Origin of the sequence: Candidatus Microbacterium phytovorans (genome assembly GCA_029202445.1) — a bacterium.
GTDB lineage: Bacteria > Actinomycetota > Actinomycetes > Actinomycetales > Microbacteriaceae > Microbacterium > Microbacterium phytovorans.
Genome location: CP119321.1, coordinates 286,909 through 343,608, shown reverse-complemented (window position 1 = coordinate 343,608; position 56,700 = coordinate 286,909). Strand labels below are relative to the sequence as shown.

Annotated in this window: 57 protein-coding genes, 1 tRNA gene and 1 riboswitch (2 of these 59 cut by a window edge); of the genes, 22 read left to right on the top strand and 36 right to left on the bottom strand. The window is 68.0% G+C overall.

Features of this window, described 5'->3' with window-relative positions:
- A protein-coding gene (locus P0Y48_01600) for a DUF4282 domain-containing protein (protein WEK13933.1) crosses the window boundary here: on the top strand, positions 1–132 show its final stretch. 324 nt of this gene lie to the left of the window's left edge; only the last 132 of its 456 coding nucleotides appear in the window; its start codon lies beyond the left edge, outside the window; the stop codon is at positions 130–132.
- Between the two features lie 6 nt (positions 133–138).
- Here P0Y48_01600 and yaaA read toward each other — a convergent pair whose 3' ends face one another.
- The 13 genes from yaaA to prmC all read right to left on the bottom strand — a co-directional run bounded on the left by yaaA (position 139) and on the right by prmC (position 11,236).
- Positions 139–888, bottom strand: a complete 750-nt coding sequence (gene yaaA, locus P0Y48_01595) for a peroxide stress protein YaaA (GenBank protein ID WEK13932.1) — start codon at positions 886–888, stop codon at positions 139–141.
- A 62-nt stretch (positions 889–950) separates the two neighbouring features.
- The gene (locus P0Y48_01590) at positions 951–1,211 is read right to left on the bottom strand and encodes a F0F1 ATP synthase subunit epsilon (GenBank protein WEK13931.1); all 261 of its coding nucleotides are present in this window, start codon (positions 1,209–1,211) and stop codon (positions 951–953) included.
- Between the two features lies 1 nt (position 1,212).
- A complete protein-coding gene (gene atpD, locus P0Y48_01585; protein ID WEK13930.1) occupies positions 1,213–2,661 on the bottom strand; it encodes a F0F1 ATP synthase subunit beta in 1,449 nt (482 codons plus the stop codon).
- A gap of 24 nt (positions 2,662–2,685) precedes the next feature.
- The gene (locus tag P0Y48_01580) at positions 2,686–3,591 is read right to left on the bottom strand and encodes a F0F1 ATP synthase subunit gamma (protein WEK13929.1); all 906 of its coding nucleotides are present in this window, start codon (positions 3,589–3,591) and stop codon (positions 2,686–2,688) included.
- A gap of 33 nt (positions 3,592–3,624) precedes the next feature.
- The gene (gene atpA, locus P0Y48_01575; GenBank protein ID WEK13928.1) at positions 3,625–5,265 is read right to left on the bottom strand and encodes a F0F1 ATP synthase subunit alpha; all 1,641 of its coding nucleotides are present in this window, start codon (positions 5,263–5,265) and stop codon (positions 3,625–3,627) included.
- Between the two features lie 71 nt (positions 5,266–5,336).
- Positions 5,337–6,125: a F0F1 ATP synthase subunit delta gene (locus P0Y48_01570; GenBank protein ID WEK13927.1), complete on the bottom strand. Its 789-nt coding sequence runs from the start codon at positions 6,123–6,125 to the stop codon at positions 5,337–5,339.
- Positions 6,125–6,682: a F0F1 ATP synthase subunit B gene (locus P0Y48_01565; protein ID WEK13926.1), complete on the bottom strand. Its 558-nt coding sequence runs from the start codon at positions 6,680–6,682 to the stop codon at positions 6,125–6,127. The genes P0Y48_01570 and P0Y48_01565 overlap by 1 nt, the downstream gene beginning before the upstream one ends.
- 31 nt (positions 6,683–6,713) lie before the next feature.
- Positions 6,714–6,950 carry an ATP synthase F0 subunit C gene (gene atpE, locus P0Y48_01560; GenBank protein ID WEK13925.1) on the bottom strand — a complete coding sequence of 79 codons (237 nt, stop codon included), beginning with the start codon at positions 6,948–6,950 and terminating at the stop codon, positions 6,714–6,716.
- Positions 6,951–6,995: 45 nt separating this feature from the next.
- On the bottom strand, positions 6,996–7,808 hold the full coding sequence (gene atpB / locus P0Y48_01555; GenBank protein ID WEK14980.1) for a F0F1 ATP synthase subunit A: 813 nt from the start codon (positions 7,806–7,808) through the stop codon (positions 6,996–6,998).
- A gap of 108 nt (positions 7,809–7,916) precedes the next feature.
- Positions 7,917–8,432 (bottom strand): hypothetical protein, encoded by a 516-nt coding sequence (locus tag P0Y48_01550; GenBank protein WEK13924.1) that lies wholly within the window; start codon positions 8,430–8,432, stop codon positions 7,917–7,919.
- On the bottom strand, positions 8,429–9,607 hold the full coding sequence (locus P0Y48_01545) for an MraY family glycosyltransferase (GenBank protein WEK13923.1): 1,179 nt from the start codon (positions 9,605–9,607) through the stop codon (positions 8,429–8,431). Before P0Y48_01545 ends, P0Y48_01550 begins: the two co-directional genes overlap by 4 nt.
- On the bottom strand, positions 9,604–10,302 hold the full coding sequence (locus tag P0Y48_01540) for an L-threonylcarbamoyladenylate synthase (protein WEK13922.1): 699 nt from the start codon (positions 10,300–10,302) through the stop codon (positions 9,604–9,606). Before P0Y48_01540 ends, P0Y48_01545 begins: the two co-directional genes overlap by 4 nt.
- Before the next feature lie 52 nt (positions 10,303–10,354).
- A complete protein-coding gene (gene prmC, locus P0Y48_01535; protein ID WEK13921.1) occupies positions 10,355–11,236 on the bottom strand; it encodes a peptide chain release factor N(5)-glutamine methyltransferase in 882 nt (293 codons plus the stop codon).
- A 133-nt stretch (positions 11,237–11,369) separates the two neighbouring features.
- On the opposite strand from prmC, the gene cysK (P0Y48_01530) reads away from it, so the two are divergent.
- The 3 genes from cysK (P0Y48_01530) to cysE are packed head-to-tail and all read left to right on the top strand — an operon-like array spanning position 11,370 to position 13,860.
- Positions 11,370–12,308 carry a cysteine synthase A gene (cysK, locus tag P0Y48_01530; protein WEK13920.1) on the top strand — a complete coding sequence of 313 codons (939 nt, stop codon included), beginning with the start codon at positions 11,370–11,372 and terminating at the stop codon, positions 12,306–12,308.
- Positions 12,309–12,316: 8 nt separating this feature from the next.
- Entirely contained in the window at positions 12,317–13,261 is a 945-nt protein-coding gene (gene cysK, locus P0Y48_01525; protein WEK13919.1) for a cysteine synthase A, read from the top strand.
- Positions 13,258–13,860 carry a serine O-acetyltransferase gene (gene cysE / locus P0Y48_01520; GenBank protein WEK13918.1) on the top strand — a complete coding sequence of 201 codons (603 nt, stop codon included), beginning with the start codon at positions 13,258–13,260 and terminating at the stop codon, positions 13,858–13,860. Before cysK (P0Y48_01525) ends, cysE begins: the two co-directional genes overlap by 4 nt.
- A gap of 9 nt (positions 13,861–13,869) precedes the next feature.
- Here cysE and P0Y48_01515 read toward each other — a convergent pair whose 3' ends face one another.
- The 10 genes from P0Y48_01515 to P0Y48_01470 form a co-directional block, all read right to left on the bottom strand.
- Positions 13,870–14,271, bottom strand: coding sequence for a hypothetical protein (locus tag P0Y48_01515; protein ID WEK13917.1), 402 nt, complete (start codon positions 14,269–14,271; stop codon positions 13,870–13,872).
- 53 nt (positions 14,272–14,324) lie between these two features.
- Positions 14,325–15,398 (bottom strand): peptide chain release factor 1, encoded by a 1,074-nt coding sequence (prfA, locus tag P0Y48_01510; GenBank protein WEK13916.1) that lies wholly within the window; start codon positions 15,396–15,398, stop codon positions 14,325–14,327.
- An 18-nt stretch (positions 15,399–15,416) separates the two neighbouring features.
- On the bottom strand, positions 15,417–17,456 hold the full coding sequence (gene rho, locus P0Y48_01505; protein WEK13915.1) for a transcription termination factor Rho: 2,040 nt from the start codon (positions 17,454–17,456) through the stop codon (positions 15,417–15,419).
- 160 nt (positions 17,457–17,616) lie between these two features.
- A complete protein-coding gene (gene thrB, locus P0Y48_01500; protein WEK13914.1) occupies positions 17,617–18,573 on the bottom strand; it encodes a homoserine kinase in 957 nt (318 codons plus the stop codon).
- The gene (gene thrC / locus P0Y48_01495; GenBank protein WEK13913.1) at positions 18,570–19,649 is read right to left on the bottom strand and encodes a threonine synthase; all 1,080 of its coding nucleotides are present in this window, start codon (positions 19,647–19,649) and stop codon (positions 18,570–18,572) included. Before thrC ends, thrB begins: the two co-directional genes overlap by 4 nt.
- Position 19,650: 1 nt before the next feature.
- Positions 19,651–20,994, bottom strand: coding sequence for a homoserine dehydrogenase (locus P0Y48_01490; GenBank protein ID WEK13912.1), 1,344 nt, complete (start codon positions 20,992–20,994; stop codon positions 19,651–19,653).
- Positions 20,987–22,417: a diaminopimelate decarboxylase gene (gene lysA / locus P0Y48_01485; GenBank protein WEK14979.1), complete on the bottom strand. Its 1,431-nt coding sequence runs from the start codon at positions 22,415–22,417 to the stop codon at positions 20,987–20,989. Before lysA ends, P0Y48_01490 begins: the two co-directional genes overlap by 8 nt.
- A 129-nt stretch (positions 22,418–22,546) precedes the next feature.
- Positions 22,547–23,380: a DUF2993 domain-containing protein gene (locus P0Y48_01480; GenBank protein ID WEK13911.1), complete on the bottom strand. Its 834-nt coding sequence runs from the start codon at positions 23,378–23,380 to the stop codon at positions 22,547–22,549.
- 11 nt (positions 23,381–23,391) lie between these two features.
- Positions 23,392–25,056: an arginine--tRNA ligase gene (argS, locus tag P0Y48_01475; protein WEK13910.1), complete on the bottom strand. Its 1,665-nt coding sequence runs from the start codon at positions 25,054–25,056 to the stop codon at positions 23,392–23,394.
- A gap of 221 nt (positions 25,057–25,277) precedes the next feature.
- Positions 25,278–26,123 carry a transglutaminase family protein gene (locus tag P0Y48_01470; GenBank protein ID WEK13909.1) on the bottom strand — a complete coding sequence of 282 codons (846 nt, stop codon included), beginning with the start codon at positions 26,121–26,123 and terminating at the stop codon, positions 25,278–25,280.
- Positions 26,124–26,225: 102 nt separating this feature from the next.
- On the opposite strand from P0Y48_01470, the gene P0Y48_01465 reads away from it, so the two are divergent.
- The 3 genes from P0Y48_01465 (at position 26,226) to P0Y48_01455 (ending at position 28,686) form a co-directional block, all read left to right on the top strand.
- A complete protein-coding gene (locus P0Y48_01465) occupies positions 26,226–26,996 on the top strand; it encodes an SGNH/GDSL hydrolase family protein (GenBank protein WEK13908.1) in 771 nt (256 codons plus the stop codon).
- A 16-nt stretch (positions 26,997–27,012) separates the two neighbouring features.
- Positions 27,013–27,085: transfer RNA gene (locus P0Y48_01460), tRNA-Arg, on the top strand.
- A gap of 509 nt (positions 27,086–27,594) precedes the next feature.
- Positions 27,595–28,686 carry a hypothetical protein gene (locus tag P0Y48_01455; GenBank protein WEK13907.1) on the top strand — a complete coding sequence of 364 codons (1,092 nt, stop codon included), beginning with the start codon at positions 27,595–27,597 and terminating at the stop codon, positions 28,684–28,686.
- Between the two features lie 3 nt (positions 28,687–28,689).
- Here the strand turns inward: P0Y48_01455 and P0Y48_01450 are convergent, their stop codons facing one another.
- The 5 genes from P0Y48_01450 to P0Y48_01430 form a co-directional block, all read right to left on the bottom strand.
- A complete protein-coding gene (locus tag P0Y48_01450; protein ID WEK13906.1) occupies positions 28,690–29,088 on the bottom strand; it encodes a (deoxy)nucleoside triphosphate pyrophosphohydrolase in 399 nt (132 codons plus the stop codon).
- Positions 29,089–29,161: 73 nt separating this feature from the next.
- Positions 29,162–30,838 carry a DUF262 domain-containing protein gene (locus P0Y48_01445; protein WEK13905.1) on the bottom strand — a complete coding sequence of 559 codons (1,677 nt, stop codon included), beginning with the start codon at positions 30,836–30,838 and terminating at the stop codon, positions 29,162–29,164.
- Between the two features lie 181 nt (positions 30,839–31,019).
- The gene (locus P0Y48_01440) at positions 31,020–33,557 is read right to left on the bottom strand and encodes a restriction endonuclease (GenBank protein ID WEK13904.1); all 2,538 of its coding nucleotides are present in this window, start codon (positions 33,555–33,557) and stop codon (positions 31,020–31,022) included.
- Positions 33,550–35,157 carry an Eco57I restriction-modification methylase domain-containing protein gene (locus tag P0Y48_01435; protein ID WEK13903.1) on the bottom strand — a complete coding sequence of 536 codons (1,608 nt, stop codon included), beginning with the start codon at positions 35,155–35,157 and terminating at the stop codon, positions 33,550–33,552. The genes P0Y48_01440 and P0Y48_01435 overlap by 8 nt, the downstream gene beginning before the upstream one ends.
- Positions 35,154–35,789: an N-6 DNA methylase gene (locus tag P0Y48_01430; GenBank protein WEK13902.1), complete on the bottom strand. Its 636-nt coding sequence runs from the start codon at positions 35,787–35,789 to the stop codon at positions 35,154–35,156. The genes P0Y48_01435 and P0Y48_01430 overlap by 4 nt, the downstream gene beginning before the upstream one ends.
- A gap of 361 nt (positions 35,790–36,150) precedes the next feature.
- On the opposite strand from P0Y48_01430, the gene P0Y48_01425 reads away from it, so the two are divergent.
- From P0Y48_01425 to P0Y48_01410, 4 genes are all read left to right on the top strand, one after another.
- The gene (locus P0Y48_01425) at positions 36,151–36,819 is read left to right on the top strand and encodes a relaxase domain-containing protein (protein WEK13901.1); all 669 of its coding nucleotides are present in this window, start codon (positions 36,151–36,153) and stop codon (positions 36,817–36,819) included.
- Between the two features lie 221 nt (positions 36,820–37,040).
- Positions 37,041–37,193, top strand: coding sequence for a hypothetical protein (locus tag P0Y48_01420; GenBank protein WEK13900.1), 153 nt, complete (start codon positions 37,041–37,043; stop codon positions 37,191–37,193).
- 169 nt (positions 37,194–37,362) lie between these two features.
- Positions 37,363–37,881, top strand: coding sequence for a hypothetical protein (locus P0Y48_01415; GenBank protein ID WEK13899.1), 519 nt, complete (start codon positions 37,363–37,365; stop codon positions 37,879–37,881).
- Positions 37,882–38,554: 673 nt separating this feature from the next.
- The gene (locus P0Y48_01410) at positions 38,555–39,307 is read left to right on the top strand and encodes a hypothetical protein (GenBank protein WEK13898.1); all 753 of its coding nucleotides are present in this window, start codon (positions 38,555–38,557) and stop codon (positions 39,305–39,307) included.
- Here P0Y48_01410 and P0Y48_01405 read toward each other — a convergent pair whose 3' ends face one another.
- A complete protein-coding gene (locus P0Y48_01405; protein WEK13897.1) occupies positions 39,308–39,505 on the bottom strand; it encodes a hypothetical protein in 198 nt (65 codons plus the stop codon).
- A gap of 58 nt (positions 39,506–39,563) precedes the next feature.
- Here P0Y48_01405 and P0Y48_01400 point away from each other — a divergent pair, with 58 nt between their 5' ends.
- From P0Y48_01400 to P0Y48_01385, 4 genes are all read left to right on the top strand, one after another.
- Positions 39,564–40,073 (top strand): hypothetical protein, encoded by a 510-nt coding sequence (locus P0Y48_01400; protein WEK13896.1) that lies wholly within the window; start codon positions 39,564–39,566, stop codon positions 40,071–40,073.
- Between the two features lie 71 nt (positions 40,074–40,144).
- Entirely contained in the window at positions 40,145–40,600 is a 456-nt protein-coding gene (locus tag P0Y48_01395) for a hypothetical protein (protein WEK13895.1), read from the top strand.
- Positions 40,601–40,901: 301 nt separating this feature from the next.
- Complete coding sequence (locus P0Y48_01390; protein ID WEK13894.1) at positions 40,902–41,408, top strand: hypothetical protein; 507 nt, start codon at positions 40,902–40,904, stop codon at positions 41,406–41,408.
- A gap of 7 nt (positions 41,409–41,415) precedes the next feature.
- Positions 41,416–42,003 carry a hypothetical protein gene (locus P0Y48_01385; GenBank protein WEK13893.1) on the top strand — a complete coding sequence of 196 codons (588 nt, stop codon included), beginning with the start codon at positions 41,416–41,418 and terminating at the stop codon, positions 42,001–42,003.
- A gap of 345 nt (positions 42,004–42,348) precedes the next feature.
- Here P0Y48_01385 and P0Y48_01380 read toward each other — a convergent pair whose 3' ends face one another.
- Both P0Y48_01380 and P0Y48_01375 read right to left on the bottom strand, forming a co-directional pair.
- Positions 42,349–42,765, bottom strand: coding sequence for a hypothetical protein (locus P0Y48_01380; GenBank protein WEK13892.1), 417 nt, complete (start codon positions 42,763–42,765; stop codon positions 42,349–42,351).
- Positions 42,765–43,238 carry a DUF4065 domain-containing protein gene (locus P0Y48_01375; protein WEK13891.1) on the bottom strand — a complete coding sequence of 158 codons (474 nt, stop codon included), beginning with the start codon at positions 43,236–43,238 and terminating at the stop codon, positions 42,765–42,767. Before P0Y48_01375 ends, P0Y48_01380 begins: the two co-directional genes overlap by 1 nt.
- A 347-nt stretch (positions 43,239–43,585) precedes the next feature.
- Between P0Y48_01375 and P0Y48_01370 the strand changes: the two genes are divergently transcribed.
- Complete coding sequence (locus tag P0Y48_01370; GenBank protein ID WEK13890.1) at positions 43,586–47,602, top strand: right-handed parallel beta-helix repeat-containing protein; 4,017 nt, start codon at positions 43,586–43,588, stop codon at positions 47,600–47,602.
- Positions 47,603–47,635: 33 nt separating this feature from the next.
- Here the strand turns inward: P0Y48_01370 and P0Y48_01365 are convergent, their stop codons facing one another.
- Positions 47,636–47,887, bottom strand: a complete 252-nt coding sequence (locus P0Y48_01365) for a hypothetical protein (protein ID WEK13889.1) — start codon at positions 47,885–47,887, stop codon at positions 47,636–47,638.
- Positions 47,888–48,189: 302 nt separating this feature from the next.
- Here P0Y48_01365 and P0Y48_01360 point away from each other — a divergent pair, with 302 nt between their 5' ends.
- The 5 genes from P0Y48_01360 (at position 48,190) to P0Y48_01340 (ending at position 52,183) form a co-directional block, all read left to right on the top strand.
- Positions 48,190–48,720 carry a MarR family winged helix-turn-helix transcriptional regulator gene (locus tag P0Y48_01360; protein ID WEK13888.1) on the top strand — a complete coding sequence of 177 codons (531 nt, stop codon included), beginning with the start codon at positions 48,190–48,192 and terminating at the stop codon, positions 48,718–48,720.
- A gap of 105 nt (positions 48,721–48,825) precedes the next feature.
- On the top strand, positions 48,826–50,184 hold the full coding sequence (locus tag P0Y48_01355; GenBank protein WEK13887.1) for an APC family permease: 1,359 nt from the start codon (positions 48,826–48,828) through the stop codon (positions 50,182–50,184).
- 59 nt (positions 50,185–50,243) lie between these two features.
- Positions 50,244–50,723: a hypothetical protein gene (locus tag P0Y48_01350; GenBank protein ID WEK13886.1), complete on the top strand. Its 480-nt coding sequence runs from the start codon at positions 50,244–50,246 to the stop codon at positions 50,721–50,723.
- A complete protein-coding gene (locus P0Y48_01345) occupies positions 50,720–51,298 on the top strand; it encodes a DnaJ domain-containing protein (GenBank protein ID WEK13885.1) in 579 nt (192 codons plus the stop codon). The genes P0Y48_01350 and P0Y48_01345 overlap by 4 nt, the downstream gene beginning before the upstream one ends.
- Before the next feature lie 678 nt (positions 51,299–51,976).
- Entirely contained in the window at positions 51,977–52,183 is a 207-nt protein-coding gene (locus tag P0Y48_01340) for a hypothetical protein (GenBank protein ID WEK13884.1), read from the top strand.
- Positions 52,184–52,505: 322 nt separating this feature from the next.
- Here the strand turns inward: P0Y48_01340 and P0Y48_01335 are convergent, their stop codons facing one another.
- From P0Y48_01335 to P0Y48_01320, 4 genes are all read right to left on the bottom strand, one after another.
- Entirely contained in the window at positions 52,506–52,826 is a 321-nt protein-coding gene (locus tag P0Y48_01335; GenBank protein WEK13883.1) for a multidrug efflux SMR transporter, read from the bottom strand.
- A 9-nt stretch (positions 52,827–52,835) separates the two neighbouring features.
- Positions 52,836–52,900, bottom strand: a riboswitch (guanidine-III (ykkC-III) riboswitch).
- A gap of 56 nt (positions 52,901–52,956) precedes the next feature.
- Positions 52,957–53,808, bottom strand: coding sequence for a CPBP family intramembrane metalloprotease (locus P0Y48_01330; GenBank protein ID WEK14978.1), 852 nt, complete (start codon positions 53,806–53,808; stop codon positions 52,957–52,959).
- A gap of 10 nt (positions 53,809–53,818) precedes the next feature.
- Positions 53,819–54,484: a tRNA (guanosine(46)-N7)-methyltransferase TrmB gene (trmB, locus tag P0Y48_01325; protein ID WEK14977.1), complete on the bottom strand. Its 666-nt coding sequence runs from the start codon at positions 54,482–54,484 to the stop codon at positions 53,819–53,821.
- 151 nt (positions 54,485–54,635) lie between these two features.
- The gene (locus P0Y48_01320) at positions 54,636–55,475 is read right to left on the bottom strand and encodes a DUF3097 family protein (GenBank protein ID WEK13882.1); all 840 of its coding nucleotides are present in this window, start codon (positions 55,473–55,475) and stop codon (positions 54,636–54,638) included.
- Positions 55,476–55,710: 235 nt separating this feature from the next.
- On the opposite strand from P0Y48_01320, the gene P0Y48_01315 reads away from it, so the two are divergent.
- A protein-coding gene (locus P0Y48_01315) for a TPM domain-containing protein (GenBank protein ID WEK13881.1) crosses the window boundary here: on the top strand, positions 55,711–56,700 show its 5' portion. It continues 1,002 nt past the right edge of the window; the window shows 990 of its 1,992 coding nt (coding positions 1–990); it begins with the start codon at positions 55,711–55,713; its stop codon lies off the right edge, out of view.

Genomic DNA, 56,700 nt, shown 5'->3' with positions numbered 1-56,700 from the left:
ACCGTGATCGTCGTGCCGATCCTCGCGTTCATCGCTGTCGTCGTGCTGAGGTTCGTGATCGAGTCCGTCGTCGCGCTCATCGCGATCGCGGAGAACACCGAACGCACGGCGCAGAACACGCACGAAGGCTGAGACAGCTCAGACCATCAGCTCGATCTCGCCGGGCTTCCCGTCTCGCAGTTCCCACCCGTGCGACGACGCCCAGGACGCGAAGCCGCCGAGAGACCGCACTCGAGGACGGCTGAGCGCCAGCGCACGCACCAGCTCCCCCTTGGCGTGCTTGTTGAAGTGGTTGAGTGCCCGCACCACCCCGTCGGCGCCCGCGGTCACGACGCGCACGTACGCGTGCGGGATGTCGGCGGGCACGGGCCCGAGCGCCGCGTACGCCTCCGAACGCAGGTCGAGCACGAACGACGGCGCCAGCTCGCCGAGGGCGGCGGTCACGGCATCCGCCCAGTGACGGCGCAACGGAGGGATGCCGGGAAGCGACGCGCCGGCGGCGAGGCGATAGGCGGGGAGACCGTCCAGGGCGGCGACGGGGCCCACCGGCGCAGAGTGGATGAGCACGTGGCCGTGCAGCCAGCGTCGCGCCGGAGCGGGCAACGTCGCCGCGTCGAGCGCGTCGAACAGGACGCCCGTGTAGCGGTCCACGGCGGGCATCGTCGGGCTCTCGCGCAACGTCGCATTGGCGATGAGGTCACCGCGCTGACGCTCACTCAGCTTGAGGACCCGCATCGCCTCGTCCTCATCGGCGCTCAGGCCGACGAGCGCGGTGATCGCCGCGTCCCGCGCCTCACGCAACGACGGCAACGCGAGGGAATCCACATCGAGCGGCGCTCCGGTGCCTCCCGGACGCTTGGTCTCGGAGGGCGGCAGCAGGATCAGCATGAGGATCGGACTCCGGGAACGGCAACGCCGCCCGGCGGAACCGGGCGGCGTTGCGACGTGTGTCAGGACTGCAGGCTGGCGTGGCCGGCGACGATCCGCAATTCGTCGGCCTCCATCGAGAGGAAACCGTCCTGCGCGCTGGCGATGACCTTCGTGCCGTCGACCTGCGTGATGCGGACCTGGCCCTCGGCGAGGATGGCGAGAACAGGCTCGTGACCGGACATGAAGCCGATCTCGCCCTCGACGGTCTTCGCGACGACGAGGGATGCCTCACCGTGCCAGACCTCCTCCTCGGCGGAGACGAGGGTCACCGTCAGTGCCATGTCAGCTGTTCTCCTTCTGGATCTTCGCCCACTTCTCCTCGACGTCGGAGATGCCGCCGACGTTGAAGAATGCCTGCTCGGCGACGTGGTCGAAGTCACCCTTGACGATCGCGTCGAACGACTCGACGGTCTCCTTGATCGGGACCGTGGAGCCCTCGACGCCGGTGAACTTCTTCGCCATGTAGGTGTTCTGCGAAAGGAACTGCTGGATGCGGCGCGCGCGGGCGACGACGACCTTGTCCTCTTCCGAGAGCTCGTCGACACCGAGGATCGCGATGATCTCCTGGAGTTCCTTGTTCTTCTGGAGGATCTGCTTGACCGCGGTCGCGACCCGGTAGTGGTCGGCGCCGATGTACCGCGGGTCGAGGATGCGGCTCGTCGAGGCGAGCGGGTCGACGGCCGGGTACAGACCCTTGGAGGCGATCTCACGGGAGAGCTCGGTCGTGGCGTCCAGGTGGGCGAACGTGGTCGCCGGAGCCGGGTCGGTGTAGTCGTCGGCGGGCACGTAGATCGCCTGCAGCGAGGTGATCGAGTGACCACGCGTCGAGGTGATGCGCTCCTGCAGCACACCCATCTCGTCGGCGAGGTTGGGCTGGTAGCCCACCGCGGAGGGCATGCGCCCCAGCAGCGTGGAGACCTCGGAGCCGGCCTGCGTGAAGCGGAAGATGTTGTCGATGAACAACAGCACGTCCTGCTTCTGGACGTCGCGGAAGTACTCCGCCATCGTCAGGGCCGAGAGAGCGACGCGCAGACGCGTCCCCGGCGGCTCGTCCATCTGACCGAAGACGAGAGCGGTCTTGTCGAAGACACCCGCCTCCTCCATCTCGTGGATGAGGTCGTTGCCCTCACGGGTACGCTCGCCGACGCCGGCGAACACGGACACACCACCGTGGTCCTGCGCAACGCGCTGGATCATCTCCTGGATGAGGACGGTCTTGCCGACACCGGCACCACCGAAGAGGCCGATCTTGCCACCCTGCACGTAGGGGGTGAGGAGGTCGATGACCTTGATGCCGGTCTCGAACATCTCGGTCTTCGACTCGAGCTGGTCGAAGTTCGGCGCCTGGCGGTGGATGCCCCAGCGCTCGGTGATCTCGATCGTCTCGCCGGGCGCCGCGTTGAGCACCTCGCCGGTCACGTCGAAGACGCGACCCTTGGTGACGTCACCCACGGGAACGCTGATCGGGCCGCCGGTGTCGCGCACCTCCTGGCCGCGGACCATGCCGTCGGTGGGCTTGAGCGAAATGGCGCGCACGAGGTCGTCGCCGAGGTGCTGCGCGACCTCGAGGGTGATCTCCGTCGACGCGCCGTCGATGGTGATGGTGGTCTTGAGCGCGTTGTAGATGTCGGGGATCGAGTCGTGCGGGAACTCGATGTCGACGACGGGGCCGGTGACGCGCGCGACGCGACCGACGACCGTGGTCGCTTCAGCGGTGGCGGTGGTGGTCATGATGTGTCTCTTTCGGTGTGGTCGTTACTTGCCCGATGCCAGGGCGTCGGCGCCGCCGACGATCTCGGCGATCTGCTGCGTGATCTCGGCCTGACGCGCGTTGTTGCGCAGGCGGGTGTAGTCGGTGATGAGCTTGTCGGCGTTGTCGCTGGCCGACTTCATCGCCTTCTGCGTCGCGGCGTGCTTGGCCGCGGAGGACTGCAGGAGGGCGTTGAACACTCGGCTCTGGATGTACACCGGCAGGAGCGCGTCGAGGACGACCTCCGGGCTCGGCTCGAACTCGTAGAGCGGGTACACCTGCGACGGAGCGCTCGCCTCGGCCTCATCGGCCTCGACGACCTCGAGCGGCAGCAGGCGCACCGTCTCGGGCGACTGCGTCATCATGCTGATGAAGCGGTTGTACACGAGGTGGATCTCGTCCACGCCGCCGTCTTCGCCGCCGAGGTCATACGCCTCCAGCAGCGCGCCCGCGATCTGCTCCGCCGTGTTGAAGTGCGGAGTATCGGTGTCGCCCGTCCACTCCCCTGCCCACGGCATCTGCCGGAACTGGAAGAAGCCGACCGCCTTGCGTCCGACGAGGAAGTAGACCGGCTCGCGGCCCTCGCTGCGCAGCAGCTCACCCAGCTGCAGACCCTCACGGAGAATCTGCGAGTTGAACGCGCCGGCGAGACCGCGGTCGGACGCGAAGATGACCACCGCGGAGCGGCGGATCACGTCACGCTCGGTGGTGAGCGGGTGCTGGACGTTGGAGTGGGTGGCGACGGCAGCGACGGCCTGCGTCACGGCCCGCGCGAAGGGCGAGGACGCGCGCACGCGCGCCATCGCCTTCTGGATGCGCGAAGCCGCGATGAGTTCCATCGCCTTCGTGATCTTCTTGGTCGTCTGAGCAGAGGAGATCTTCTGCTTGTAGACCCGGAGTTGTGCGCCCATAGGTTCTGCGTCTCAGGTGTCAGACGACGCGGCTCAGCCGCGACGTCCCTTGACGATCTTCTCCTGGTTCACGTCGTCGACGTTGGCCGCCTCGACTTCCTCGTGACCGGGCTTGTTGATGGCCTGGCCCTTGCCGCCCTGGAACTCCAGGACGAACGCGTCGGTGACCTTCTCGAGCTCGGCGAGCGTGTCGTCGTCGAGGACGTTCGTGTCACGCAGCGTGTCGAGGATCGACGTGTTGCGCTTGAGGTAGTCCAGGAGGTCCCGCTCGAAGCGGAGGACGTCCTCGACGGCGATCGAGTCGAGCTTGCCGTTGGTGCCGGCCCAGATCGAGACGACCTGCTCCTCGACGGGGTACGGGTCGTACTGGGGCTGCTTGAGCAGCTCGGTCAGACGCGCACCGCGGTCGAGCTGACGGCGCGACGCGGCGTCGAGGTCGGACGCGAACATCGCGAACGCCTCGAGGGAGCGGTACTGCGCGAGCTCGAGCTTGAGCGTTCCGGAGACCTTCTTGATCGACTTCACCTGCGCGTCGCCACCGACACGGGACACCGAGATGCCCACGTCGACCGCGGGCCGCTGGTTGGCGTTGAAGAGGTCGGACTGGAGGAAGATCTGGCCGTCGGTGATCGAGATCACGTTGGTCGGGATGTAGGCCGACACGTCGTTCGCCTTCGTCTCGATGATGGGCAGACCCGTCATCGACCCGGCACCGAGCTCGTCCGACAGCTTCGCGCAACGCTCGAGCAGACGCGAGTGCAGGTAGAACACGTCGCCGGGGTACGCCTCGCGGCCCGGCGGGCGACGCAGCAGCAGCGACACCGCACGGTAGGCCTCGGCCTGCTTGGAGAGGTCGTCGAAGATGATGAGGACGTGCTTGCTGTCGTACATCCAGTGCTGACCGATGGCCGAGCCGGTGTACGGCGCAAGGTACTTGAAGCCGGCCGGGTCGGATGCCGGGGCGGCAACGATGGTCGTGTACTCCATCGCGCCGGCGTCTTCGAGGGCGCCCTTGACCGACGCGATCGTCGAGCCCTTCTGGCCGATCGCGACGTAGATGCAGCGGACCTGCTTGTTCGGGTCGCCCGACTCCCAGTTCGCCTTCTGGTTGATGATCGTGTCGATCGCGATCGCGGTCTTGCCCGTCTGGCGGTCGCCGATGATGAGCTGACGCTGGCCGCGGCCGACGGGGATCATGGCGTCGATCGCCTTGATGCCGGTCTGCATCGGCTCGTGGACGCTCTTTCGCGCCATAACGCCGGGCGCCTGGAGCTCGAGTGCGCGGCGGCCGGTGGTCGCGATCTCGCCGAGGCCGTCGATCGGGTTGCCGAGCGGGTCGACGACGCGACCCAGGTAGCCGTCTCCGACGGCGACCGAGAGCACCTCACCCGTGCGGGTGACCTTCTGGCCGGCCTGAATGCCGGAGAAGTCTCCGAGCACGACGACACCGATCTCGTTCTCGTCCAGGTTCAGCGCGAGGCCCTCGACACCGTTATCGAAGCGCACGAGCTCGTTCGCCATGGCGCCGGGGAGACCCTCGACGTGGGCGATGCCGTCGGCGGCGTCGATGACCGTGCCGACCTCGGTCGCGGAAGCCGCGGTGGGTTCGTACGCGGCGACGAAGTCTTTCAGCGCGTCACGGATGACGTCGGGGCTGATGGACAGTTCTGCCATGGTCTTCCTTTGTTGTGAAAGTCGATGCAGGCGATGCCTGCGGTCCGCTCCCCGGTGGGAGCGGGGAAGTTCTAGCCAGCCAGTCGCTGACGCAGATCGTGGAGGCGGGCGGAGACGGTCGCGTCGATGACGTCGTCACCGATCTCGATCCGCAGGCCGCCCAGGACACCCGGGTCGACGACGGTGTTGAGCGCCACATCGGCGCCGTACCTCGAGGCGAGCGACGCCCGCAGCCGTGTGAGCTGGTCGGCATCCAACGGGCTCGCGGCGTACACCGTGGCGACGGTGCGACCGCGCTGGTCGGCGACGAGGCGCAGCGCACGGTTGAGCAGGGTGCGGACCCTCCGCTCGCGAGGCTGCTGCACGAGCGACGACACGATGAGCGTCGTCGCCTCGCTGGCGCGTCCGCCGAGGATCGACTCGATGAGCTTCCCCTTCGCGGATGCCTCACCCAGACGGCTGCCGAGGGCCAGCTCGAGCTCGGGGTTCGCCGCGACGGTGCGCGTGACCTCGAACAGCTCACCTTCGACGTCGACCTGCGGAGCGGCGAGCGAGGCGGCCCGGATGGCGAGCGCCTCGATGCCGGCGACGAGGTCGTCGAGCGAAGACCAGCGCTGCGCAGCGGCGGTGGTCACGAGCGACACCGTCGCAGGCTGCAGCCCGGCGAACACCTGAGCGGCCACGCCGGCACGCGCCTCGCCCGGGATACCCCAGGACGAGAGTGCGCTGCTCAGCTGCGACGACTCGCTGATCGAGCGCGCGGCGAGGAACAGCTCCTGAGCGATGCTCAGGTCGCCGATCTTCGTCGTCGCGAGCGCCGCGTCGGTCGCGGCGAGCGCCTGCGTGGTCGCGCTGCCCATTACTTGGCCGTCTCCGACTCGAGGTCGGCGAGGAAGCGGTCGACGACGCTCTTGGCCTTCGTGTCGTCCGCGAGGGTCTCGCCGATGACGCCGCCGGCCAGGTCGAGCGCGAGCGTGCCCACCTCACTGCGCAGCGAGACGAGAGCCGACTGACGCTCGGCCTCGATCTGCGTGTGTGCGGCAGCCGTCAGGCGGGCAGCCTCGGTGGAGGCGTTCTCGCGCGCCTCGGCGACGATCTTTTTGCCGTCCTCACGGGCGGCGTCGCGGATCTCGCCGGCTTCCTTGCGCGCCTCGGCGAGCTGCGAGGTGTACTCCTCGAGTGCGGCCTCGGCACGACGCTGGGCCTCGTCGGCCTTCGCGATGTTGCCCTCGATGGCAGCAGAGCGTGCGTCGAGCAGGGCCTTCATCCGCGGAAGGGCGACCTTCCAGAAGACGAAGAGGATGACGGCGAAGCAGACACCCGACCAGATGATGTCGTACCAGGCGGGGATGAGGGGGTTCTTGGCCTCCCCCTCCTCCGCGGCCACGATTGAGGCCTGGACAAGAGCGTTCAGCATCCTGTCTCCTTCAGGGTCAGTGCGGGCGGGATCAGAAGCCGAAGATGAAGGCTGTGGCGATGCCGATGAAGGCGAGCGCCTCGGTGAAGGCGATACCGATCCACATCAGGACCTGAAGGCGACCGGCCAGCTCGGGCTGGCGGGCGACGCCCTCGATCGTCTTACCGACGACGATGCCGACGCCGATGGCGGGGCCGATGGCGGCGAGGCCGTAGCCGACCGTCGCGATGGAACCGGAGACCTCGGCGAGAACCGTAGTTGCGTCCACGGGTGTTTTCCTTTCGGTTGGGTGGGAGGGCGAGTGCCCGCCCGCTCAGTGCTCTTCTGCCACCGCGAGCTGGATGTAGACCGCGGTGAGGATGGTGAAGACGTAGGCCTGGAGGACGGCCACCAGAATCTCGAACAGAGTGAAGGCGAGGCCGAACGCGAGCGAGCCCGCTGCGAGCGCCGACCACCAGCCACCCAGGTCGAGAAGGAAGAACTGCGTGGCTGCGAAGAACAGCACGAGCATGAGGTGACCGACCATCATGTTCATGAGGAGTCGGAGCGTCAGCGTGACCGGCCGGATGATGAACGTCGAGATGAACTCGAGCGGCGTCACCACGATGTAGAGGAACGGCGGGACCCCGGAGGGGAACAGCGCATTCTTGAAGAAGTTCTTCGGGCTCTTCCGGACGCCGGCGTAGATGAAGGTCACGTAGCTCACGACGGCCAGCAGGAGCGGCACGGCGATGATGCTCGTGCCGGCGATGTTCAGGAACGGGATGATGCCCGTGATGTTCATGAACAGCACCATGAAGAAGATGGTGGTCAGGATGGGCAGGAACCGCTGCCCGTCCTTCTTGCCCAGAAGGTCTTCCGCCACGTTGACGCGGACGAAGTCGAGGCCCATCTCCACGAGGCTCTGGAACCGCCCGGGCACGACCGTCATGCGGCGCGTGCCGAGCCAGAAGATCAGGACGATCGCGATGACCGCGAGGAACTGGATCAGGTGGATACGCGTGACCGGAATGACGCCGAACGCGTTGAAGATGACCTCGGGGAAGAATTCGTCGATCGACGGACCGTGAAACTCAGGGCCTTCTCCGGCGGATGTGGCGATCAGGGTCGCAGTCTGGGTAAACAGCGCTGGCTCCAGCTTCGGGGCACCGGCCAGGGCCGGGGCGACGATGGTCGATTGAGCGGACTCCGCAGTCGCTCCCGGAGGAACAGGGCGGGCTCTGAGGACAGCCTATCAGGCCCCGCGCGGGGTCTCGTCCTCGTGGGGGAGATCTCGTGGCGGATCACCGGCGCTGTCGAGGTCGGCGGCCGTCGGGAGGGTCACGTCGCTGGCGTGCGGGATGCGCATCCGCAGCATCACGAGGACGTCGATGACGAGCGACGCGACGACGCTCACGATGAGCGCGACGAAGAACACCGCCGGATCCAGCCAGGGCTGACCGCGCAGCACGACGAGGACAACGATGAAGACCACGAACTTCAGTACCCAGGCGCCCATCACGAGCCCGAAGAAGATCGGCACGTAGAGCGCGTCTCCGTACCAGCGATTGGCGATGAGGATGCTGGCGCCGGTGAACCCCAGGAAGACGGCGGCGAGCAGGACCGCGACGAGCGCGCTCCACAACCCGTCGGTGCCGCGAACGCTCCAGCCGATGAGCGCGCCGATCACCGCCAACACGGCGGTTGCGATCGCGGACCACAGCAGAGTGGTGCGCAGGACCGGGGTACTGGAGACGACGGGGCGATTCATGAGACGGGCTTCCGTTCGGGCTCAGGCGGGAGCGGGACGACCGCGCGAGCGGCGCGGCGCGAGGGCAACAGGGTGACGATGAGGCACGCGGCGACGCCGATCACGGCGAAGGAGAGGCCCGGCCAGTACAGGCCCGGCCAGTCGGCGGTCGTGCCGATGTACATGAGGAGCACCGACAGACTCACGACCGCCGTCCAGGCGTAGAAGATCAGCACCGCGTCGCGGTCGCTGTGCCCCATGTCGAGCATGCGGTGGTGGAGGTGCTTGCGGTCGGGCGAGAACGGCGACTTGCCCTTCGACATACGGCGGATCACGGCGAGCCCGAAGTCGAGGAGCGGCAGCAGCACCACGACGATCGGCAGCAGCACGGGGATGAACGCACCGAGGAGCTGCGACCGGCCGAACTGATCGTTGTCGGCGATGAGCTGGTTGGGGAGGCTGCCGGTGACGAGCATCGCCGAGACGGCCATGAGCAGCCCCAGCATGAGCGCTCCCCCGTCGCCCATGAACATGCGCGCGGGATTCCAGTTGAAGGGCAGGAACCCCACGCACGCTCCGACGAGCACGATCGCGATGAAGGCGGCGAGGTTCGAGTAGCTGGTGAACTCGAAGTCGCGTGCCAGCAGATAGGTGTAGGCGAAGAACACGCCGTTGGCGATGAGGGCGACGCCGGCCACCAATCCGTCGAGGCCGTCGATGAAGTTGACGGCGTTCATGACGACGACGATCACGAACACCGAGAGGATGACGCTCAGCCATCCCGAGAAGATGGTCTTGCCGCCGATCGGCAGCGAGTAGATCTGCACGCCGCCGGGGCCGACGATGATCCAGGCGACGAGGAACTGGGCGCCGAGCTTGAGGAACCAGTCGAGGTCCCACAGATCGTCGGCGACGCCCACGAGGACGATGAGCAGGGTCGATCCGAGGATCGCCCACATGCGCACCGGCTCCTGCCAGATGATCTGGAAGTAGGGCACCGCGGTGGACAGCGCGAAGGCCCCGAGGACACCGAGGAACATCGCCACCCCGCCCAGGCGCGGCGTCGGATTCTTGTGCACGTCACGTTCGCGGATGCCGGGGTAGAGCTTGTAGCGCATGCTCACGCGCCACACGACCCACGTGAGGACGAAGGTGAGCGCCCCCGTGAGGATCAGGATGAAGACGTAGTGCTTCACGCGGAGTCGCCGACCGCGTCGGTGTCGGCGGGATCGGGTTCGAGGAGGTCGCCGAGCACCTCGCGAAGGGCGGACCGCGCCACGGCACCCTCCCGGAGCACGCGCACGGGGCGGCTCTCGTCGCCGACGAGGCCCGTGGCATCCACGATCGTCGACGCCACTCCTGTGGGCGAGGCGCCGCCGTCGAGGTAGATCGAGACGCTGTCGCCGAGCATGTCGACCGCATCGTCGACGGTCGTCGCTGCCGCCTTGCCGGTGAGATTGGCGCTCGAGACGGCGAGCGGTCCCGTCTCGGCGAGAAGTTCGAGCGCGATGCGTTCGGCAGGCATGCGGACGGCGACCGTCCCGCCGGTGTCGCCGAGGTCCCACGTGAGCGACGGCTGCGCCGGGAGGACGATCGTGAGCCCGCCGGGCCAGAAGCGCTCGACGAGTCGCTCGACGGCTTCGGGCAGTTCCGCAACGAGGGCACGGAGGGTCGGCATCCCGCCCACGAGCACGGGAGGCGGCGACTGCCGGCCCCGGCCCTTCGCCGCGAGCAGGCGTGCGACGGCGGCCGGGCTGAACGCGTCGGCACCGATGCCGTAGACGGTGTCGGTGGGGAGCACGACGAGCTCGCCGCGGGCGATCGCCTGCCGCGCCTGACGCAGGGCGGGAAGCAGCTGGTCGGCGTCGCGGGTGTCGAACACAGTGGACATAGCGGCTCCAGTCTACGGTCGCCGGGTCAGCGTTCCCTGTGTCGGCCGCCGCTCAGGCCCGGATGGCCGTCGTGGCGCGGTCGCGCATCGTGAGGTCGGGGTGGGTCGCCGCCGCGCGCCAGCCGTCGGCGGTCAGCAGCTCGCGGATCGCGGGGCCCTGCCATTCGCCGTGCTCGAGGATCAGGATGCCGCCCGGGTGCAGCAGTCGCCTGCCCACCTCCGAGAGCGTGCGCACGACGTCGAGTCCGTCGGGACCGCCGTAGAGCGCGGCCGGCGGATCCCAGTGGCGCACCTCCGGATCGCGCGGGATCGCGTCGTCCGGCACATAGGGCGGGTTGGACACGAGCACCGAGACGCTGCCGTCGAGGTCGGGGAAGGCGGCGGCGAGATCGATGAATGCGAGGGTGGCGCTCGGCGCGTGCTCCGCGAAGTTCTCCTTGGCCCACACGAACGCGTCGACCGAGTTCTCGGCGGCGAACACGCGGGCGTGCGGCACCTCGGTCGCCAGCGACAGCGCGATCGCGCCCGAGCCGGTGCCGAGATCGACCGCGGTGGGCGCCGGTGATGCCGAGGCGCGGAGCGCGTCGATGGCCAGCTGCGCGACGATCTCCGTCTCGGGTCGCGGCACGAACACGCCGGGCCCGACGCGCAGCTCGAGATGGCGGAAGGGCGCCCGACCCGTCAGGTGCTGCAGCGGCTCGCGGGCGGCGCGGCGCGCGATGAGGCTCTCGAACACGTCGAGGTCGGCGGGCACCGGGTCGCCGCGGAGCGCCGCAGCGGCCAGCGCACCTCGCGACAGCCCCCACACGTGGGCGGCGAGCAGCTCGGCATCCACGTCGGGCGTCGGCACGCCGGCGGCGGCCAGGCGCGCGGTCGCGCTGCTCAGCAGCTCGCTCAGGCGCTCGGGCGCGCGGGAGTCGTCGGCGGTTTTCATGAGTACGTCCAGCCTAATCGTGAAGAATCGTCACATACGGCTCTCTCCCGGGGCTCGCCCGTAGGCTGGTGCGACCGCCTCGGACCAGCCCGAGACGCCCGCGAAAGCTGCACACCCGCACGAAAGGCAGGCCATGTCCGGCATCCACTCCGACATCACGAGCGCATTCGGCAACACCCCGCTCGTGAAGCTCAACCGCGTCACCGAAGGCCTGCCGGGGACGGTGCTGGCCAAGCTCGAGTTCTACAACCCCGCCTCGTCGGTGAAGGACCGTCTCGGGATCGCGATCGTCGACGCCGCGGAGGCGTCGGGAGACCTGAAGCCCGGCGGCACGATCGTCGAGGGCACGAGCGGAAACACCGGCATCGCGCTCGCGATGGTGGGTGCGGCGCGCGGCTACAAGGTGATCCTCACGATGCCGTCGTCGATGTCGGTCGAGCGTCGTCTGCTGCTGAAGGCGTACGGCGCCGAGCTCGTGCTCACCGACCCCTCGCTGGGTATGAAGGGCGCCGTCGCCGAGGCCGAGCGCATCGCCGGAGAGACTCCCGGTGCGGTTCTCGCGAAGCAGTTCGCGAACCAGGCCAACGTGGAGATCCACCGCAAGACCACCGCCGAGGAGATCATCCGCGACACCGACGGGGCCGTCGGCTACTTCGTCGCCGGCATCGGCACGGGCGGCACGATCTCGGGCGTCGGGCAGGTGCTCAAGGAGCGCCTGCCGGAGGCGAAGATCGTCGCCGTCGAGCCGGCCGACTCGCCGCTGCTCACCAAGGGCACCCCGGGTCCCCACAAGATCCAGGGCATCGGACCGAACTTCATCCCGCCGATCCTCGACCAGTCCGTCATCGACGAGGTCGTCGACGTGGCCTTCGACGACGCGATCACGACGGCGCGCGAGGTGGCGACAAAGGAAGGCATCCTCGTCGGCATCTCGTCGGGCGCCGCCATCTGGACGGCGCTCCAGATCGCCGCCCGCCCGGAGGCCGCCGGCAAGAACATCGTCGTCATCGTGCCGTCGTTCGGCGAGCGGTACCTCTCGACGGCGCTCTACGAGCACCTGCGCGAGGACTGATCCGACACGTGCCCGGCATCCATCCCGACATCACCACCGCCTTCGGCGACACTCCCCTGGTCCGGCTGAACCGCCTGACCGAGGGGCTCGCCGCAGAGGTGGTCGTCAAGCTCGAGTTCTACAACCCCGGCGCGAGCGTCAAAGACCGTCTCGGGTTCGCGCTCATCGAGGCGGCCGAAGCCAGCGGCGAACTGGTGCCCGGCGGCACGATCGTCGAGTCCACGAGCGGCAACACGGGCATCGCACTCGCCCTCATCGGCGCCGCCCGCGGCTATCGCGTGATCCTGACCATGCCCGCCTCCATGTCGAAGGAGCGGCGCACGCTCCTGAAGGCGTACGGCGCCGAACTGGTGCTCACCGATCCGTACAAGGGCATGACGGAGGCCGTGGACACCGCCCACCGCATCGTCGCCGACACTCCCGGTGCGATCCTCGCGCGTCAGTTCGAGCACGAGGCAAACGCCGCGATCCACCGCCGCACGACGGCCGAAGAGATCTGGCGCGACACCGAGGGCAAGGTCGACTGGTTCGTCGCCGGCTCCGGAACGGGCGGCACGATCACCGGCGTCGGACAGGTGCTGAAAGAGCGCAATCCCGACGTCCGCGTGGTCGTCGTCGAGCCCAAGGACTCCCCCATGCTCAGCGAGGGTCGCGCGGGCGGCCACCGCATCCAGGGCATCGGGCCCAACTTCGTGCCCCACGTCCTCGATCGCACCGTGATCGACGAGATCTCCGACGTCGAGTTCGACGACGCGATCGCCACGGCCCGCGATCTCGCGACGCGGGAGGGCATCCTCGCGGGGATGTCGGCCGGCGCCGCCGTCTGGACGGCCCTGCAGATCGCCGCCCGCCCCGAAGCGGCGGGACAGCGGATCGTCGTGATCATTCCGGATGCCGGTGAGCGCTACCTGTCGACCGCGCTCTACGCGCACCTGCGCGAGGATGCCGCGTGAGCGCCGTCGGCCGCGTGGCAAGGGCGCTGCGACGCTCGTCGGCTCGTGTCCGTGAGGACATCGCCGCGGCGAAGCTCCGGGACCCCGCCGCACGGTCCAGCATCGAGATCGCGCTCCTCTACCCCGGTCTCCACGCGATCTGGGCGCACCGCGTCTGGCACGCGCTGTGGGTGCGGCGCGTGCGCTTCCTCGCCCGCGGCGGCTCCCAGGTCACCCGGTGGCTCACGGGGATCGAGATCCACCCGGGGGCGCAGATCGGTCGACGCTTCTTCGTCGACCACGGCATGGGCGTCGTCATCGGCGAGACCGCCGAGATCGGCGATGACGTCATGCTCTACCACGGGGTGACGCTCGGCGGACGCACGCGTGACGCGGGCAAACGGCATCCGACCCTCGGCGACGGCGTCGCCGTCGGCGCGGGGGCGAAGGTCCTCGGCCCCATCACGATCGGTGCGGGCTCGGTCATCGGGGCGAACGCCGTCGTGACCGTCGATGCCCCCGAGGACTCCGTGCTCGTCGGCATCCCGGCCAAGCCCCGCAAGCGCACTCCCGGCGAGGACACGCGCGCGGTGCTGACGGCACCCGAGTACTATATCTGACGCGGCGCGTCAGCTGCGGCGCTCGGCGACCTTCTTCTTGATGAAGAGCATCGGCAGCAGGAGCGTCGCGAGCGCGGTGACGAGCCAGACGATGACCGGCGCGATGATCCACGTCCACCAGGGCGCGCCGATCGTGAGGCCGGCGCCCGGGATGAGCACCACCACGACGAGCGCGACGAACGTCGACACGATCCCGATGCCGCCCAGAAGCGCCGGTGCGTTGCGCTGAGCGACGCGCGCGAGCCACGGCGCCAGCACGCTCTGCAGCACCGCGAAGATCACGATCGCGAGGATGAAGCCGATCGGGCTCCGCCACTCGATCGCGAAGCCCGGAAGGACGAGATCGGCGACGATGAGTCCGAGAGCCGCCGACACGAGGAAGATCAGCGCACGCAGCAGGAACATGACCATGACGCGAGCGTAGCGCTCAGCGCCGCCCTGTCGGCGACACGTTTCCGACCGTGTCAGGAGCCGAGCGCCGCCAACCGGGCCTCTTCGTCGGCAGCGATCGCGGACTCGATGATCGGGCCGAGGGCTCCGTCCATCACCTGATCGAGGTTGTAGGCCTTGTAGCCGGTGCGGTGGTCGGCGATGCGGTTCTCGGGGAAGTTGTACGTGCGGATGCGCTCGGAGCGGTCCATGCCGCGGATCTGCGATCGCCGCGCATCGGATGCCGCAGCATCGAGCTCTTCCTGCTGCTTCGCGAGGAGCCGCGCCCGCAGCACGCGCATGCCGGCCTCGCGGTTCTGGAGCTGGCTCTTCTCGTTCTGCATCGAGACGACGATCCCGGTCGGCACGTGCGTGATGCGGACGGCCGAGTCGGTGGTGTTGACGGACTGCCCGCCGGGCCCGGACGAGCGGAAGACGTCGATCTTCAGGTCGTTCGGGTCGATCTGGATCTCCTCGGGCTCATCGACCTCGGGGAAGACCAGGACGCCCGTCGTCGAGGTGTGGATGCGCCCCTGAGACTCCGTGGCCGGCACCCGCTGCACGCGGTGCACCCCGCCCTCGTACTTCAGGTGCGCCCACACGCCCTGCGCGGGGTCGGACGACGTGCCCTTGATGGCGACCTGGACGTCTTTGTAGCCGCCCAGATCGCTCTCGTTGCGTTCGAGGAGCTCGGTCTTCCACCCCTGCGACGCGGCGTACTGGATGTACATCCGCAGCAGGTCGGCCGCGAACAGAGCGGACTCCGCGCCGCCCTCGCCCTGCTTGATCTCCATGATCACGTCACGCGCGTCGTCGGGGTCGCGCGGGATCAGCAGGCGGCGCAGGCGCTCCTGCGCGGCCGCGAGGCTCTCTTCCAGCGCCGGCACCTCCGCGGCGAAGGCGTCGTCCTCCCTGGCGAGCTCGCGCGCCGCGTCGAGGTCGTCGGATGCCGCGACCCACGCATCGTGGGCGGCGACGATCCGACTGAGCTCGGCGTAGCGGCGGTTCACCCGCTTGGCGCGGGCGGCGTCGGCGTGCACGGCGGGGTCGGAGAGCTCCTCCTGGACCGCCTTATGCTCGTCGATCAGCCCCTGGACGGACTCGAACACGATCGTGGGCGGCGAGGGTCAGCGGATGCTGTTCTCGTGGCCGTGGCTGTGGCCGCCGCCGTGCCCGGTGGGCGTCGGGATCGACTTCTGCATCTGCACGAGGAACTCGACGTTGGACTGCGTCTCCTTGAGCTTACCGAGGACGACCTCGAGAGCCTGCTGCGGGTCGAGTCCCGCGAGGGCGCGACGCAGCTTCCACGTGATCTTGACCTCGTCGGACGACAGGAGCATCTCCTCGCGGCGCGTGGACGACGCGTTGACGTCGACGGCCGGGAAGATCCGCTTGTCGGCGAGCGAGCGGTTCAGGCGCAGTTCGCTGTTGCCGGTGCCCTTGAACTCCTCGAAGATGACCTCGTCCATCTTGGAACCGGTCTCGACGAGCGCGGTCGCGAGAATCGTGAGCGAGCCACCGTTCTCGATGTTGCGCGCGGCGCCGAAGAAGCGCTTGGGCGGGTAGAGCGCCGAGGCGTCGACACCACCGGTGAGCACGCGACCCGAGGTCGGCGCGGAGATGTTGTACGCGCGACCGAGGCGAGTGATCGAGTCGAGCAGCACGACGACGTCGCGACCGAGCTCCACGAGGCGCTTGGCGCGCTCGATGGCGAGCTCGGCGACGGTCGTGTGGTCTTCGGCGGGGCGGTCGAAGGTCGAGGCGATGACCTCGCCCTTGACCGTGCGCTGCATGTCCGTGACCTCTTCGGGGCGCTCGTCGACGAGCACGACCATGAGGTGGACCTCGGGGTTGTTCGTCGCGATCGCGTTGGCGATCTGCTGGAGCACGATCGTCTTGCCGGCTTTGGGCGGGGCGACGATGAGGCCGCGCTGACCCTTGCCGATCGGAGCGACGAGGTCGATGATGCGCTGCGTGAGCTTCTCGGGCGCGGTCTCCAGGCGGAGGCGCTCCTGCGGGTACAGCGGCGTGAGCTTGCCGAACTCGACGCGCTCGGCGGCGTCGTCGACCGAGAGGCCGTTGACGGAGTCGACCTTCACGAGGGCGTTGTACTTCTGGCGGCTGGACTGCTCACCCTCGCGCGGCTGCTTGATCGCGCCGACGACGGCGTCGCCCTTGCGGAGGTTGTACTTCTTGACCTGTCCGAGCGAGACGTAGACGTCGCTCGTGCCGGGCAGGTAGCCCGTCGTGCGGACGAAGGCGTAGTTGTCGAGCACGTCGAGGATGCCGGCGATCGGGATGAGGACGTCGTCCTCGCCGATCTCGGTCTCGAACTCGTCGCCCGTCTGCGCACCGCGGCGCTTGTTGCGCTGGCGTCCGCGTCCCTGGCCCTGGCTCTGGTCGTCGTCGTCGGACACCTCGGCAGGCGCGTTGTTCTGGTTGCCCTGGGCGTTCTGGGCGTTCTGGGCGTTCTGGCTGCCCTGGCCGTTCTGGTTGCCCTGGCCGTTCTGGGCGGACGCGTTCTGCGCGCCCTCGCCGCCCTTGTTGCGGTTGCGGCTGCGGCTGCGCGAGCGGCTGCGGCTGCGGCCGGAGGTCTCCGCCGTGCCGTCGCCGTTGTCGCCGGAATCGGTCGAGCCGTCAGCGGTCGCGTCGGCGTCGGCGCTGTCGTTCGCGGGGGCGTCGGCCTTCTCGGCGTCGCTCTTCTCCGCGTCGGGGGTCTCGGCGGGGGTCTCGGCGGCGGGTGCTTCAGCCGCGTCGGCCGGCGCCTCGACCGGCGCCTCGACCGCGGTCTCCTCGCCCGACGCCGCAGCGGCGGCTTCGACGGACGCCTCCGCCTCGGCGGGGGTCTCGGCGGGAGCGGCGGCGACGTCGGTGCTCTTGGCGCGACGCGGGGCGCGCTTGCGGGGCGCCTTGGCGGGCTTCTCGACGGGAGCCTCCTCGGCGGCGGGCTCCTCGGCGGGAGCGTCCGCGACGGCGGGCTCCTCGGCCGGAGCCTCCTCGGCAGCGGGCTCCTCAACGGGAGCGTCCGCAACGGCGGGCTCCTCGGTGGCAGCGTCCGCCGCGGCGGCCTCTACGTTCTCGGCGGGCTGAGCCGCATCGGTGGGGACATCCACGGCAGCGTCTTCGCGCGCGGCGTCATCGGTCTGGATCTCGGAGATGGACTCCACGAGTTCTCCCTTTTACATATGGATAGGACTGACCGTGTCTCGGGCCCGTCCATAGCGGCGCCCTCCCGCCCCGCAGTGGCGCGTTCGCGACCGAAGAGGACGGCGATCGCCGAAGCGGGGGGTAACACGGTGGTTCGCAGATTTGCGACGGAGGCCAGATTCACGAGCTGGTCGTGGAACCCTCCGTATACTCCCTCACTGTAGCACCCTTGACGTCGACAGCCAGCAGGAGCGGCTCCCACGGGGTGTCTCCCCCGGCTGCCACCTCGACGGCTTCGAGGCGACGTCCGGGACCGTCCGCCAGCACGAGCACGCTCGGCCCCGCACCCGAGACGACGGCGGCGAAACCCGCTGCGCGGAGGCGGCGGACGAGCTGGTCGGTGGCCGGCATCGCCGACGCGCGATACGACTGGTGCAGCTTGTCCTCGGTGGCCGCCATGAGCAGTTCGGGGCTCTGCGTGAGGGCCGCGATCAGGAGCGCCGACCTCGAGACGTTGAAGACGGCATCCTCACGGGGCACCTGCAGGGGCGCGAGCCCCCGGGCGACGCTCGTGGACATCGTGAAGTCGGGGCGGAACACGAGCGGCGAGACGCCACGGTGCACGAGGAGCTTCTTGTGCTGCGGGCCGCTCTCGTCCATCCACGCGATCGTGAGGCCGCCGAACAGGGCGGGCGCGACGTTGTCGGGGTGGCCCTCGAGCTCGGTGGCCAGGCGCAGGAGCAGGTCGGGTCCGAAGTCGACGTCGCCGGCGAGAAGGCCCTTCGCCGCCAGCAGGCCGGCGACGACCGCCGCGCCCGACGACCCCATGCCGCGTCCGTGCGGGATCGTGTTGTGCGCGGACAGGTGGATGCCGGGCATCGTGCGGCCGACGGCGGCGTACGCGTGCGCGATCGCTCGGACCACCAGGTGCGACGCGTCGGTGGGCACCTCGCCGGCGCCCTCCCCCGTCACGGTGATCTCCAGGCGTCCGGGCTCGGCGAGGGTCGTCACCGTCAGCTCGTCGTACACGCTCAGCGCGAGACCGAGCGTGTCGAATCCCGGACCGAGGTTCGCGCTCGTCGCGGGCACGCGCACCGCGACGGCGCGCGCCGGCGTAGCGGACGCCGCGCCCGTCATGCCGAGGGTGCCAGTCCGAGGACGGAGGCGACCTCGCTCGTCTCGGCGTCGACGACCGTGGGCTTCACCTCGGTGCCGTCGGCCTGGCGCAGGGCCCACTGCGGGTCCTTGAGTCCGTGGCCGGTGACGGTGAGGACGACCTTCGAGCCGGCCGGGACGATGCCCGCCTCGGCGCGGTCGAGCAACCCGGCGACGCTGATGGCCGACGCGGGCTCGACGAAGACGCCCACGGTGCCGGCGAGCAGCTTCTGTGCCGCGAGGATGCGGTCGTCGTCGATGGCGCCGAACCAGCCGTCGGTCGCGTCACGGGCCTCCAGCGCCAGCTCCCACGATGCGGGATTGCCGATGCGGATCGCCGATGCGATCGTCTCGGGGTTGCGCACGACCTCGCCGCGGACGAGGGGCGCGGAGCCGGCGGCCTGCAGCCCGAACATGCGCGGGACGCGCGTCGAGACGCCGCGCTCGACCTCCTCGCGGTAGCCGCGGGAGTAGGCGGTGTAGTTGCCGGCGTTGCCGACGGGGATGAAGTGGAAGTCGGGGGCGTCGCCGAGCTGGCTGACGACCTCGTAGGCGGCCGTCTTCTGCCCCTCGATGCGGTCGGGGTTGACCGAGTTCACGAGGTGGACGGGGTAGTGGTCGGCGAGCTCGCGCGCGATCTCGAGGCAGTCGTCGAAGTTGCCGCGGATCTGGATGAGCTGTCCGTTGTGGATGACGGCCTGGCTCAGCTTGCCCATCGCGATCTTGCCCTCGGGCACGAGCACGGCGGCCGTGATGCCGGCGTGGGCGGCGTAGGCCGCAGCGGATGCCGAGGTGTTCCCCGTCGACGCGCAGATGACGGCCTTTGCGCCGTGCTCGACCGCGCGGGAGAGCGCGACCGTCATGCCGCGGTCCTTGAACGAGCCCGTCGGGTTCATGCCCTCGAACTTGACGTAGACGTCGGCGCCCGTGATCTGCGAGAGCGACGGCGCCGGGATCAGCGGCGTGCCGCCCTCGCCGAGGGTGACGACCGTCGAGGCGTCGGTGACGTCCAGCCGATCGGCGAATTCGCGGAGGACTCCGCGCCAGACGTGTGCCATGTCAGTTCCCTTCCACGCGCAGGACCGAGACGACGCGCTCGACGACGTCGCTCGCGCCGAGACGGTCGACCGTCTCGGCGAGGTCCTGCTCCTGTGCCTTGTGGGTGCCGATGACCAGGCGCGCCCGGCCCTCCGCTCCCGTGGTCTGCTCCGCGGTGGGCTCGCCGTCGAGCTCCTCCGCGATGATCGACTGCTCTACGGTCGCGATCGAGACGCGTCCGTCGGCGAGGATGCCCGCGATCGTCGCGAGCACGCCCGGACGATCGTCGACCTCGAGGGTGATCTGGTAGCGCGTGACGGCGCGGCCGACGGGTGCGATCGGCAGGTTCGCGCGCGTGGACTCCCCCACGCCGACCCCGCCGGCGATGTGGCGGCGCGCCGCGGAGACGAGGTCGCCGAGCACGGCGGACGCGGTCTGGATGCCGCCGGCACCGGCCCCGTAGAACATCAGGTCGCCGGCGGCCTCGGCCTGGACGAACACGGCGTTGTTGGCGCCGCGGACGCTCGCCAGCGGGTGGTCGCGGCGGACGAGGGCGGGGTGCACCCGCACCGAGATCGCCTCGCCGTCGCCGTCTTCCAGCCGCTCGCACACGGCGAGGAGCTTGATGACGTAGCCCGCGGTGCGCGCGGCATCCATCATCTGCGCGTCGATGCTGGAGATGCCCTCGCGGTGCACCGCCTCGAGCGGAACGGTCGTGTGGAACGCGAGCGAGGCGAGGATCGCGGCCTTCTGCGCGGCGTCGAAGCCCTCGACGTCGGCCGTGGGGTCGGCCTCGGCGTAGCCCAGCCGCTGGGCGTCGGCGAGCACGTCGGCGTACTCGGCGCCCTCGCTGTCCATGCGGTCGAGGATGTAGTTGGTCGTGCCGTTGACGATCGCGAGGATGCGACGCACGCGGTCGCCCGCGAGCGAGTCGCGGAGCGGCCGGATGATCGGGATCGCGCCGGCGACGGCCGCCTCGTAGTGGACGGACGCGCCCACCTGGTCGGCCGCCTCGAACAGCTCCGGTCCGTGCGTGGCGAGGAGCGCCTTGTTGCCGGTGACGACGTCCGCGCCGGCGTTGAGCGCCTGCAGGAGCGCCGTGCGGGCGGGCTCGATGCCGCCCATGAGCTCGATGACGATGTCGCTGCCGACGATGAGAGGCTCCGCGTCGGTCGTGAACAGCTCTCGCGGCAGGTCGGTGTCGCGCGGGGCGTCGAGGTCGCGCACGGCGATGCCGACGAGCTCGAGTTCCGCACCGGCCCGGTCGGCCAGTTCCGCGGAGTGCTGCAGCAGGAGGGCGGCGACCTGCGAGCCGACGGAGCCGGCCCCCAGCAGTGCCACCCGGAGGCGACGGTTCTCAGTCATCGGTTCCCTCGGTCGTGGTCGGATCGGCGCCCACGTCGCGCGCCAGGATGTCGGAGATCGTCTCGCCTCGCACGATGAGGCGGGCACGGCCCTCTCCGACGGCGACCACCGGCGGGCGGGGCACGGCGTTGTAGTTGCTCGCGAGCGAATAGCAGTAGGCGCCGGTCGCCGGCACGGCCAGCAGATCGCCGGGGGTCACGTCGGCCGGGAGGTACTCGGCATCCACCACGATGTCGCCCGACTCGCAGTGCCGACCGACGACGCGCGCGAGAGCGGGAACGGCATCCGACGTGCGCGACGCGATGCGGGCGGAATACTGCGCGCCGTAGAGGGCGGGGCGCGCGTTGTCGCTCATGCCTCCGTCGACGCTCACGTACAGGCGGCTGAGGTCGTCGGACACCCGGACGGGCTTGACCGTGCCGACTTCGTAGAGCGTGACGCCGGCGCGGCCGACGATGGCGCGGCCCGGTTCGAAGGCGAGGTTCGGCATGGGGATGCCGCGGACGTCGCACTCGCGGGCGACCGCCTCGACGATGCCGTCGGCGAGGTCCTCGATCGGGGTCGGGTCGTCGACGGACGTGTACGCGATACCGAAGCCGCCACCGAGGTTCAGCACGGGGACGTCACCGCCCTCGAGGAGCTCGGCGTGCAGTTCGACGAGGCGGGCGGCCGACTCCGCGAAGCCTGCCGTCCCGAAGATCTGCGAGCCGATGTGGCAGTGGAGTCCGATGAAGCGCAGTGACGGGATCTCGCGGATGCGGGCCACGACGGCCGCCGCGTCGGAGAGAGCGAACCCGAACTTCTGGTCTTCGTGCGCCGTCGCCAGGAAGTCGTGCGTCTCGGCGTGGACGCCGCTGTTGACGCGCACGAGCACGTTCTGCGCCTCGCCGGAGGGGAGCAGGCGTTCGGCGATCGCGCCGAGCCGCTCCACTTCGATGGGGCTGTCGACGATGATCGAGCCGACGCCGACCGAGACGGCCTGCTCGAGCTCGGCGACCGACTTGTTGTTGCCGTGGAGTCCGATGCGGGCGGGGTCGGCGCCCGCGGCGAGCGCGATGGCGAGCTCCCCGCCGGTCGCGACGTCGACGGCGAGGCCTTCGCTCGTGACCCAGCGCACGACCTCGGTCGACAGGAACGCCTTACCGGCGTAGTAGACGCGGGCCTGCACGCCGTGGCGGCCGGTCGCGGCGGTGAACGCCTCGCGGACGGCGCGGGCGCGAGCGCGCACCTCCGGCTCGTCGAGCACGTAGAGCGGGGTGCCGAAGCGTTCGCGCAGCTCGGCCACGCCGACCCCGCCGACCGACAGGGCGCCGTGGTCGTCGCGATGAGCGGATGCCGGCCAGACCGTTGCGACGAGCGCGTTCGCGTCGTCCGGCGCGACGAGCCACTCCGGCACGGGCGCACGGTTCTCAGAGGCGGACACGGTGAGCACCAATCGGGTGGAGACGGGGGCTGCCGGCGGGATGATCACGCCTGGACAGTCCGGACATGCGGTGGTCAAAGTCTAGGGCACCGGGCCACCCGGTCCTGCCCCGATGACAGGCGGCGAGACTCAGCTGCAGGTGCCGTTCTCTTGGGCCGACGTGTCGCGCAGGATCGCGCTGTCGATCTCGAAATCGGCGACGACGGCATCCGGATCCACCCGCACGCCCGTCAGGGTGACCGCGGCGGGCAGGTACTGCGCGATGCAGACGTCCCAGTCGCGCACGACGGTGGATGCCAGGGCGCCGAACTGCTGCACGATCGACTCGGCGGAGATCTCGGCATCCGCGATCCGCAGCGACGCCGGCGACAGGACGAGGTCGCCGTTCTCGGCGCGCGGCGTGAGGGCGACGCCGACGGGCACCTTCGTGACGAGCGCGTTGAGCTCGAACGTCACGGCGACATCGGGGGCGTCGATCTCGACCGTGTCGGCCGGGAAGCCGTCGAGGGTCGCGAGAAGACCCTCCAACTGCGCCTCGTCGAGGGTCGCGGTGGCGTATGCGCCGCTCCAGTCGCCCCCGCCGTGCACCGGGACGTCCTGCGCGACGACGGAGATGTCGGCCGTCAGCTGGCCGAGCGGCACGTCGTCGGATGCCACGCGCACCTCGGGCAGGCTCCCGACGATGAGGCCGAGAAGCACGGCGCCGTCGAGCTCCACATCGATCTGCTGATCGGCCGGGAGCGACAGTTGGGTGATCGCCTGCTCGCGGATGGTCTGCTTGACGATGCTGCGGGCGATCGCGTCGCCCGCGAACCACGCGCCGATCGCGAGGGCGACGACGACGATCAGCGCGACGATCCACGGCCACCGCCGCCGACGGCGCGGCGGTGAGGTCGGGCTCGACAGCACCCACTGCGCTTCCGGGTCGGGAAGCGGCTGCGTGGGCTGACTGTCGGCGCTCATCGCGGCATCCGTCACATGCGCTCGGGGGCGGTGACCCCGAGGAGCGTGAGTCCGTTGCGGAGCACCTGGCCGGTGGCATCGTTGAGCCACAGCCGCGTGCGGTGGAGGTCGGTGACCTCCTCGTCGCCGAGCGGCGTGACGCGGCAGTTGTCGTACCAGCGGTGGTAGAGCCCGGCGAGCTCTTCGAGGTAGCGGGCGACGCGGTGCGGCTCGCGTACCTCCGCGGCGAACGCGACGACGCGCGGGAACTCCTGCAGGGCTCCCAGCAGCGCCGACTCGGTCTCGTGGTCGAGGAGCTCGGGCGCGAACGCGTCGCGGGTGACTCCGGCCGCCGCGGCGTTGCGCGCGACGTTGTGCGTGCGCGCGTGGGCGTACTGCACGTAGAAGACGGGGTTGTCGTTCGTGCGCTTCTGCAGCACGTCGAGGTCGATGTCGAGGTTCGAGTCGGCCGAGCTGCGCGTGAGGGCGTAGCGGGCCGCGTCGACGCCGACGATCTCGACGAGGTCCTCCATCGTGACGACGGTGCCCGCGCGCTTGGACATGCGCACCGGCTGACCCTCCTTGACGAGGTTCACCATCTGGCCGATGAGGATCTGGAGGTTGACGTACGGCTCGTCGCCGAACGCGGCCGTCATCGCCATGAGGCGCTGGACGTAGCCGTGGTGGTCGGCCCCGAGCATGATGATGCACCGGTTGAAGCCGCGCTCGCGCTTGTCGAGGTAGTAGGCGAGGTCGCCCGAGATGTAGGCGGGCTGGCCGTCGCTCTTGATGACGACGCGGTCCTTGTCGTCGCCGAAGTCGGTCGAGCGCAGCCAGGTCGCGCCGTCGGCCTCGTAGATGTGGCCGAGTTCGCGCAGCCGTGCGACGGCCCGGTCGACCGCGCCGGAGGTGTGCAGGTCGTTCTCGTGGAAGTACACGTCGAAGTCGACGCCGAAGTCGTGGAGCGACGCCTTGATCTCGTCGAACATGAGCCCGACGCCCACCTCGCGGAACGCCTCCTGCTTTGCGGCGGGGTCGAGGGCGTCGATGTCGCCGTCGTAGGCCGCGACGACGCGCTGGGCGATGTCGGCGATGTAGCCGCCACCGTAACCGTCTTCGGGCGTGGGCAGTCCCTCGTGCGCGGCGACGAGGCTGCGGGCGAAGCGGTCGATCTGGGCGCCGTGGTCGTTGAAGTAGTACTCGCGGGTCACCTGGGCGCCCTGCGACGAGAGGATGCGGGCGAGCGCGTCACCCACCGCGGCCCAGCGGGTGCCGCCCAGGTGGATGGGGCCCGTGGGGTTCGCGCTCACGAACTCGAGGTTGATGACCTCGTCGCTGCGGGAGTCGTTCGTGCCGAACGCGGTGCCGGCCTCGACGATCGTGCGGGCGAGCGCGCCGGCGGCGGCGGCGTCGAGGCGGATGTTGATGAACCCGGGCCCGGCGACCTCGACGCTCGCGACGCCGTCGGTGGTGGCGAGCGCCTCGGCGATCTCGGCGGCGAACTCACGCGGGTTGGCGCCGACGACCTTGCTGAGCTTCAGGGCGGCGTTGGAGGCCCAGTCGCCGTGGTCGCGGCTCTTGGGACGCTCGAGCGCGAAGTCCTGCACCGTGAGGCCCTCGCTGGAGCCGGGGCGTCGGGCCTCCGCGAGGGGGGTGACGACGGCGAGCAGGGCGACGGCGAGCGCTTCAGGATTCATAACCCTCCGATTCTACGAGGGTGCGGCGTCTCGTCTCGCTCCGCTCGCTCAACGCCCGAGGTGCGGCCTCCGGTCGTTGAGCGAGGGCGCCCAGCGCCCGAGACGAAACGCCACCGCCGCTCCCCCGGTCGTTGAGCGAGGGCGCCCAGCGCCCGAGACGAAACGCCACCTCCGCTCCCCCGGTCGTTGAGCGAGGAGCGCAGCGACGAGACGAAACGCACTCAGGCGAGCTGAACCAGCGATCCGAAGTCGTCGAGCGCCGGATCGGATGCCGCGGCCGCGGCATCCAGGGCTTCCACATCGGCCGTGTCGTCGGGCACGACGAGCGCGTCGACGCGCATCCGCTGCAGGCCCACGTAGCCGCCGTGGTAGCTGAGGAAGGCGCAGTCCGCGGCATCCCGGCCCGTCGCGATGCGCACGAGCGAGCGGCGGTTCGCGAGACGCGTCGCGTCGATGACGTACCAGGTGCCGTCGTGATAGGCCTCGGCGACGGCGTGGAAGTCCATGGGGCGCAGGCCCGGGGCGTAGCAGGCGGCGTAGCGGGCGGGCATGTCCATGGCACGCAGGAGCGCGATGACGACATGCGCGTAGTCGCGGCAGACGCCCTGGCCCGTCATGAGGGTGGTGACGGCCGAGTCGGTCCCCTGGCTGAGGCCGGGCGTGTACGTGGTGGACGTGGCGACGAACTCGCTCACCGCCGTGATGAGCTCTTGGCCTTGCAGGCCGCGGAACTGGCGACGCGCCTGCGAGAACACCTCGTCGGACTGGCAGTAGCGGCTCGGGCGCAGGTAGGTGATGGCTTCGAGGTCGCTCGTGGCGCGCGGGGAGACCTGTCCGTCGATCAGCGCTTCGTAGCGGATGTGGAGCGGTCCCGCCTCGCCTTGGAGGCGGTGCAGGCGACTGCCGGACTGGTCGACGATCTCCGTCGGCATGTACACGCGATCCCCCTGGAGGAAGGTGAGTTCCTCGCGCACGACGGGTGCGGGCTGGGCCGCCGCGATCTGGAAGATGAGGTCGACGGGCGACCCCAGTTCCAGGTCGAGTTCGGCGGTGACGATGCGATGCACCGGGATATCCTCGCATGCCCTCAGGGGTGGTGGTCGACCCCCACATGAGGAGGGGTCAAGAAACCGTTTCCCGCTGTGGGATTCGTGACATACCCTCATCGCATGGGGACGATGGGGCTCTCGACGCGGCGCGCGCCCGCACGCCTTCCCGCATGGTCGATCGCGGCCCTCGCGGTGCTCGTTGCGGTCATCGCGGTGCTCACGATCTGGCGCCCCTGGGCTCCCCCGCCGGCCGCGCTCGTCGCCGGCGCCGACGAGGTCGCTGTGGCCACCCCGCCCGAGCCGATCACGCTTCCCGAGGGCGCGCGGGTGCTGATCTTCGGCGACTCGTGGACCTGGGGAGAAGCCGCTGCGCCGGGCCAGGGGTACGCGTACGTCGTGGCCGAGCTCACCGGCTGGACCACGGTGGTCGACGGCATCCAGGGCAGCGGATACCTCCGCCCCGGCAAGAACGGCCTCACCTTCGGGCAGCGCATCGACCTGCTCGACCCGGCGCTCGATCCCGACCTCGTGATCGTGCAGGGGTCGATCAACGACCGCAAGCTCTACCCCGAGGGCTACCGGGATGCCGTCACAGGCGCGTGGGACGAGCTCGCCGCGCTCTACCCCGAGGCGCCCATCGTCGTACTCGGGCCGGCGCCCCACATCCTTCCTCTCGAGGATTCGACGGCGGCAGTCGACGCCGAGCTGGCCCGCCTCGCCGCCGCGCGCAGCTGGTGGTACATCTCCCCCGTCGCCGAGAACTGGATCACGGATGCCGATTACTTCGACGTGATCGACACCAGCGAGATCGGCCGACTCCACCCGTCGACCCCAGGACACCGCTACCTCGCCGAGCGGCTGGCCGCGGCGGTCGAAGCCATCACGCGGTGATAACCTCGATCAGTGCGCCTCCGTAGCTCAGGGGATAGAGCGTTGGTTTCCGGTACCAAAGGTCGCAGGTTCGATTCCTGTCGGGGGCACTCTTTGTTCGTCGGCGCTCGCCGTTGATGATGCGGTACACGTGCGAGCGACTGAGGCCGGAGTCGCGCGCGATCACCGTGGGCTGAACGTTCGCCGCAGCAGCCAGTCGGATGAGCTCGTCGCGACGCTGAAGCAGGCGTTCCATCGTCGCGTCGATGTCACGCAACGCGGCCGCGTACGGGTTGTCAGCGCTGGCCACGGCGTGCCTGCAGAGCCGTGACGAGAGCGGCGACGGAGATAACGAGTGCCGCGCCGCTGATGATCCATGCGATGACGTCCATGGAGCTCCTCCAATGCTGGATGGTCGGGTTGTTTCGACGTTATCGGTCGGTCCCGACGGTGCCGCATAGGGCGCCCCCGGCCACGCGTTAGCCTGCTCTACTCGCTCTCGAGCAGAGGTCATGTCTGGACAAGGCCATTCCCCACACTCGCCGACGCCGCGACGGGCCGCCGTTCGACTTGATCAACATTCACCAGCGGACACATTAAGACCGATACGCTGCCGGCTATGGACTCGACGACTCCCGCGATGCTCGCGCTGGAGGCCGGCGTGAGCAAGAAGCGGGTCCGTCAGATTCTCCGCGACCTGTACGGAACACTTCCCGACGACACGACGCGATGGGCACTCGACGACCTCCAGGCGCAAGAAGTGCGGTCAAGGCTTCCGAGTGCAGAAGTTGCCCCCCGCGAGTGGGCCCTTGAAGTCGGAGACACGGTTCGACGTCGGCAGATCCATCGTCAGTACGGGGGTGGGCAACAAGGCGGGATCTCGTCCTCCAGCCGAACCACCGACATCTTCATCTTCACAAACCCGGCGCGCGGGTCGCGGTACGGGTATGACCTTCACGAAGGTCTGCAGCCGGACGGAAGCTTCTCGTACACGGGCGAAGGTCAGTCTGGCGACCAGGAGTTCACGCGCGGAAACAAGGCGCTGCTGAACGCTGCTGACGGAGGGCGCATGATACGTGTGTTCAACGCGCAGCCTCCCTACGCGACCTATGTGGGTGCGTTCACCACGGGTGATCCGCTGTGTTCCTTTCATCAGATTCCGGGCGCGGATGGCAATCTTCGACGCGCAATCATTTTCAACCTCGTGCCGCTGGACGCGAACCCAACGTTGCTCGCTTCAAACCCCGGCCAGCTTCAGCTGCTCCAGCCCCAGGTTGGTCGCTGGGACCCGCCCGACGCTTCAGATATCAATGTCATCGTCGACGCCACCCAACTCCCGCCAGGGGATCGTGTCGTCTCGCGCCAGGAGTTTCAGCTTCAGGCAGATTTCGGGCGATGGCTCACCGATCGGGGCACTCCGCCCAGCCGACTGCGGCTCCCGGTCGCAGGCGCAATCATCGAGCCAGACATGTATGTGGAGGCCGAGGGATGGGTGGTCGAGGCGAAGAAGTCAACTGGTCGCGAGTACGTCCGAATGGCGATCGGTCAGGTGCTCGACTACACCCACAACGCCCGCGCGCTCGACGCGGAGGTCACCCCGATGATCCTGCTGCCTGGACGCGCAGAGTCCGACCTGCAGCAGCTCACGGCCGACCTCGGGATCACTCTTGCCTCTCGCGACGGAGACTCATTCGAGCTGGTGCGGCCATAGAATTCAAGCTCTGGCGCCGGCGACGATCATTCGCACTGCGGGCATGTCAGCTGGTGCCCAGTTGAGGTTCTCGAGCTCGTTTGGCGGGCACCATCGAACTTCGGCGTGCTCCATCAGCTGAGGCGTGCCTTCGATTAGCTGACACCAGAAGGTCGTGAGGGTCACGGTACCGAAGTCGTAGTCATGCGTTGTGGTTGTCAGCTCGGCACCAACATTTACGCGACAAGCGAGCTCTTCGGCGATCTCCCGCTCGAGAGCGGCCCGTGCGGTCTCGCCCGACTCGATCTTCCCTCCCGGAAACTCCCAGTGCCCGGCAAGGCTGCCCAACGGGCCGCGCTTTGCGCACAGCACCTCGCCGTGGCGAAGGATCACAGCACCGACCACGTTGATCTGCTTACGCACAATCCGCCTTTCGAATCGAACCGGCTGCCGGATCTAGGTCCGTCACGCAACGGGATCGCCCGCCGCCTTGACCCTAGAGTGCGAGGTAGTAGTTCTTGATGACCTGAGCCATCAAGAATCGCCGCTCCTTGAGGAAGGCATGGTACGACTCGGCACTTGTCGTGCGCACGCTCGCCGGGATGGCGTTCACGCGCAGGTTTGTCTCGAGGTCGAGGTCAGCCGTGATCTCGCCCAGTCGGAGGACACCGTCTGCGATCTGCGCATCGATCAGCGACATGTAGTCGCCGGGGGCCTTGTCCTTTATCGCGATGTTGATCGGGGTTTCGGTGAGCGCGAAATTTGCGATCTGGTTGTATTCGCTGCGGTCGTTCAAGCCCTGCCTGATGAGGTAATTCTTCGGGACGACATGGTGGATGTCACCGACCTCTTCGATCATGCTGCCGACAGTCACGTTCTTTGAGAGGAACCCGCGAGAGCCCCCATGAATCTGCGCGACCAGGAACGCGAGGAAGTAAGGGCTGCGGACGCTAGAGCTTTCCATCTCCATCGGCAGCGCGACGTTCCAGAATGTGTCTGCGAGCTGCGAAGATTCGATGTCACGGAGCACTTGAAGCGCGCCGACTTCGTTGACTCGCCGAATGTCGGCTTCAAAAGCGGTCTCGAAGCTTCCCGTGTAGCGGCCGGTGAGCAGAGACATCACGAACCATCGACGAACGACGTACTTGATCTCACCCTCATTGAGCTCCTTCTCGGTTCTGAGCTTGAGGTAGAGCGCGTAGGCGAAGTTCAACGCGTTCTTCGAGCTGATGAGGCGTGGGGCGACGAACCCGGCCGACTTGATCGTCAGCACGAACTGCTGGAAGTTGTACTGATTCACGATCTCGAGAAGTACGCTCTCGAGGCGGTCGAATGACTCGACGGCGAGCTCCTCGCTGAAAGTGCGGGTCTCGAAGTCGCGACCGGATAGAACGCTGACCAGCGCGGCCACCTTGCCGCGCGAGAACTCCTTGATCCCCGCGACGCGAATGACGTCGGTGTACGTCGGGTCATAGAGGTCGGAGTTGTCGTGCTTCAGCCAGGAGATCGCAGGGAGGTACCCAGATGCCGCGAAGCTTGTGTCGTTCTCGGCGATGTCCGAGAAGACGTGCGGGGCGACCGAGAGATGACAGAAGTAGTCGATCAGTTTCCGAAGGTTACTACCGAGCTGACCATGGCTGGAGATCTTGCTCATCGCGAAGTCTGCGCTGCTCAGGGGGACGCCCTTGGAGTTGATACGGATGAAGATCTCTGTCACCGTCTCGATGTCGAGGTCCTCGGCGAGCGTGATGATGCCAACCTGAGCCTGCTTTATCGCTGACAACCGCTGAAGAGCCTGCTCAATGTGCGCGACATCCACGTCCGGGTTCGCCTCCATGTACTCCTTCGTCGCGGAGAAGGTCGAGGTCGCGTTGACGAAGTCGGCGACGTCCGAGATCCACGCACTGTCCTTGTCAATGACGGGGGTGAGCGTCGCGAACTGCTCGGTCGTGGGGTTGAACGCAATCTTGATGCGCTTCCGCTTGTAGCTCTTGTCCACCACAAACTGGCCCACAAGCGCAGCGGTCATCGCGGTTATCCGCTGCTGGCCATCGATGAGAATCTGCCGGAAAGACGACTTTGACCCATCCTTTAGCCCCACGTCGGCGCTTTGCCATGTGATGAGGTAACCGATCGGGAAGCCGCTGTACAGCGAGTCCAGCAGGTCGCGCACTTTCGTGGAATCCCACACAAATGGTCGCTGCATCTCGGGAATTGCAACTTGACCTGTCTTGACCCACGTGAGGAGTGTTTCGACTGAGTGCTGCTGAACTGTGTATTTCGACAAGGTTCCTCCGTTGACCCTGCGAGGTGCTTAAGCATGCCCTGCTTCGAGCTGTGCCTCTTGGATGGGGTTATTCTTCGGCTGCCACCACGGTGTCGTAGAGGCCGTAGTGGCGCAGCCCTTCGTGCGACTCGATTCCCGTGTACTTGAGCGACGCGTCCTCATACCGGCGGAACGCGAATACGGCCTGGTTCATGTGCCCGGCGTTGAAGACGCCGAGCCCGACCAACAAGTTGAAGTCCTCGACGGTGAGCCCCGTCACGGCCTGAAACAGCTCGGGCTCGATCTTGGTAATAACGTCGTACAGTGTGTTCTCGCGGAAGTCCGTCAAGTACATGAACGCGGGGATCCGCGTCGCGAACTTGATCAGTTTCTCCTGGATCTGCTTGCGCTTGGACTTGTACTCCTTCTCCGCGGCGGTCAGCTCCTTTTTCTCGGCCGGCGTGATCGCGTCGCCCTTTTCCTTCTTTGTCTTACCAACCGACTCGCTCTTGTTGACGACCGTCTCGAAGATGGATGACCCCAGCGCGCGGAAGCCCTCAATGTTCATGACCGCCTTCATCGCGGCATCCGACGACATGATCTTCTTCAAGGTGAGATTGTCGACGTTGACGAGCACCGCCGACTCCCACTTGCGCGCGAGGAGCGTCGCGGAGGTGCCCGACATCGCGATGTCGAGGATCCCGGCGGCATCGACCTGCGTCATGTTCGAGCCGTCGTAGGCCAGCACCGGCAGGAACGATACGAGCTCCTCGACGGCACGTTCCGGATTTGGGTTCTCTGGCGACAGCCCGCGCCCGTACTCGCTGATCTGGCGCAGCGCCCGCGTCGGCGCGAAGTCGAAGACGAAACAAACCGGCTTGAGGATCGCCTCTTCGTTCGGATCGTCGCCATTCGGGTTGCGGATCGTCCACGGCGACTGCACGCGGAACGCTGCCTGGAAGTACGTCTCAGGTGCCTGCAGGTTGCGCAGCATGAGGATCGACGACCACTGCGGCACGGTAACACCGGTCGTCAGCTTCCCGACTGTGAGGGTGATCGTTTTGGTGTCGTGTCCGCCACCAATCGCCTCGCGGACCGGCGGTAGCGCATCAAGTCCGACCCCAACACCCGCAGCCGACACGTTCACGACCCGATAGTCATGCCAGAACGCGTTCTGCGGCTCGGCGAGCAGGTTTGTCATGGCCGCGCACGACGCGGTGCGCGGCAGCATCCACAGGGAGTGCTGGAGGTAGGGCAGCAGCCGCGAGTCCGAGTACGGGAACGGCGGCCGCGTGCCGGCTTTCATCGCATCAACCTGCGTCGGCAGATAGGCACCGCGGATGATGTCTAACCACTTCTGCACGTCATCCTTGTGGACGAACTCCGCGTCCTTGCCGATTCCTTTCGCCTCGAAGAACGCGTTGAGATCGAACTCGTCAAACTCGCCTTGACTCGCGATCGCAATGATCTCGTCGGGCATCTGATAAGTGAGCAGGCGCATTTCGGGCAGTGAGGCATACGGGTTGGGGTCGAGTGGATGCCGTGCCGCGAAGTCCGCCTTTGCGCGCTGCTCATCGGTGTACGTCCAGTTAAAGATCTGCTCTTCGATGAACCGGCCTTCGTTGAGAACCTTGAACGGGGTTCCCGAGAGGTAGAGGTAGGCGCGAGTCTTGATCGGCACAAACGCGTCCTCGTCGCTGCCCCGCTCCTCGAGCTCCTCTGCGAAAGTCTCCTCGGCGGCAGTGAACTCGAGCGCCTGCTCCTTCTTGCGGACGGCATCGTCTTCACCCTCGAACAGCTCTTTGGCCGTGTCTCGCCAGGCCCCGAAGTGGTACTCGTCGAACACAACGAGATCCCACATCACCTCGGTAAGCCACCTGTGCTTCGCCTTGAAGTTGCCGGCGGCGTCACGGCCCAAGAGATCCTGGAACGATCCGAAGAATACAAGGGGCTGGTCGGGAGAGACGAACGTTGGATCCCCGCCGGTCTTGCGCGACAGGTATTGCCACCCGTCGAAGTCAACGTGCGTCCTGAGGTCTGTGTCCCACGCGTCTTCGACCGCAGGCTTGAATGTAACGACGAGTACACGCTTCGCGCCCAGCTTCTTCGCGAGCTGGTACGTCGAGAAGGTTTTGCCAAAGCGCATCTTCGCGTTCCACAGGAACTCTGGGACGCCATCGTCGTCTTCAGACCAGATCGACTGGTAATAGTCGTGCGTCTTGTCAACCGCCGCCTGCTGTTCGGCGCGCATCGGGAAGTCGAGCGTTGGTGTGCCCTCGTAGGCCTTGTTCGCCCGCAACTCAGCAATCGCGAGACGCACGTCTTCGACCGAGCAGCGCATCCACTCAAGCGTCGGGTTGGCGAACTTCTTTTGTTTCAGCCGTTCGCGCACATCGAAGTCGCGGAACACCGTGCCGTCAGGCCGGTCGGCGGGTTCGTCAAGCACGATCTCGAAGTTCTCGATCGCCGCGGTCTTGAGCTGCTGCGCGACGCGCTTCTTCACGTCTTGCGTCGTCTGCCCGACCTTGAGGAGCCCCGCGTGCGCGGGATCGTCGATCGAATACGCGTAGACGCGCAGGCGGGCCGTCTGCTTCTCGGGAAGAAGCTCCTCGATGGGCTTAGGCATCGGTCTCCTGATCTACGCGCATGTCATCGTAAGGCGCCACCTGAGATTCGATGAACGCGATCTCGTCGTCGGTGAGCCCGTAGCGGTCGTACAGTGTGGCATCGGTCCACAGCTGATCGAGTGGGACGTCCGGAACGAAGGCATAGACGCCTCGCGCCGCATCCTGAGTCGACTTGCGCAACGAGACGAGGAAACGAACGAATCGGGTCTCCAGATAGCGCGCATACGCTTGCGCGTCTGCCTCCGACGAAAATCGACCCGCCACCAGGTATGTCTCGGTGCACGCCGTTCCCGGTCCGGCAAGGATCGGTTTGCTCAAGAACTTCGTTTCGATCGCGGCACTCGTGCCCTGGACGCGAGTCATCAAGACCTTCCACTCGTCGACCCAGGCGCGGTTGACAGGAAGGTCGTCGCGTTCGATCCAATCGATGCGCTGATTGGCGAACAGCTTCACAGGGTGGGTCATCCCACGTTCCGAGGATTCACCCCTGAAGTTCGTCGCCAGCCCGAATGGTTTTCGGCTCGAGACGCGCTTGTCGAGGGTGGGCTCCGATCTGGCACGTACCTTCTCGAGGATCGGCACGGCCTCATTGCGACGCACCAGGACGTCGAACGCGTCGAGGTACCGTGCCACCGAATCGCCCAGCGGTGCATCATCCCACATGGTCTGCACGTCGCACGGGCCGTCGTAGTCGCGCTCCCACAGGAAGTACGACACGCCCCCGCGGATCTTCACTCCGGGGAATCCGTCGTACAGCTTCGGGAAGTCGACGATGCGACGCATCCGATGGTCGCCGAGCATGCGTCCGCGATACGCGTCGAGCCCCTTTCCACCCGCGAACCAGCGTGACGGTGTGATGAATACTGCGAATCTGGGGTCGAGTGCGAGTGCCTTCTCTACGAAGAGTTGATAGATCGGCGCAGCGCTCGTGCCGAACCCACCATCATCGAGCTGGTACGGCGGATTGCCGATGATTACGTCGAACTGCACGTCGGCTCCAAACATGCGCGCGAGTCGCGCCTTGATATCGGTCGTGTGGATAAACGCATAGGCGTGCGTCTCGAGCTCATCGCTGCGCTCGTAGCCCGACTTGCTCGCCCCGCAGTACGCGCACTTGTCCCCGGCCCACGTGTGCTCGGTGCGCTCGAACCAGACGTTGCCCCAGTCTCGGGCGAAGGAAGTCGCGATGGAGTGCTTGCCCGTGGCATCCTTCGAGCAGTACAGGCTCCGGCGCGCAAGAAGTGAGGTCAGCTGCGTGATCCCGATGCCGTAGACCTGCTTGGTGAGGATGTGATCAACACGTTCGCCGAGATCGGGGATGTGCGACTCGAGCCCGTCCGTCAGCCGCCGGGTGATCTCGCGCAGGAAGACCCCCGACTTCGTGAACGGGTCGAGGAACGTGACCGTGGGGTTGGACCAGATCGAGGCGCCGCGGTTCGCCTCAGCCCACGCGACCTCGAGCGTGTCCAGCATCTGGTTCGCGAGCTCGGGCGGAGTGAACACCTCGTCGTTCGAGAGGTTCGCGATGCACGTGAGCACATCGGGGTTGTGACCGCGAAGGGCAAACGACGCCTTACCGTCGATGACCGGCGCGCTCATGCCGCAATCTCCTGCACGGTCATGGCGGGATACGTGCGCACCGGGGTGAAGATCTCGTGCTCTTCGAACGCCTCGAACAGACCCACCGAGGCCCCGGCGCGCTGGGTCAGGTCGTCGAACCGGAAGTCGCGCCGCTGGTACTTGCCGCGACCGAGGTAGCCCCACTCTGGGAATGTGATGGCCTCGCCCGAGGCCTCCGTCATCTTCAGGGCGTCGCCCTGCACAATGTTCATGGCGGTCACGGCCGTCGCCGCGCGCTTCCACTCGCCTCCCGCTCCCGGTCCAAGGAACCGGGTGAAGGTAGCTGTGAGGTGCTCGCGGCACTCGGCGGCGTTGTCGGGCAGCAGCTCGATGCCATAGACGCACATGAGCGCGAAGAGCGCGTAGTGGCGCTTCTCGAAGTCGCTACGCCCGTGGCGCGCCTGCACTGCGGCGAGCTTGCGCTCCAGGATCGGCACGAGGAAATTGCCTGATCCGCAGGCGGGTTCGAGGAACCGAGAATCGATGCGTTCAGTCTCGGACCGGACCAAGTTAAGCATGTCTTCGACAAGCCAGCGGGGAGTGAAGACCTCCCCGTGGTCGGCCACGCGCTGACGCGACCTGACCAGCTGATCGTCAGAATTGGCGCCCATGCGCCTCGCCCCAAGTGTCGCCATCTGTGATCCCCGGAAAGACCTTCGTTCTACGGCGGATCCGCTGTGGCCCGCACAGCACCGACTCTATCTGCCCAGCCGGACACGCCACGGGCGCACGTCACCAAGGTGACCTGGAGCACTCCAGGCCAATTCGCGCCACATCGCGGACCTGGCCCCAAACTATGTCTCGACGCCAAACTCGACGGAAGTGCCTACAACGCTAATAGGCGGAGTGGTCAGCTCACAATGCACGCGGGCACCCAGTGTGACCGACACCACTTAGAACCACTCACAGACAGGTAGCTGCATCGCCGGAAAATCCCTGGATGGATCTTAAAACAGGTTCTACCCTGGCGCCATGCGCGGAGGACTTGAGCGGTGGAAGCGAGGTGTCGAATCCAGAGGGGTTCGACACGCGATCGCCTACGCGCTCGAGGGCTCCTGCGATGCTCACCGGCAGCGCTCCCCCGCCGTCGACGCGCTCGAAGCGTACAGTGCGGCATCCGCTTCGACCGTCGACCGGTTCATCGTCGCGAGCGGCAGGATTGGCAGAGACGAGCTCAGCGCTGGCGGCCTTCGAGTCTCGCTCACCGGGCACGACCCGATCACTGGGAAAGAGCGCAGCCATCAGCGACTGAGCCCGGACGCCGACCTGCTGCTTGACGGAACGCTCAACCACCCGAAGTCGTACAGCATCGCCGCGGTGTTGCATCCCGCGCTCGCCACCGAGTTCGAAGCTCTCCAAGACCGGCTGCGTGACCTGATCCTGCTCACATGGCAGATCGAGCTCAACGCGCGACGCGGGCACGGAGGTCTCATTCGTGAGGAGATCACCCGCGTCGAGGTCGTCGAGCTGCAGCATCGGCGCTCGCGCGCGCTCGACCCGCACATCCACCGGAACCTCGGGCTGAACATCAAGGTGCCTGTGGTTGCCGGCGCCTCAGGATGGCGACGCCGATCACGTCGAGACCGACTCGAATCCGTAGCTTCTTGGGTCGCCTTGCTCTCATCGCGCTCGGTCTCTTGACAATACATACGGGCGTGTGTAGAGTGGAGATACAACACAAGAGGGAGGAGGAGGGATGAAACCCAAAGAGGTTCGGGCCCTGCGACCATCTCCACAGCGATCGCGACCATCGTCACAGCGATAGCCGCACTGATCCTGGCGATCAAGCCATAGCCCGAAGAGGGGCCGGAAGTAGCGTTAGTACCTCCGGCCCCACCCTCTAGGGTCACACCCGATCCAGCATGAAATCAACCAACTACGCGGGCGCGGCCACGATGGGCCTCACCGCTGTACTCGCGTTCGTCGGCGTATCCCCCGTAATCGTGGGACTCGTCGCTCTGACCGCCGGCTTTGTCGTGCTCACGGGCACGTTCGCGAAGGGAGCGGCGAAGTGATCGAGTACCTGTCGCGCGCGCAACTCGCCGAACGCATCGGTGTCGCAGTGGGGACGCTTTCCAGGTACAAGCTCCCGGAACCTGACGCGATGGTCGGGACGACGCGGGGGTGGCTGCCGGAGACAGTAGACGCGTGGAACGAGGGACGGCCCGGCAAGGGGAATTGGCGATGAACGAGGCTGGACCTTCGATCATCGATCTGATTGTTCTCGGTGCGACGCTGGCTACGGCTGCGTTTACCGGATGGGCCGTGTACCAGCGATGGCGCTACACGCCCAGGCCGTTCTGGAAGGAACCGGTCGTGTGGGGCGTGAGCTTCTCAGGCGAGGGCACCGATCAGATGCGCTCGATCGTCACATGGAGCATCGAGAACCGCGGCGATGCATCCGCGTACGACGTGGCGATTGGCGTGGCAATCCGAGGTGCCCGCTGGAATCCTCAACCTGGGGCCGCTCAGGTCGGCCCATCCGGCGAGGTCCAGGTGAGTATTGGCACGCCGGCATCCGGAGATAACGGCTACGAGTCTGGCGAGTACATTGACACGAGGACAGTACTGTGGCACCCGCACCTTGTGCGCGTCCAGTGGCGGCAGCATCCCAATCTCGGGCGCCTGCGCCGGAAATCCTGGCAGCTTCCCGACCCGAATGAAGGCTCCGGCGTCCGCAACCTCGGTGGACCTGGCACCTAATCGCTCGGTTCCTGATCGAGCGCGGTCGGGTCCATCCGGGCGAGTCGCCTGATCGTGTCGAGGGCTCGGTCGAGCGAGAGGAGGTCGTAGTCCACGCGCCAGTGCTTCATCGGTCGTGTCCTGTCCGGTTGATTCGTGTGCGGCCCGCTTCCGACGCTCGGCCCGCCACTTCGCTCGCATCCGCGCGAGGTCGAGCATCCCGACCTCGATAGCTCCGGCGGCGACGGCGGCCGCTCGGCGTGGACGAGTCACGTCGTACTGCCGCTTCACGTCATCGTCGAGGTACTGAATCCACGAGCGGCGAAGGCCGATCCGGTCCGCCATGGCGTCCAACTCCTCGCGAGTGTCGGCCTGCATGTGGCACCACTCGCCGGTCACGCTGCGTGCGCCGTTCGGGACGGTGGCCTTCCTGAACATGTCGTCCACGTAGACGCTCACCGCTCCGACTCCTGTTCGCTGGGTTTGTGATTGCCGCACCTATCGACCGCGCAAGATCCGGGAGCCTCGTCGTGGGTGCACCAGCCCTCCATCGGGCCATGATCATTGGTGATCTGTTCCGAGGGTTCGTGCTTCTGATCGGTCATCTGAGTCCCTTCAGCTGAGTGGGGTGCCCGTGCTCACCGTTAGCGAACACGGGCAAGTAGGTGATGGGGTGCCCCCCTAACCTGATGCCATGACAGACGCCAATGAGCCGGCCGACGAAGGCACGGAAGACGAGAACGACACCCCGGAGTACAACCTCGGAGATCCCGATGCGCCCAAGCGGGACTACGGGGACGACACGACAAACCGGATCGCTCGACTCACCATTGATGAGCTTGACGAGATCTTGAAAGACGAAGACCATCCGGATCACGAACCGGCAAAGCGGTTCGCTGCTCTGCTGATGGCGCCGGTCCGTCGGTCAGTCGAACGACTGCTCGAGACGTCGGTCGAACCGGTCAACAAGATGTTGCGAGAAATCGCCAAGCCTTACGACGAGCAGTTCAGCAAGATTCTGGAGGCGATGAAGGGCACTTCGTCGGTCTCTGGATTCAAGCCCCCGAAGATCGGTGGCGGTGTGACACCACCACCAACGCCACCGCCCGCTTCGCTCACAACAGCATCGGTGACGTCAGCGATTGCGGCGCGTTCGAGGGAGATCGATGATGCGGCATTCGATCTGATGAAGCGGCAGATCGAGGTAATGACGGAAGCACTCGAGCACTCCAAGCAGATCGCCGAAGAAGAACGCACCGACCGGCGTGCGGCTGAGACGGTCGCGCGATCAGCTGCGCGGGGTGCGTGGGCTGCCGCGATTATCGCCGGGGTGGGCGTGCTAGTCGCGGCGGTGGGGATCGCCGTGACTGCAGTTCTGAGCGCGCCCGGCGTTGTCGACTCTGGGGTGCCACACGTACCGAGCGTGTCGGTGACGCTTGCCCCATGATCACGTTTTGATGAATCCGGACACGCTGACGTCGTACGCGTACGACTCATCGGTGTCCCGGTAGACGGGCCGGATCTCGACTGTGGGGGCGGGGATGTGGTCGACCTCGCCCATGACGAATGCCCATGCTTCGGCGAGGGTGTTCGTGAGTGTGGCTCTCCGGATGAAGATCGAGGTGTTTTCGGTGGCGCCGCTCACTGTTCCTCTTCGTGGTGGGGCCGATACGCTCGGCGGACGTACTGGGGAAGGAGAACGCGTGGATTGGACGCTCTTGTGGACCGGAGTCGGCGCGGTCGCCGCGCTGGGGGCTGCCGCGTTGGCATGGGCGCAGGCACGCGAAGCGCGAAGCGCCAGAAGCGAGGCGCTCGAGGCGCAGGTTGAGGCGCGTCTCGCGCGGGATGCCGCGCAGACTGCGCGAGACGACGCCAACCGAATTGCGAGCGAGGCGCGGCAAGAACTCGCGCGCTCGGCATCAGCTCTCGAGCGAGCGAATGAGATTGCTGAGTCCTCGCGTCCGCGCCCCATCGTCAAATGGGAAGTGAGCCGCATTGACCGAGACAAGTACGTAGCGGTCAACGTGGGGATGTTGATTGCCGAGAATGCCCGTATCGAGCAGGCGGGTGGACACGTGTTCGCGTTGCAGGATGGCGTGCAAGATATCTCCCCCGGCGACAGCCTGTCGTTCGCGGTTGCTCGGCCCGGGGGCACGACGCCCCGTGTTCGGATGAAATGGGATGGCGGTTCCGTAGAGCTGAACATCCCATGACCGTTACCCCTACACCGCCCCCGACGCCGTTGCCCGTCTTGGTGACAAACGATCCGAGCCTTTTCGATTGGGTGACTGGCATCCTCATTCCGGTACCTGCCCTCATTCTTGCCGCGGTCGGTCTACTCATGGCCATCACCGCGCGCATGCGAGAGGCCGCAGCCGAGGCGAGGGTCCAAGAGCTCGAGCAACGCGATGCGCGCCGAGTCATCGGAGAGAAACTCCGCGTCTATTCCAACATTCGAACCGAAGGAGGGCAGATGGGCGCCGCCGAGCTCGACGGGTTCGTTGACGCTCTCCGGCAGGGGGGTGGCGCGGCCAACCTCGCGCAGTGGATCGCGGAACGTCATAATGCGATCGACCCGAATCGGGCAGACGACACGACGGACGAAGCCGCTTTGAAGGGTGCCCGATACCTGCTCAACTTCGAATTAAGCGATCGCATCAGCCATTGGGTCACGACCGGTGAAACGCTCACCGGTCGAGCCGCCGATGCCAGCGAGCCCGACCAGCGGGGGCGCGCTTAGCGGTAACCCCCCGGAAACATCCCGCGCGGGGACGTGGGTGCATGCGTCGCAGCACGGGCCGAGGCCCTTCATTCGCTTCCACGCGCACCGTCCCGTTGTGTCGTCGCATGTTCGGCAGAGGCCGGGGATTTCCATGGGGCCAACCTACTTCGACGCGCCAGAGGCGTTACCAGCGCCGATACGGTGGGCACAGGCCGCAAACTGAACTCGCAGCGGGTCCCGTCGCGACGTCGAAGTGGGTATTGAATGAGACGCAGGCGACGTGCTTTGAGTGTCGGTGCTCGTCGGTAGCGTCCGCACCATGAGCTGGGACTGGTTGGGGCCGACGATCGCGGTCGTCGCAGCACTCTTCACCGGGTGGCAGGCTTGCGAGGCCCGTCGGGCACGCTCGGATGCGAAGCGATCCGCGACCGAGGCAGAAGCGCATGAACGTCGTGCAGTCGAGGCGGACGAGCGCATCGCCGCCGCGATGGAAGACATGGCTGCGCGTGCACGTCGTGACGACGAAGATCGTGCGAAGTACAGAAACCCGTGGACGATGATGCCGCAGTACGTGAAGAGCGGGAAGTCTTTTAAGTTCCATCTCGGCGGCGACGAGACGGTCAGCGATGTGCGCATCGAGATCGACGACCACCACACGAGGACGAGTAAGTTCAGATTCGTGAAGCCCGACGCGGAAACGATGCGACCGTGCGAATCGGTGACGTTGAACTGGTGGCAGTCGATGGCTGCTTCGCAGATTTCCGCCGAGCTCCGCTGGGAGCGCCCGAACGGCGAGAAGCATCACTCGGTGATGACGCTTGATTGAGGCAGCGATGACACAGGCGACTTGCGGTGCGCTGTCGGCGGTCTTCCCGCTCATCCTCGTGACTCTGGCAATCGAGCATCCGCGGGTGCTTCGCCATGTTCAGCGCAACGGCCCGGTTCTGAACAACATCATCGGCTACGGCATGACAGCGTCGCTCGCCGGACTCGTCGCCTCGATCATCGGCGTACAGATCGACGGGCTGCCATTCTTCGTTTCGATCTTCGTGTGGATATTCTTCGGCGGCAGTGTGCTCGTGATCGCGCTCGTGCTGGTCTCGATCGTGCAGTTCGAGCATGAGGAACATGAGGAGCATCTTCAGCGGGAGCGCGAAGCGCTCGAGCACCGGCGACTCGCGCAACTCGAAGCGGAACGTCGATCCCGGGTTTGGTGGCGACGACTGCTGCAAATCTCGCGCCAGCGCTTCCTGCGACCCAGCTCCTCGGCGGCCAGGTCGACAGCTGCTCTGTGCGGCGCCGCTGCGAAGTCAGCCCCCTCGAGAAACTTCGCGCCGAACGCGATCGCGGAATGGCACGGAGCCGCCGATGGAGGCGGGTCGGGACGCGGCTCGAGCCACGGCGGGCGTCGCTGCGCGTAGCGCGCCCCTGATCGCGCCACCGCCCGCAGAGGAGTGACTATTGAGCCGGCGAGGCGGCCGCCACGGACCGCTTGCGAGCCGTGCGGGATCAGAGATTCTCGACCTGCCGGCCCGAGCCAGGCGGGTACTCGCGTGAGACACGAAAGGACTCCGTTGGCCCCAGTCGAAGAACTGGACAGCGTCAACTCGACCCAGGGGTCCCTCCCACGTCAGTAAAGCAACGCGTCAGCACATCTGGGAGGCTCAGTCAGAACGCACGCGTCGCTAGCTCCGTAAGCAGTTACACGCCGACTGCGCGCCTGCTGTGAAGTTCTTGGACGGTTTCCGCAGGACCCAGGTCGAGGGCTACGCGTGGTCGTAGACCTCGCCGAACTGGCGCTCGATCGCGAGGATATGGAACGTCGCATTGCTGCGAACCCCGACCATGGGCAACTTCCCCGAGTACCGGAAGACGTGCACCTTGGTGGTGTCCTCGAAAGCGCTCGGCATCTTGAACTTCAGCTTCTCAACGGGCAGGAGTTCGAACCCCTGTGCGTGACGCCCTGACATTTTGAGCTGAGACCAAGGCACGGAGGCCAGCTCCTGGAGTCGCTCGGCGAACGCGGACCGCTGGTCTTTCGTTAGATCCGGGTTCTTGACGTCGTGCGGAGTGCGGATGTGCTCTAGGCAGAAAACGGGCCTCAGCTTGTCCGACGACGTCGGCTCCTCTACCGGAAGCTCCTTCGCAGCGAACTGCGGCTTGCCCTTTGCCTTCCCGGCCATCAGACCGGGATGGCGCCGCTATACAGGCCTCGGAAATATCCGAACATGCTGTCCGTCGTGATCTCGGTGCCGCGCTCATCAGGCGCGAACGCGTTGCGCCAGGGCGACTCTGAATGAGTCATCTCGCGGAGCTTCCACGCAGAACGAGAGCCGAAAGTGATCCAGATAGACGCGAGAAAGTCGTTGAGCTGCTGAGAGAAGGTGCCGAAGTCGAACTCAGGATCGGCGGGGATGGGAGAAGACCCGAAGTCCTTGTACTGGTGGTATACGTCGGGGACGACGGGGCCGTGCGCCCAGGCTTCCACGCGGTTCGAGAAGAGGGGCGTCCCGTTAGTCTGGGCCAGATAATGGCCCTGTGCGTAGTACAGAAGCTTCTGGAGCTTCAAATTCGACATGACGCCCTCGTCGTCCATGCCCGAGTAGGCCACAAACCAGCGAGCGACCTGTCGCGCGTCAACGCTGTCATGTGTCACGCTCCTACCCCCTATCTCGCACGTTATCACTCACACGTAGCTGTAACGCAGCACTGAGTGTCGCAGTTCCCTCGGACATCAAGCGCCAGCGGCGAGGAGAGGGGGCGCGGCATCTCGTCCCACATGCGGCCGCCGCGGTCGCGGCAGCACGCATCGCAACGGTCAGCCACAACTGCCACCGCTCCCTCCCCTCCCCACCCACCCTCTTCCTTGACCCCCGCCCCACCGCTCCCCTAGCGTGAGGCTCAGGCTCAACGGTCGCGTTTCGCGGTCGGTCACGGGGATGGGCACGGGATGCCGAGCAGCGTCGCGCGTTCGACGGTGTCGGCACGACACTGGGGGAATACATGCGACGAGTTCGCCGCACGCTGATCGAGCCGCGCCTGGGGATGCCGGAGGGCCCTCACGCTGCAGCCACCTCGACGAGCAACCGCCTCCCGCTGGCGGTGTGGATCACCACAGCCCTCCTGCTGCTCGCGCTGCTGCTGGGCGCATCGCCGGCAGACGCGGCCTCGTCCTTCACCAAGGCGCCGACGCCGACGATCTCGGGCACCACGACGGTGGGGCAGACGCTCACCGTCGTCCCGGGCACCTGGTCGCCAACGCCGAAGCTCAGCTACCGCTGGTACCGCAGCGGGTCCGCCATCAGCGGCGCCACCTCGAAGACCTACAAGCTCACCACCGCGGATGCCGGCAAGAAGATCACCGTGAAGGTGACGGCCAAGCGCAGCGGCTACACCACCACGACCAGAACGAGCTCGTCCAAAACGATCAGCGCGACCTTCAAGACCGCGCCCACCCCGACGATCTCGGGCACGACGACCGTCGGCCAGACGCTCACCGCCGTCCCCGGCACCTGGACACCCACTCCCACGAAGCTGAGCTACCGCTGGTACCGCAGCGGGTCGGCCATCTCGGGCGCCACCGCGAAGACCTACAAGCTGACGGCATCCGACGCCGGTAAGAAGATCACCGTCGCCGTGACCGCCACCCGCAGCGGGTACGCCACCACGCGCAAGACGAGCGCCGCCAAGACCGTGTCGGCCGTCTTCACCACCACGCCGACGCCGACGATCTCGGGAACGCCGTCCGTCGGTCAGACCCTCACGGCCGTTCCGGGCACCTGGTCGCCGACACCGACCACGCTCGCCTACCGCTGGTACCGCAACGGCTCCGCACTCTCGGGCGCCACCGCGAAGACCTACACGCTCACCGCCTCGGATGCGGGCCAGGAGCTGAAGGTCAAGGTCACCGCCAGCCGCAGCGGCTACGCGACGGCGAGCAAGATCAGCGCGGCGAAGACGATCGAGGCCGTCACCGACGTCATCGAGGTGACCGGCCCGATCACCGACGCCCAGACGTGGGATGCCGGCGCCGGCAGCGTCTATGTCGTGCGCGAGACGGTCAACATCTCGGCGACGGGCTCCCTCACCATCGCGGCGGGAACGGTCGTGAAGTTCGCCGCCGGCGCCGGGCTCAGTGGCGAGGGCGCACTCACGGTCGCGGGAACGGCCGCAGCTCCCGTGGTGCTCACCGCGCTCGGCGACACGTCCGTGCGCGGCGACATCCTCGACGAGGATCACCCCTGGCCCGTCTCGGCCGGGTGGTGGAGCGGGATCGAGGTCGGCACGGCCGACATCCGCCATGCCAGCGTCCGCTACGGAGACGTGGCGGTGACCAGCGTCGGCACTGGCGCGCGCGTTGTCGATTCTCGCTTCATCGACGCGGGGATGACGCTCCACGGCGGCTCGGGCAACGTCGCGGCCGAGCGCAACACCGTCACCGACAGCCCCCGCGCCGCCATCACGGTGACCGGCGCCCCGGGCACGATCGTCGTGCGCGGCAACACCGTCGCCCGCAGCGGCGAGGTCGGCATCGACGTGACCGACGGCACGGCGTGGAACGTCGAGGGCGCGACCTCGGTGACCGTCGAGAACAACGCCGTCACCGGCTCGGACGAGGAGGCCATCGTCCTCACCTCGAACCGCCTCGTCGGCGCGCAGCTGACGGGGAACACCGGCTCCGGCAACAAGGGCAACTGGCTCACGGTCGCCGGGCAGCTGTCGGCGAACTGGACCTGGACGCCCGCGCCGAACGGCCTCGCCCTCGCGATCAAGAGCGTCAACGGCGACTTCGGCGGACTCACGGTGCCCGAGGGCACGACGCTCACCCTCGGCGCCGGCACCGTGCTGAAGGTGAAGAACGGGGACTGGTGCCGAGGCTGCTCCGACGCGAACAACGTCCTCTTCAGCGTCGACGGGAGCCTCGTCACCCAGGGCACCGCGGCACAGCCGGTCGTCCTCACGACCGACACCGACGACACCCGCGGCGGCGACTCCAACGGCGACGGCGCCGCCACTGCGCCGACGCCGGGCATGTGGCGCTACGGCGTGGCCGTCGCGACCGCCGACATCCGTCACACGGTCTTCCGCTACGGCAGCCTCGCGGCGGGCGGAAACGGAACGGGCGCCCGGGTCACGGACTCCCGCTTCGAGTACGCGGGCCTCGCCGTCCACGGCGGGTCGGGCAACGTGCTGGTGGAACGCAACACCGTGCTCGACAGCCCCGGCGACGGCATCACGGTGGCCGGCGCCTCGGGCACCATTGCGGTGCGCGGCAACACCGCCACCCGCAGCGAGGGTGCGGGGATCACCGTGACCGACGGCCGTGGGTGGAGCTTCGAGGGTGCCACCTCCGTGACCGTCGAGAACAACACGGCCACCGGCTCCGGCGGCGAAGCCGTGGTCGTGGCATCCGATCGGCTCGTCGGCGCGCAGCTGACGGGTAACACCGGCTCGGGCAACAAGGGCAACTGGCTGACGGTCGCCGGCCGCGTGTCGGCCGACTGGGACTGGACCCCGTCCACCGCGACCAACGGACTGGGGCTCACGATCAAGAACGTCAATGAGACCTATCGCGGACTCACCGTCGCCGAAGGCAGCACCCTGACCCTCCGCGCCGGCACGGTCCTGAAGCTCGCGAACGGAACGTGGTGCGGAGGCTGCACCGACGCCAACAACGTCGAGTTCGCCGTCGAGGGCAGCCTCGTCACCCGCGGAACGACGAGCAAGCCCGTGGTGCTCACCACCGCGACCGACGACGCGCACGGTGGCGACTCCAACGGCGACGGCACCGCGACGACCGGAGCCGACAGCGGATGGCGCTACGGCCTGAGCGCCGTCACCGCCGATCTGCAGCACACCGTCATCCGCTTCGGGAACCTCACGATCGCCAGCGGCGGCAGCCTGGCATCCGACGACCTCACCCTCGACAACGAGCAGGAGGTCTGCCTGTCCGTGGGAGACGACGTCACCGGCTCGTTCCGAGGAAAGGTACTCGGATGCGACGTCGGGGTCCGGGCCGTCGACGCGTTCGACGCTCGGCACACGGACTGGGGCGCACAGAGCGCACCCGGGATCGACGGCAACCCGATCGTCGAGGGTCCGGTCGACGTGTTCCCGTGGGTCGGCGCGCCCACGCCCGCCCCGATCACGACGCCGATCACGCCCCAGCCCGTGCTGATCGACGACGAGTGCAAGGACTACCTCCTGTTGGGCATGCGCGGCTCGGGGCAATCGGCATCCGATCTGCTCGGACCCGAGGTGCGCGCGATGTGGTCGAAACTGCGCGTCGGGAGCGTAGGCGACCCGCTGCCCGAAGACGCGACGTTCGGCGCGATCGGCGTCGCCTACGAGGCCAACGCCGTACCGATCTTCGGCACGAGCGGCCGTAACGTCTGGCAGCACCTCGGCGACATCGCGCAGTACACGCCCGGCGCGTGGGACGGTGCCGTGAAGCTCATCGTGCAGATCCAGGAGGCGGTCGACGAGTGCGGTGAGTCCGGTCAGACCCTCATCATCGCGGGCTACTCGCAGGGGGCCTGGGCCGCGCACGCCGCACTCTCCTACCTGGGCGCGATCGACTCGCCCCTCCTCGACCACATCGGCGCGGTCGGACTCATCGCCGACCCGCTACGGTCGAAGATCTTCGACTTCCCGAACTCCGCGATCGCCGAGGCCGGCGACGGCGTCGCGCACACGTGGGTCGGCGCGGCGGGACTAACGTGGATGGAGTGGGTCCGTGCCTCGGCAGCGAATCTGGACAAGTTCCCGACCGTGCCCCAGGTGCAGATGAACGACTTCAGCTATCCCTCCGGCCTCATCTCAGACACGCGAGAGCTCTGCGGTCAGGGAGACGCGGTGTGCGACACGAGCTGGATTCTTACCTTCCCGCGTGTGCTCGACGTGGGCGGCTACTTCCAGGACGGCATGGGAATCCACTCGTCGTACACCGATGACGGCGGCTCGGTCTACTCCCCCGCCGAGTCGCTGGGGTTCGACGTTCGCGAGGCGCTCGGGCCGTGAGCTGACGGCCAGTCACCGGCATCCGCTCGCCCGTCAGCCGCGACGCGACCACACGGTGTCGTGCACGGCGACGACGATCCCGTGACCGAGGAGCGCCGGCACGAACGCGCCGATCGCGACCCCGGCCATGGATGCCGTGAACGTCAGCGACGCATCGAATCCCACCAGCAGCCCGACCCACACCGCCGCGCCCACGCTGAGAATCAAGACGAGCACGGCGATCGCGTAGAGCCAGGCGATCGGCTGCGGCAACGGCGGACGTGGGGTGGTCGCGTGAACGCTCATGGTCTGCTCCGATCGAGGGCGAAGGTGTCACTGCCGACCATAGCGAGGCGCGCATCGGAGCCGCCGGAAGAAGAGGAGGCGGGGCCGGCGAGCGCCGGTCCCCCGCCTCCCGGCTGGCCCCGGGGGGAAGGACAGCCCGAGGCCCGTCACGCGTGAGGGAGGACGCGGAGACGAGCACATTTCTGGGCTTCTTTAGTTCGTTCTCGAACGAATAACTAGACTGTACCTACCAAAGATCAGATGCGCAAGAAGTTCGTTCGCGGACGTAGTGTTGTGCTCGTAGCCAAGGGCGGAGGAACGACATGTCGACGAACCGTGGTCCCGGATTCGTGTCCCAGGCCGAGTACGAGCATGCGACGCAGGACGTCCTCGCGCGCTACGAGGGCTCCCTCGACCGCGACTCGTTCCGCGCCGTCTGGCTCCTCCATCAGGCCGCCGATGCCGCCCGGTCATTCCAGACGGCCAACGTACTCGACGAGTACGGCCTCTCCTGGCCGCAATTCGAAGTGGTGTGGAACCTCTGGCTGTTCGGCGAGCGGGATGCCGGTTGGGTGGCGCAGGCGGCCATGGTCTCCAAGTCGGGACTGACGACCATCCTGGCGCAGCTCTCCGCACGCAACCTCGTCACGCGGCGCGGCGACCCGGACGACGCCCGGCGGAGCCTCGTGCGACTCAGCGACGAGGGCGACCGCATGATGCTCGACCTCTTCCGCCTGATGAACACGGTGGAGAAGCAGTTCGCCTCCGCCCTGGACGACGACGGCAAGCGCCACCTCGCCGACCTCCTCAGCGCACTGCTCGCCGGGTGGGAAGACCGGCGCGCGCAGCCGTAGCCCTCCTCCCCCACCCGTCCTGACGGCCGAGTCGGCATTTTCCGCAGCCGACCGTCAGATTCTCGCCTCACCGTCGTCCTCTCTCCTGAGGAGAGGGGAGGCTCCGTGGCTTCGGCATCCCATCGTGACGCCCGGCCGGCGTTGGCGCGTGCGCTGCGCCTCGGCGACGTCATCCGCGTATCGATCTCGTCGGTGACGCCGGCGTCGTCGGTCGTGGTGATCCTGCCCGCCGTACTGTTCGCCTTGCACTGGGGAGCGCCTATCGCCCTCCTGGCTGCCGGACTCCTATGCGTCCCTCTCGCCTACTGCTACTCGTCGCTCGGCCGTCGGTTCCCCAGCGCCGGCGGCGAGTACGCCTTCGCCCGACGGCTCCTCGGAACCGGCGTCGCCCGCGCGACGTGGGCGGTCACGATCGTCGGGCTCGTCCTGGCGATCGCCGCGATGATCCAGGGGGCGGCGGGGCTGCTCTCCGGCATCCTCGGACCTGGCACCGAGACGTGGTCGGCGCTGGGGCTGTGCGCCGCGGTGGCGCTCGTCGCTCCCCAGCACGTGCGACTCGGCGCGCGCATCACCTCCGTGATGCTGTTCATCGAGATCGTCGCCGTGCTCGGGATCACCGCCGTGGGGATCATCGCGTTCGTGAACTCCGAGGCATCCGTCGGCAGCTGCCTCGACGTGGCACGGTCATCGCTCTCGACGCTCGATCCGGGCGTGGTCTTGGCGTTCGTGGCGGTCGCGTACTTCGCGTTGGCGGGCTTCGGGTCGGCGGTGATTCTCGGCGAGGAAGACCTCGACGCCGGTCGGCTCGCCGCCCGCGCCGTCGGGTGGACCCTCGCCTTCACGTTCGTGCTCGAGTTCGTGCCGCTCCTGGCGCTTCTGCTCGGCAACTGGTGCGGCCCGGTCCCGCCGGATGCCGAGGGCGGACTCCTCACGGCACTGTCGGGGTTCCACGCGTCTCCCGCACTTCAGGCCGCCGTCCTCGGCAGCGCGGCCATCGCGTGCCTCAACGCCGCGATCGTCATCGCCATGCAAGGCGCGCGCATCATCTTCTCCGCGGCGCGCGACCGCGTGCTGCCCGCCGCGGCCTCGCGACGACTGAGCCGGGTGCACCAGAGCACCCGCGCGCCCCTGACCGCGACGATGCTCCTCGTCTCGGTCGCCGGCGCCGCCGCGCTCCTCCTTCCCGGCGACCGCGTGATCACCGTCGCGAGTGCGGCGCTCATCGTTCCCCCCGCCGTGGTCGCGGCGAGTCGGATGGCGTGGAGCGGAGGTTCATCCGGCGTGTTCCGTCGCTGGGTCGTGCCGGGGCTGGCCCTGCTCGCGCTCGGCCTCGTCGCCGCGTTCGGGGTCATCGCCGCCCCCTGGCCGTTCGCCGTCCCCGCTGTCGCGTGGCTCGTCGGGCTCGGCTACGACCGATGGCACCGGCACCGCTCAGCCCGGAAAGCGACGCCCCTCGACCCGTGACGTCACGGGTCGAGGGCGCTATCGTCAGATGAGAGCGTTCTCATCTGGGAAGGGAGCCCGTGGCCAGAACGATCCGCGTCGCGGGCGTGCCCGCCGACTTCCGCGTGCCTCGCGGATGGCCGGTGCCGACCGATCGCTGGATCCGCACGAACGCGTTCTGGGTGCCGCCGGCCGACTGGACACCCACAACCCACCTCCGACCCGCGCCCCGCGGGTGGCGATTCTGGCAGCCCAACCCCCTCTGGTCGCAGAGCCAGGCGCAGCTCTACCGGCGAGCGCGCATCTGGCTGTACGCCGGTTTCACGCTGATGCTCCTCGGGGTCGGCTCCCGGATCCTCGGCAGCGTGACGCGGGACGACGCATTCGCCCTCCTCTCGTTCGCCCTCCTCGGCGTCGCCCTGGCGAGCTACATCGTGCACGCCGTCGTCTGGGCCCGCATCACGCGCGGCACCCTCCAGCGGTTCGCCGAGATCGCCGAGGAGAGCCGGCGCCGGTACCTCACGCGCGAGTATCAGCGCTATCTCCTGGATGCCGGATGACCCTCGACGAAGCACGCACCTGCCTGGGCCTCGACCGCGACGCGAGCACCAGCGACATCCACCGGGCGTTCCGCGCACGGGCACGCGAGGTCCATCCCGACCGTCACCCCGGCGCGCACGACGCCGACCGCGCACGGCTCGCGAGCGAGTTCGACCGCGCACGGGCCGCCCGCGACGCGCTGCTCTCGTGGGCCGCGCTCGCACCGGCGTCGCCGGGTGGGGCGTCGGGTGCGGCGTCGGGGCGGGAGGCTGCGCGGGGGCCGGAGGATGCATCGCACCGCGCGTCATCGGCATCCTCACCCGCGGACGCGCCCTCGCACCCGGAAAAGGCCCCGACCGATCCCCCGCCGCGCCGGCGCGCCCGTCCGCGCACGAGCGAAACCCGACGTCCGGAAGCGGCGCCCCGCGTGACGATGCGGTTCGAGGAGTTCGTCGCCTTCACGGATGCCGCGGGGTTCGGCATCGGCAGACGTTCGCGGCGCTGGATCGACTGGCCGCGCGTCATCGCCTGGTCGAGCGTCGGCGTCCTCGCCGCCGCGATCGCCGTCGCGGCCGCGTTCACTGCACTGCTCTAGCCCGCGCGCGGGGCGCGGGTGCGCGGGTGTCGGTGGGTGTGGGTGCGCCACCCGGCGCGGGTGCCACACGCGAGTGCGCCACGTGGATGCCACACGCGGGTGCGCCACCGCCCGACGCGCGCCACCCACCCGGATGCCAAAACTGCGGAGATATGCACGATCGCGGACGCCGCGGCATCCGGGGCTCCGCGATCCTGCACATCTCCGCAATCCTGTCCCGGGAGGCGCCGCACGTGGGTGCGCTACCGGCCGTAGTGCCCGACGCGGGTGCCACCCGCCCACGCGGGTCCCACCTGCCACCACGGATGCCAAAACTGCGGAGATATGCACGATCGCGGACGCCGCGGCATCCGGGGCTCCGCGATCCTGCACATCTCCGCAATCCTGCCCCGGGCACACGCGAAGATCGCCCCGGAGCCGAAGCTCCGGGGCGATCATCAGTGCGTTCTCGGTTCCTGTGTCGGTTCCTCTTCCGAGGTTCTTTCGTTTCCGTTTTCCTTCGCGAGACCAAAGATACTCAGCCCCGAATCCGCGTCAATACTTCGCCCGAAAGTCACCTCTCGTTCACGTTGAAGGTGAAACTGGGGCCCTCCTCGCGCGCAGGATCATCCTTCCGATGGATGCCGATGCGACCCGCGGGCGACGCGGCATCCGCGTGCGGATTCGTACCGTCGAATCATGGCCACCGCGACCGTTCCACTCCCGCTCTCCCCCGCCCGATCCGCCCGGACGGTCGCTGCTCGCGGGGCGTCGGCGACGGTCGCGGCGGTGCTGTCGATCCTCGGCAGCATGGCAGCCATCGGCATCGCCGCGCTCGGCCTGCTGGTGGTGCCGGTCGCAGCGCTGGTCGTGTTCGGGCCGGTGTTGCTCGACCTGCTGCGCTGAGGGCGGGTGCGTTTCGTCTCGCTGCGCTCGCTCAACGACCGGCCAGGGGACGCGGGGGTACGTTTCGTCTCGCTGCGCTCGCTCAACGACCGGCCAGGGGACGCGGGGGTACGTTTCGTCTCGCTGCGCTCGCTCAACGACCGGGGCTCCTCCGCTCGCTCAACGACCGGGGCACCTTCGCTCGCTCAACGACCGGGGCACCTTCGCTCGCTCAACGACCGGGGTGGACGCGGCGGGTGCGTTTCGACTCGCTGCGCTCGCTCAACGACCGGGGCTCCTGCGCTCGCTCAACGACCCCGGGGGCACCGCCCGACCGGGGGCGTCAGTGCTCGCCGACGAGCTTCAGGCCCACGACGCAGCCGACGAGACCGAGGATGAGCAGGGTCTTCACGATCGAGAAGTCCTCGTCGCCGGTGATCATCGCCCACGCGACGGTGAGCGACGCACCGATCCCCACCCAGACGGCGTAGGCCGTACCGGTGGAGATGTCGCGCATGGCCCACGCGAGACCGCCCATGCTGGCGGCGAGCGCGACGCCGAAGACGACCGTCGGCCACAGGCGCGTGAAGCCTTCGGACTTGCCGAGCGACGTGGCCCACACGGCCTCGAGCACTCCGGACACGATGAGGATGACCCACGACATGACGAGCTCCTTGGCCAGTCTTGTCGCTCACCGGGTACTGATCCGTCGTCCGGGGACCCTGTCGAGGTCCGCGATCGAGGCTACCCGAGCGCCCTGATCACCGCCTGTGCACCGACAGCCACCGCCAACCTCAGGGCGCGGCGACGAGGAAGAGGCCGTCGAGGAGCCCCGGATTGTGCGCGTGGACCAGCACCCCGAACACGACGGCGTCGAACAGCAGGTGCACCGTCACGACGTAACCGAGCGATCGGGTGCGCAGGAAGATGATCGCCTGGAGCAGCGCGAACGGGATGGTGAGCACCGGTCCCCACGCCTGGTACCCGAGCTCCCACAGGAACGACACGAACACGATGGCCTGCAGCACGTTCGCGGTCGCGTCGGCCAAGTGACGGCGCAGCAGCACGAAGCACGTGCAGATGAAGAACAGCTCGTCCCAGATGCCCACGGCTCCCACGCCGACGAACAGCCGCGCGATGAGGTCGGGCGTGTCCACCACCGGCCAGTTCTGATAGACGCCGGAGGTGATGAAGTAGAAGGGCAGGATCAGCCAGCCGAGCACGAGCACGGCACCGAGCCACGCCCACTGCCAGCCGCGCCACCGTCCGCCGCCGCGCCACGGGAAGCGGATGGCGTGGTCGCGGTAGAACCACCGCGACAGCGCGTACGGCACGACGACGGCACCGCCCAGGGCCAGCGTGAATCGCAGCATGGCGAGGTTGTCGAGCTCGGCCTTCAACGGCACCGAACTCACGATCAGCAGCCCCACGGCGATGAGCGAAAGGTCGCGGGTGAGCGACGGACCGGCATCCCTCACGCGTCCACGCTCGCGAGCGAGGGCGATCCCGAGCCCCGCGGCGAGCAGCAGCCACCCGAGCCACGGCAGCAGCAGCACGAAGAACGCCGGTGCCGCCAGGCACACGAGGAGGGCCGGCACGACGTCGAACGAGACGATCGGACGAGGGGATGCCGGGGCGCGTTCGATCACGGCGCCATCACCCCCGGGGACGGCGCCGGTAGGCGAGGTCGCGGATCTCCCGGCCCTTCGCGAGCCCCTTGCGTTCGAAGGCGGTCATCGTGCGCCCCGCGAACCGCGGTGCCCACTCCCCCTCGAAGTCGGGAGTGAACACGTCGGCATCCGAGAGCACGTCGCGCATCTGCAGCGCGTAGTCCTCCCAGTCGGTCGCGAGCCGCAGCACGCCACCGTCGCGGAGCGCCCGAGCCGCCTGCGGCACGAAGGCGGGCGCGATCAGGCGACGCTTGTTGTGCTTCGCCTTGTGCCACGGGTCGGGGAAGAAGACCCAGATCTCATCGACCGACCCCTCGGGCAGGAGGTGCTCCAGCACTTCGGGGGCGTTCGCCTCGACGAGCCGGAGATTGTGCACGCCGGCGCGGTCGGCGTCGAGCATCGCGCGCGCGAGCCCTGCGCGGAACACTTCGACGGCGAGGAAGTCGATCTCGGGCTGCGCGCCGGCGGCGTGGACGATCGCGTGCCCCTGACCCGATCCGATTTCGACGATCAGCGGCGCGACACGTCCGAACACGGCCCCGGGATCGACCGTCGACCCGGGAAGGACGCTCGTGGATGCCGCGTCGCGCTCGACCGGAAGGAGATACCGTCCCGACAGTTCCTCCCACGCCCGGTCCTGCGCGTCGCTCATGCGCCCGCTGCGGCGCACGAAGGAGACGGGCTTGTCGCGGTAGCGGGGGGCGGCCGGGGACGGTTCGGGCTCGGTCACCCGTCCAGGCTACCCAGCCACAGGGCCGGCCACTGGACTAGCCGGTGCACCAACCACAGCGCCGCCGCCCGTGTCAGCCGTCGACCGTGACGAAGTCGATGAGTTCCTCGACGCGGCCGAGCAGCGCTGGATCGAGGTCGCGGTAGCTGTGGACCCGGCCGAGGATGCGCTGCCAGTTGCGCGCGAGGTCGACGGGCGTCTCGGCGGGCCACCTGAGCGCGCGGCTCACGCCGACCTTCCACTCGATGCCGCGCGGCACCTCCGGCCACGCCGGGATGCCGAGGGCACGCGGAGTGACGCACTGCCACACGTCGACGTGCGGGTGACCCACGATGCGGACGTACCGGCCGTGCGGGCCGCGAGCGACCGCCTCGGCGATGCGGGTCTCCTTGGAACCGGGCACGAGGTGGTCGACGAGCACGCCGTAGCGCCGGTCGGCCGACGGCGGGTCGTCGCGCAAGACGGCGTCGAGCAGGTCGACCCCCTGCAGGAACTCCACGACCACGCCCTCCGCGCGCAGGTCGTCGCCCCACACCTTCTCCACGAGCTCCGCGTCGTGCTTCCCCTCCACGAGGATGCGCGACGCGCGGGCGACGCGGGCGCGCGCCTGCGGTGCGGCGAACGAACCGGATGCCGTTCGCGTCGGAGCCGCCGATGCCGCCGCGGCGGGCGCGACGAGCTGCACGGCCTCACCGTCGACGAGGAACCCGCTGCCGAGAGGGAAGAGGCGTCGCCGTCCGTGCCGGTCCTCGAGCGCGACATGACCGGCCTCGATGCCGACCACCGCCCCGCAGTACCCGTCTCCGGCGACCTCGACGACGAGGTCGCGGTCGGCCGGCACCGTCGGCACCACGCGCCGCCCGACATCCCGCCACCCTGCCGCGAGCACGTCGCTTCCGTATCTGTCGTCCATCGATTCCTCCGAGTGCGCGAGCCTAACCCGGATCGCGAAGAGGCTCGGGGAGGCACGCGCACGGCGACCCCGGCGCATCCCTCGGAGCCCGTCCGGAGCGGTCGCGCGCACACAACGGAAGGTCTGGGCGGATCCACAGGCGGCGGGCGCCGGATCGCCTATCGCCACATGCGCGACGGGGCATAGACTCGCCGAAGGGGCGGGGCGCAGGTCCCCGAACGAGGAGGATCCACCGATGCGATCGCGTTGGATGTTGGCGCTCGCAGCCACCGTCTCGATCGTGCTCGGCAGTGCCCTGCCGGCATCCGCGACCGACCCGATCCCGCTCGGCAGCGGGCGCGTCCTCGATGACGCGGGCGTCCTCTCCGCCTCTCAGGAGCAGGCGGTGCAGGCACGCTCGGAGGGCCTGTCGGCATCCTCCGGCGTCGACCTCTGGGTCGTCTACGTCGACCAGTTCACCGATCCGACGAGCGCGGAAGGCTGGGCGAACGCGACCGCCGAGCTCAACAACCTCGGCCCCACCCAGTACCTCCTCGCGATCTCCACCGAAGGGCGCGCGTTCTTCCTGTCCGGCTACTCCGAAGGCCCCGTCTCGTTCGATCAGCTCGGCGCGATCGAGCAGGACCGGATCGCGCCGGCACTGCAGTCCGGCGACTGGGCGGGTGCGGCCACGGCCGCGGCGGACGGACTGGCGGATGCCGTCGGCGGCGGTTCCGGCGGCGACGCGAACTCGTCCGGCGGCCTGGGCGGCGTCCTGTTCGTCGTGCTGCTCGTCGTCGTCGTGGGCGCGCTCATCTTCTTCGTCGTGCGCGCGCGCCGGAAGTCGCGCGTCACCACCGGAGGCGCGACCCCGCAGGCACCGCAGGTGCCGCTGGAGGAACTCGCCCGGCAGGCCTCGTCGGCGCTCGTCGACACCGACGACGCCGTGAAGACCAGCGAGCAGGAGCTCGGCTTCGCGCGCGCCCAGTTCGGCGACGCGGCCGCCGCGGAGTTCGAGACCGTGCTCGCACAGGCCAAAGCCGACCTCGACACGGCATTCTCGCTCAAGCAGCGCCTCGACGACGAGAACCCCGACAGCGAGCAGGACGCCCGTGCGTGGAACGCGCAGATCCTCGAGCTCTGCGCCCGCGCCAACGCCGCGCTCGACGAGAAGGCGGCCGCCTTCGACGAGCTGCGCCAGCTCGAGCAGAACGCGCCCGAAGCGCTCACCCGCGTGCAGGAGATG

Excerpts from the sequence above, each read along its gene's own strand:
- yaaA (WEK13932.1), bottom strand. The coding sequence starts at position 888 with ATGCTGATCCTGCTGCCGCCCTCCGAGACCAAGCGTCCGGGAGGCACC.
- P0Y48_01590 (WEK13931.1), bottom strand. The coding sequence starts at position 1,211 with ATGGCACTGACGGTGACCCTCGTCTCCGCCGAGGAGGAGGTCTGGCAC.
- atpD (WEK13930.1), bottom strand. The coding sequence starts at position 2,661 with ATGACCACCACCGCCACCGCTGAAGCGACCACGGTCGTCGGTCGCGTC.
- P0Y48_01580 (WEK13929.1), bottom strand. The coding sequence starts at position 3,591 with ATGGGCGCACAACTCCGGGTCTACAAGCAGAAGATCTCCTCTGCTCAG.
- atpA (WEK13928.1), bottom strand. The coding sequence starts at position 5,265 with ATGGCAGAACTGTCCATCAGCCCCGACGTCATCCGTGACGCGCTGAAA.
- P0Y48_01570 (WEK13927.1), bottom strand. The coding sequence starts at position 6,125 with ATGGGCAGCGCGACCACGCAGGCGCTCGCCGCGACCGACGCGGCGCTC.
- P0Y48_01565 (WEK13926.1), bottom strand. The coding sequence starts at position 6,682 with ATGCTGAACGCTCTTGTCCAGGCCTCAATCGTGGCCGCGGAGGAGGGG.
- P0Y48_01550 (WEK13924.1), bottom strand. The coding sequence starts at position 8,432 with ATGAATCGCCCCGTCGTCTCCAGTACCCCGGTCCTGCGCACCACTCTG.
- P0Y48_01540 (WEK13922.1), bottom strand. The coding sequence starts at position 10,302 with ATGTCCACTGTGTTCGACACCCGCGACGCCGACCAGCTGCTTCCCGCC.
- prmC (WEK13921.1), bottom strand. The coding sequence starts at position 11,236 with ATGAAAACCGCCGACGACTCCCGCGCGCCCGAGCGCCTGAGCGAGCTG.
- cysK (WEK13920.1), top strand. The coding sequence starts at position 11,370 with ATGTCCGGCATCCACTCCGACATCACGAGCGCATTCGGCAACACCCCG.
- P0Y48_01515 (WEK13917.1), bottom strand. The coding sequence starts at position 14,271 with ATGGTCATGTTCCTGCTGCGTGCGCTGATCTTCCTCGTGTCGGCGGCT.
- thrB (WEK13914.1), bottom strand. The coding sequence starts at position 18,573 with ATGACGGGCGCGGCGTCCGCTACGCCGGCGCGCGCCGTCGCGGTGCGC.
- thrC (WEK13913.1), bottom strand. The coding sequence starts at position 19,649 with ATGGCACACGTCTGGCGCGGAGTCCTCCGCGAATTCGCCGATCGGCTG.
- P0Y48_01490 (WEK13912.1), bottom strand. The coding sequence starts at position 20,994 with ATGACTGAGAACCGTCGCCTCCGGGTGGCACTGCTGGGGGCCGGCTCC.
- P0Y48_01480 (WEK13911.1), bottom strand. The coding sequence starts at position 23,380 with ATGAGCGCCGACAGTCAGCCCACGCAGCCGCTTCCCGACCCGGAAGCG.
- argS (WEK13910.1), bottom strand. The coding sequence starts at position 25,056 with ATGAATCCTGAAGCGCTCGCCGTCGCCCTGCTCGCCGTCGTCACCCCC.
- P0Y48_01465 (WEK13908.1), top strand. The coding sequence starts at position 26,226 with ATGGGGACGATGGGGCTCTCGACGCGGCGCGCGCCCGCACGCCTTCCC.
- P0Y48_01455 (WEK13907.1), top strand. The coding sequence starts at position 27,595 with ATGGACTCGACGACTCCCGCGATGCTCGCGCTGGAGGCCGGCGTGAGC.
- P0Y48_01440 (WEK13904.1), bottom strand. The coding sequence starts at position 33,557 with ATGCCTAAGCCCATCGAGGAGCTTCTTCCCGAGAAGCAGACGGCCCGC.
- P0Y48_01435 (WEK13903.1), bottom strand. The coding sequence starts at position 35,157 with ATGAGCGCGCCGGTCATCGACGGTAAGGCGTCGTTTGCCCTTCGCGGT.
- P0Y48_01430 (WEK13902.1), bottom strand. The coding sequence starts at position 35,789 with ATGGGCGCCAATTCTGACGATCAGCTGGTCAGGTCGCGTCAGCGCGTG.
- P0Y48_01425 (WEK13901.1), top strand. The coding sequence starts at position 36,151 with ATGCGCGGAGGACTTGAGCGGTGGAAGCGAGGTGTCGAATCCAGAGGG.
- P0Y48_01420 (WEK13900.1), top strand. The coding sequence starts at position 37,041 with ATGAAATCAACCAACTACGCGGGCGCGGCCACGATGGGCCTCACCGCT.
- P0Y48_01415 (WEK13899.1), top strand. The coding sequence starts at position 37,363 with ATGAACGAGGCTGGACCTTCGATCATCGATCTGATTGTTCTCGGTGCG.
- P0Y48_01410 (WEK13898.1), top strand. The coding sequence starts at position 38,555 with ATGACAGACGCCAATGAGCCGGCCGACGAAGGCACGGAAGACGAGAAC.
- P0Y48_01390 (WEK13894.1), top strand. The coding sequence starts at position 40,902 with ATGAGCTGGGACTGGTTGGGGCCGACGATCGCGGTCGTCGCAGCACTC.
- P0Y48_01385 (WEK13893.1), top strand. The coding sequence starts at position 41,416 with ATGACACAGGCGACTTGCGGTGCGCTGTCGGCGGTCTTCCCGCTCATC.
- P0Y48_01380 (WEK13892.1), bottom strand. The coding sequence starts at position 42,765 with ATGGCCGGGAAGGCAAAGGGCAAGCCGCAGTTCGCTGCGAAGGAGCTT.
- P0Y48_01370 (WEK13890.1), top strand. The coding sequence starts at position 43,586 with ATGCGACGAGTTCGCCGCACGCTGATCGAGCCGCGCCTGGGGATGCCG.
- P0Y48_01365 (WEK13889.1), bottom strand. The coding sequence starts at position 47,887 with ATGAGCGTTCACGCGACCACCCCACGTCCGCCGTTGCCGCAGCCGATC.
- P0Y48_01360 (WEK13888.1), top strand. The coding sequence starts at position 48,190 with ATGTCGACGAACCGTGGTCCCGGATTCGTGTCCCAGGCCGAGTACGAG.
- P0Y48_01345 (WEK13885.1), top strand. The coding sequence starts at position 50,720 with ATGACCCTCGACGAAGCACGCACCTGCCTGGGCCTCGACCGCGACGCG.
- P0Y48_01340 (WEK13884.1), top strand. The coding sequence starts at position 51,977 with ATGGCCACCGCGACCGTTCCACTCCCGCTCTCCCCCGCCCGATCCGCC.
- P0Y48_01335 (WEK13883.1), bottom strand. The coding sequence starts at position 52,826 with ATGTCGTGGGTCATCCTCATCGTGTCCGGAGTGCTCGAGGCCGTGTGG.
- trmB (WEK14977.1), bottom strand. The coding sequence starts at position 54,484 with ATGAGCGACGCGCAGGACCGGGCGTGGGAGGAACTGTCGGGACGGTAT.
- P0Y48_01320 (WEK13882.1), bottom strand. The coding sequence starts at position 55,475 with ATGGACGACAGATACGGAAGCGACGTGCTCGCGGCAGGGTGGCGGGAT.